This window comes from Hyphomicrobium sulfonivorans (assembly GCF_013306565.1).
In the GTDB taxonomy this organism is placed as follows: domain Bacteria; phylum Pseudomonadota; class Alphaproteobacteria; order Rhizobiales; family Hyphomicrobiaceae; genus Hyphomicrobium_A; species Hyphomicrobium_A sulfonivorans.
This window is the reverse complement of the sequence record NZ_PZPO01000001.1, coordinates 684576-740319: the sequence shown is the minus strand read 5'-3', so window position 1 is coordinate 740319 and position 55744 is coordinate 684576. Positions and strand designations below refer to the sequence as shown.

Sequence of the window (55744 nt, the reverse complement as noted above, 5' to 3'; positions counted from 1 at the left end):
GCTCGTCCTGGAACGGCGCGACAATGAGCGAAGAGCCGGACAGCGAGAACAGCTTGTTCTCCGAGCCGATGAAAATGCGCACGCCATCGGCGCTTTCAGACAGCCCCAACAGCTGCACAAGGTCGCGCTTGCGCTCGAGGTCGTCGAACAGGTGACGGATGCGCTCCAGATCGTCCTGCGCGTTCACATCCTTCAGCAGATTGGCCTGACCGCGCACAATCAGGCTCTTGCGGTCGTCGATGCTGCCCGACCACTCCGCCAATCCAGACTGAATGAAACGCTTGGTCAGCTCGTCGAGTTCGGCGCGTGATGACTGCAGTTGCTGCTCAATACGCGCACGCGCTTCCGACATCGTTAGCCCGCGCACGTGCGCGTTGAGATAATTTGCCGCCTCGGCGAGCGCGGAGGGCGGCATGCCCTTCGGCAGATCGACGATGCGGTTTTCGACCGTCTGATCCTCGTCAACCAGTACCACCAGCGCCTTGCCTGGCTCCAGCAGCACAAATTCGATGTGCTTCAGCCGCGTGACCTGCTTGTCGGCCAATACAACGCCAGCGCAATGGGAAAGCCCGGAGATCATTTCGCCGACATCGCGCAGCACGTCGTCCACCGTCGTCGCCTGTCGGCCGGCGATGTGCGCTTCGATCTGGCGGCGTTCGCGCGTATCGAGGTCGCCGACCTCCAGCAAGCCATCGACGAAAAGCCGCAGGCCAAGCTGCGTTGGCAGGCGGCCGGCTGAAGTGTGCGGCGCGACGATGAGGCCGAGCTGCTCCAGATCCGACATCACGTTGCGGATGGACGCCGGCGAAAGCGCCATCGGCAGCACGCGCGACAGATTGCGCGAGCCAACCGGTTCGCCGGTTTCCAGATAGGATTCGACGATCTGCCGTAGAATGGTGCGGGAGCGTTCGTTCAGTCGCGTCAGTCCGCTGGTGCTTTCGTTCATCGCTCGGGGTCGAACCTCAACCTGAAGGTTGTGAAGATTACGGACGCTGCATGGCCTTCGTCAAACGCTGTGGCGGTTTTGGTTGATGCCGGGCGGCCCCTCCCGTAGGTTCGGCCAAATTTCCTGCAACAACTCCGGTATGCCTGCCCATGCGCCCTTCCAAACGCAATCCCGACGAACTACGCCGCGTTTCAATTGAACGTGCGGTCTCCCGGCACGCTGAAGGTTCGTGCCTCATCAAGTTCGGAGATACGCATGTGCTGTGCACGGCTAGTCTTGAGGAGCGCGTTCCGCCGTGGCTCAAGGGCCAGGGGCGCGGCTGGGTGACGGCCGAATACGGCATGCTGCCGCGTTCGACAACCGATCGTATGCGGCGCGAAGTTACCGTTGGCCATCCTTCCGGCCGTACGCAGGAAATCCAGCGTCTCATTGGCCGCTCGCTGCGCGCCATCGTCGATCTCAACAAGCTGGGCGAGCGGCAGATCACCGTCGACTGCGACGTGATCCAGGCCGATGGCGGCACCCGCACCGCTGCCATCACCGGCGCCTGGGTGGCGCTGTATGACTGCATCCAGTGGATGAAGCTGCGCGACATGGTGAAGGACGACGTGCTGCGCGATCACGTTGCAGCCGTCAGCTGCGGCATCTATCGCGGCAAGCCGGTGCTCGATCTCGACTATGCTGAGGACTCCTCGGCCGACGCTGACTCCAATTTCGTCATGACCGGAGCGGGCGGCATCGTTGAGGTGCAGGGCACCGCTGAAACGGTTGCGTTCAGCCAGGACAGCTTCGATCAGATGATGGCGCTGGCGCGCAAAGGCATCGGCGAGCTGGTCGCATTGCAGAAGCTAACCGTCTCCTGACAATCCGGTGTATCGAGTGTGTGGCGACAACCTGAATGCTGCTATGCAATTCGTCGGGTTTTCGTCGCCGCTCGTACGCTGCTTGAGAGCAGACACTAGAAACGCTAACCGCCGGGTCTGACCAATGCGTCCCGCTGCCATCCTGGAAACTGTGCTCTATGCCCGCGATCTTGAGGCCATAGAAGAATTCTACCGCCGCGTGCTGGAGCTGGAGCCGTTTGCCAAAGAGGCCGGGCGCCAGGTGTTCTATCGTCTTGGCGATCAGGTGCTGTTGATCTTCAATCCCATCGCCACCAGCCGCGCGCCGGAAGAGGATGCGCCGCTGCCCGTGCCGCCGCATGGCGCCGATGGCGAGGGGCATGTCTGCTTCGCGGCGTCGGGTGATGAGATCACTGACTGGCGCAAACATCTCGAAACAAGCGGCATCGCCATCGAAGCTGATTTCGAATGGCCGGGCGGTGGCCGTTCCATCTATTTCCGCGATCCCGCTGGCAACTGCCTCGAATTCGCAGAGCCGCGCATCTGGAGCAAGCAATGACCCGACGTCTGAAGCGCGGCGACCGTCTCGTCGTCGCGACTCACAATCCCGGCAAGGTCTGGGAGATCAACAAGCTGCTGGAGCCCTATGGTCTCGCCGCCGTTTCCGCTGGCGATCTGGGGCTGGAAGAGCCGGTCGAAACCGAAACGACGTTCGAAGGCAACGCCAGCTTGAAGGCGGTGTTTGCGGCCAAGGGCGCCAATCTGCCCGCGCTGGCCGATGACAGCGGCATCGAAATTGACGCGCTGGACGGCGCTCCGGGCGTCTATACCGCCGATTGGGCCGGGCCTGATCGCGACTTCTCTGTCGCCATGGAGCGGGTCAACCGCGAGCTGGTGGAGCGCCAGAACTGGCAGGGCGAGCCGCTGAAGGCTAACTTTATCTCGGTGTTGTGCTTGGCATGGCCCGATGGAGAGGTGCAGTTCTTCAAGGGCCGGGTCGATGGCGATATCGTCTGGCCGCCCCGCGGTGGCAACGGTTTCGGCTATGATCCGATGTTCGTCGCCGAGGGCCATGCGCAAACGTTCGGCGAAATGGAGCCGGCCAGCAAATATGCGATCTCGCACCGAACCCGTGCGTTCGACCACTTCAAGCGGGCTGTCCTTGACGACGCCGGCTGACGAAGTTGCGTTCGGCGTTTATGTGCACTGGCCGTTCTGCGCCCAGAAGTGCCCCTATTGCGACTTCAACAGCCATGTGCGCTTCGGCGGCATCGATGAAGCGCGCTTCCGCACCGCCTTTCTGCGTGAGCTGGATGTCACCGCGCAGCGCATCGGTCCGCGCCGGGTGTCGAGCATCTTCTTTGGCGGCGGCACGCCATCGCTGATGCAGCCGGAAACGGTTGCCGCCATCCTCGATCGCATCGCCACGCTGTGGAGCGTCGATGCCGACGCGGAGATAACGCTGGAGGCTAATCCCGGCAGCGTCGAGGCGGATCGCTTTCGCGGCTTCCGCACTGCTGGCGTCAATCGAGCGTCGCTGGGCGTGCAGTCGCTACATGATGACATTCTGCGCTCGCTGGGCCGGATTCACTCCGTGGCGGAAGCAAAGCGCGCGATCGAGATTGCCCGCTCAACGTTCGATCGCTTCTCGTTCGACCTGATCTACGCGCGCCCGAAGCAGCAGCCTGAGCAATGGCGCGAAGAGCTGCGCGAGGCACTGGCGATCGCCGGCGGGCATCTGTCGCTCTATCAGCTGACGATCGAACCCGACACACCATTCGCGAAGCTGCACGCGGCCGGCAAGCTGACGGTGCCGGATGGCGATGCCGCTGCCGAGCTCTATGGGATTACGCAGGAGCTGACGGGCGCTGCCGGGTTGCCGACCTACGAAATTTCCAATCACGCAGCGCCCGGCGAAGAAAGCCGCCACAACCTGCTTTACTGGCGCTACGGCGAATATGCCGGCATCGGCCCCGGCGCGCACGGGCGCCTGCATCTCAGCAACGGCCATATCGGCACCAGCACCGAACGCCATCCGGAAACCTGGGCCGGTCTCGTTGAACAAAACGGCCACGGGATCATCGAGGAGACGCCGCTTTCGCCGTCCGAGCAGGCTGACGAAATGGTGATGATGGGACTGCGGCTGGTTGAGGGTATTGATCTGGACAGCCTGTGGCGGCGTACCGGGGCGCGCCCTGCTCCCGCCGTCATCGGCGCGCTGCTTGCAGATGGCATGATTGAGCGCGTGCCAGGCACTGCCAGCCGCATCCGCGCATCGGCTGACGGTCGCTTCGTTCTCAATGCAATCGTGCTACGTCTGGCGATGAGCTTTTCCAACGATCCGGGCCTCAGCCCGGTAAGCCTGTTCCCACCCGCCGCGGAATAACGGATCCCCATGCGAAAGATGTACGACTGGATGATGCGGATGGCTGCCAGCAAGCGCGCACCTGCAGCGCTGGGCACGGTCTCGTTCATGGAAAGCTCGTTCTTTCCAATTCCGCCGGACGTGATGCTCATTCCGATGATCCTCACCAACCGGTCGAAGGCGTGGTGGTATGCCACCATCGCCACGGTCACGTCGGTGCTGGGCGGCCTGCTGGGATACGCCATCGGCTATTTTGCGTTCGAGGCAATCGGCAAGCCCATTCTGGCGTTCTACGGCAAGGAGCACGCGCTCGATTCATTCATCGCGTTCGTGCAGCAGTATGGCGTGCCCGCGATCATCATCAAGGGCGCGACGCCGATACCGTTCAAGGTGGTCACCATTGCGGCCGGTGTCGCCCACATGGATCTCATGGCCTTCATTGGCGCCAGCATCGTCGCGCGTGCGATGCGCTTCTATCTGGTGGCGGCGCTGCTCTATTTCTTCGGCGAACCCATCAAGCACTTTATCGAAAAGCGTCTGACGCTGGTAACGACGGTGTTCGTCGTGGTCTTGGTCAGCGGGTTCGTGGCTGTTAAATATCTATTCTAGGCTATTTCCACCGTGCGGCGCGTCCCGTTGCGCGCTGACACAGTCGGGATTGCCAGGCCCTTTGTCGAAGAGGCCATTTAGTTTCGCGTTTGTGGTTCACGTCATTGAGGTCTCAAGCACGCCATGCCGCTGTCAGGATCAAATCCAGCCCGCAACACTGCCTATCAGTCTGGCGCCCTGGCGTTGCTGTTCGCTGCAGCGGCTATTCTCATCGCGTTGGCGTATGAGCACATCGGCGGCTATGCCCCGTGCGAACTCTGCCTCATGCAGCGCTACGCTTTTTATGCTGGCGTTCCGGCGCTGTTTCTCGCGCTGGTGGCTTACAGCGCTGGTCAGCGCGCGGTTGCCGCGCTGCTGTTCGGCCTCGTGGGATTGGCGTTTCTCGGCAACGCGGGGCTGGCCGCGTATCACGCCGGTGTTGAGTGGCGCTTCTGGGAAGGGCCCTCCGGCTGCACCGGCTCGCAGGCGCTGACGACCAGCGCAGGCAATCTGCTTGAAGCGCTGCAGCAGACGCACGTCGTCCGTTGCGATGAAGCGGCGTGGCGTTTCCTCGGCGTTTCGTTCGCGGGCTGGAACGTTGTTTGTTCTCTCCTCATCATGTGGCTGAGTTTCAGCGCCATGCGCAGAGCAGCACGCGCTGCATAATTGTGCGCGTCTGTGGAAAAACTCGAAAGTTATCCACAGAACAAGCGCTTGAGCGCCGCATCTTTTTGCGTTCAGCAACTGTCAAGCAAAATACCGTGGGTCTGACACGCGGCTGCCTTTCCGTGGTCAAAAAGTAACGGTCTATTACTCCTCGTTCGCGGAACACAGCGGTGACGAGTTGAGTTGAGCCAGCGAACAGCAAGTCTTGCGGCTTTAGAGCCCAACAGTTTCTCGGCGTAGCGAGAGCGAGTTGCAAGGCAGCGTGTGCGTGGCGTCAGCTTGAGTTGAGTTGAGTTGAGTTGAGTTGAGTTGAGTTGAGTTGAGTTGAGTTGAGTTGAGTTGAGTTGAGTTGAGTTGAGTTGAGTTGAGTTGAGTTGAGTTGAGTTGAGTTGAGTTGAGTTGAGTTGGTTGCGTTCGTGTCGTGTTGCGTATGTAGCGTCAGTTGCGTCTCGGCTTCGTCAGTTGGTGTTTCGCGTCAATCTATTTGGGACCTCCCGCATCCCGTGAGTTGCGTAACGAGTTCAGTCGCGTTGTTCGTAAAGCGTAGCGTGCCAGCGTAATCAGTGCCCCGCGTTTCAGTATCCGGTTCGCGTCGAATGTCCCGTTAGTCCATTTCAGTACTGCGTAAGTAAGCGTTGCGTCTGTTGCGTTTTGTAGCGTCCCCGTTGCGTAAAATGCGTCTCTGCCATCCCCCCAGTGCGCTCCTGATCGAGCGTGCAACATAGCGGCGGACCACTCAAAGGCTTAGTTCGTGCGTTCCTTTGAGTGGTCATGCTCTCCAGCGAGATGAAGGGGCTGAGTGAGTTCAAGTAAGTCAGACAGTGAGGTGTAGCGTGGTCGTTCAGTCGTCTGATTGGCGTTCTTTAGGTGATGTAATCGGTGATGTTCTCGTCGCTATCGGCAGCCCGTCGTCCTCGACGGACGGACCAATAGCGTCGGCGTCAACAAAGTAAGTTCGCCGCGTACTCGGATCCGAGGGTGAAGCCCTCGAACGGGATGGCAAGCATATGGAGCGCAGGAGAGTATCCAATCCGCAGTCGTGTCACATGAACTGGTTTCGCGTCGTGACGCTTTGCTCTGTGTGCTTGCCGCCAATTTTCCGCCTCAGCGCCGGGGCAATGTAAGGGCGCGTAAATGAGGAGACGTCAAATGAGTATCCAGCACATCAATCCTCTGCAGTGGCATCAGGCGATGGGCGTTGCGCGCACGTCATGCGCTCGCTTCTTCCGTGATGGCGGCGCTCCTGCCGATGCGCTTCTTGCATTCGGTCTCAATGCTGATGATCGAACGGCGAACGATTGGAGCCGCGCGGTTGAGGCGATTGCCGAATCCCTGTGCGCCGCGCCGATGAAGCGCGCAGCATAACGGCGGAAAGCGCAGCACCGGCATCTCGGACGAGACGCTGCGTCGCGCACGAATGAATTCGTTTCCCCCCGAAACGATAAAGGCCCTGCGGTTCTCGCCGCCGGGCCTTTTTTATGGGTGGCATGTAGTGATGCGCATCGTGGCGCGTCGGTCGCCTGTTACGGCAGCAGCTCGGTATCCCAATAGAGATAGTCCAGCCAGCTTTCATGCAGATAGTTCGGCGGGAACAGCCGGCCGTTGCGGTGAAGCTCAAACACCGTCGGCCGATACGGCGACTGGCGCGGCAGCATACCGATATCCTTCGGCATCGAATCGCTTTTGCGCAGATTGCACGGTGCGCACGCGGCGACGACGTTATCCCAACGGGTCAACCCGCCGCGTGAGCGCGGAATGAGATGATCGAACGTCAGATCATCGCGTGAGCCGCAATACTGGCAGCTGAAGCGGTCGCGCAGGAACACGTTGAACCGCGTGAATGCGGGATAAAGCGCCGGTTTCACATAGGTTTTGAGGGAAACGACGCTGGGCAGCCGGATCTCTGCGGTGGGGCTGCGGACGAAGCGGTCGTATTCGGAGACGATATTAACGCGATCAAGAAATACCGCCTTCACCGATTCCTGCCAGCTCCAGAGCGACAACGGATAGTAGCTCAAGGGCCGGAAGTCGGCGTTTAGGACCAATGCTGGAAAGCTGGCCGGAATGGCAGCGTGTGCATCCACTGTGGTTATGTCCTATCGGCGTTAGTTCGAATCGTCTCTCCCCGCGTGTTCGGCCGGAATACTAGCGATGCATATCAACTCTGTGAAGGTCTTGCCGAAAGTGTGATCATCTGACGATTTGAACAGTGATAAGCGGCGGAAATCACGAGTGTTTCTTCGTCAGCAAAGTGCGGTCGGCCACCTTGTAATACGCCCACAAAAGATGCGCTGCGACGCCGCGCCATGGTTTCCAGCGCTCCGCGATGGCGAGCAACTCGTCCCGATTTGGACGGTTTTCAAGCCCCAGAGCGGCGCATGCGGATATCTGCAGGGCCAGATCACCGGCGGCAAAAGCGTCGGCGCGGCCCAGGCAGAACAGCATGTAGATTTCGGCAGACCACGGACCTACGCCCGGAAGCGCGGTGAGTGTCGCGTGCAGCTCGTCCTCTGGCTTTCCGCTCAGTGCATCGAGGTCAAAGCCGTCCGCAATCGCCGTTGCAATGCCGCGCAGTGTTTTGACCTTGCCCCGGGAAAGTCCGACCTGACGCAGGTCGTCGTCATTCAGCAGCAAAAACTTTTGCGGCGTAACCGCCGGAGCGGACGCCAGTTCAAGCCGAGCCCATATGGCCTGCGCAGCTGCCAGCGAAACCTGCTGGCCGACGACGATACGTGCCAGGCCAGCAAAGCCGGGGCGATAATCGCGCAGCGGCGGATCGCCGGTCAGATCGTGAATATGCCGGATATGTGGACACTTGCGACGCAAGGACCTAACGCCTTTTCGCATCGTGTCCGCGTCGATGATGATTGAAGCTTTCCGGCGGTCAGGCATCGCTCTGCTTGGCTACGGCTTTTTTTCACATCTTGAGCGTAGGCATGCGGGCGGTAACTTGCAAATGAGCGCCCTGGAGCGTGAAAAGGCATTCGCCGTTGATGCCGTGGTCTGAACACGCTGTTGTTTCCGCTGCCGTTGCCCCGCGATAAGCAGTGCTGCATGGTTTAACCGCAATCAAATAGCGTGACCTTCCGCATGCCGCCCCGCGCCGTATATCGTTTCGCTCCAAGTCCGAATGGGCCGCTGCATCTTGGTCATGCGCTGTCAGCGCTCACCGGCTTTGAGATGGCTCGCCGGTCCAATGGCCGGTTTCTGGTGCGCATCGAAGATATCGATGTGGTTCGCTGTCGACCGGAGCTGGTTGCGCAGGTGTTCGATGATCTCAGCTGGCTGGGAATTGGCTGGGAGCAGCCGGTGATGCATCAATCGCAGCGGTTCGATGTTTACGCCGCCGCCGCTGCAAAGTTGCGTGCTGAAGGCTTGCTCTACCCCTGTTTTGCAACTCGCGCTGAAGTTCACGCGGCGGCAGTTCCCGGCGTAACCGATCCGGATGGCGCTCCGCTATATCCGGGGCTGCACCGCCATTTATCGCATGACGATATTGAAGCGCGCATCGCGGCGGGGCAGTCATTCGCGTTGCGGATCGATATGCAGCGCGCCGTGACACGCGCGCTCGAAATTCTGGACGGCGCACCGCTGACATTTACGGAGTTCGGCGAAGATGGAGCGCGCGAAGTATTGTCGGCGAACGCTGAGGCGTGGGGCGATGCCGTTATCGTACGCAAGGACGTGCCGGCGAGTTATCATCTGGCGGTCGTCGTCGACGACGCTGCGCAGGGCGTTACGCATGTCGCGCGTGGGCGGGATCTGTTCCACGCAACGGGCCTGCACCGGCTGCTGCAGGTGCTGCTGCGGTTGCCCGAGCCGCTCTATCATCACCATCGCCTGCTGACGGATGGCGAAGGCCGCAAGCTCGCAAAGAGCGCTGGCGATATTGGTCTAGCAGCATTGCGGACGCAGGGCGTGACGGCAGCGGAAGTGCGCCGTATGTGCGGCTTTTGAAGGCGCCCACGCGCGAACAAGCCAATGCTCGAGTATAATGTGAGCGAATGCGCCTAAGACCAACTGATTGAGAGAGAAAACCGGTAAGTAAGTGTTTTCTTAAGGGTTGTGCCTAAAAAATACATTGGCGTAGCGCCACCGGCGACATGGAGTATTAGCGTGACGGACGAAGCCATTGTCTAATAAGGCGAATACTGGCATGCTGTGCGGTGTTCTTCCTTTGCATGCTTATAGGTGTGCTGTTGCCGCTCGTGGCGCGTATGCAACTTGATCAATCAACGGATTGAGAGGCACCGCGATGTTTCGAAGCCTTATTGCCCCGGCCAAATTAACTGTCGCCAGCCTGGCCGCGCTGCTGCCGTTGCCTGTAGCGACCGCCCCGTGTGCGCGACGAGATGAGCTGCGTGCGGTTGTCGAGCCGGTACGCATCACAGCCGCCGACCATTGGGCCCGTGTCACGTCGGTGCTCCGCAGCGCGATGCAGCGGCTTGAGCGGATCAAAGATCTGCACCGGACCGCTGCGCAACAGCTGGATTCCGTCGACTACGCATTGACGCAGTTGCTGCATGATCTACGGCCTGCGATGGCCCTGCCGACCGATGTTTCCGGTCTGCGCGCTGTGCTGGCGGAAGCGGAGCGTCAGGGTTCGGCTCAGCGCTCGCCGTATCCGCGTCACGCTACGGCGCTGGCGGCCTGATTGTTTGGCGTACGCGCTTAGGTGCGCCGAAGCATCGGCGGCAGCGTAGCGCTAGCTGCCGCGCTCACGCTCAATTCTGCGAAGGAATGGAGCCGGTGGTGGCGATCTGATCGGCTGTAGAGACGCGCGTTGCCTCGAAGCTCGCAGGCGCAGCGTCAACAACCGCCGCACCGAACTGCTGCACCTCGAGCACGGCCAGTCCGCGTTCGCTCATGCCATCGGCGCGGAAGCGCACGATGCCATCGACGCCTGCAAAGCCGTTGGCGCGGGTCAGATTAGCCTGCGTATAACGTGCGCCCGGTGCGTTGCTGGCAAGGCCGATGGCGATGCCGATTGCGTCATAGGCAGCAGACGCCATGCGTGGCGGCGCGGTGCCGAATGTCTTGGCGAAACGCTCCGAGAAGCCGCGCCATGCCGCCGGATCGGCGCTTGGATACCACCCGCCGATAAACGCCTGCTCGCGGCTGATAGCCGGATAATCCCAGGCGCTGGTGCCCAGCAGTTTGACCTTGCGCGTGTCGAGGCCTGAATAGGCGATGACGGGGCCGATCTGCGGCAACGACTCCTGCCCAGCCGGCAGGAACAGCGCATCGATCGGCGCCATTTGCGCTTCGGCGCCCTTGATGATCTCAACCAGCCGCTTTGCCGGTTCAAGCATCCCGTTCGGCGTCGGCGGATAACGCTCAATCGTAGCCACGACGCCGCCGTTGCGCTGGACTGAGCGCCGGAACGCTTCTTCGACAACAGAGCCATACGCACTGTTGGGAATGAGAGCGGCGAAGCGGCGTTTGCCCTTGGAAGCGGCGTACGAAACGATGCGTTCGGTTTCCTGCTCGGCCAGGAAGCTCATGAGGTAGACGCCGCGCCCTGCTACCTGCGAGTTATTGGAGAACGAAACCAAGGGCACGTTCGCGCTGGCGGCAACAGGAGCTGCGCCGGTTACGGCGTCGGCCAGCAGCGGCCCGATGATAATTTCCGCGCCTTCGCGGATTGCGGCGTCGGCTGCTGCGCGCGCGCCAGCGGCCGTGCCGCCGTCGTCCTTCGTAATGAGCTCGACGTTAGGGTCGTTCTGCTCGAACAGCGCCATCTCGGCGCCCTGCTTCATCCCCTTGGCGGTGGATGCCATTTCACCCATGCCGGCCAGCGGCAGCAGCAGGGCGATTTTTACCGGTGCACGGATCTGGCCCTGGCTGAGGCCGGGCGGCGGTGCCAGCGCGGCCGAAGGCGTCGCGCTGCCGCCCATGCCGCCGGTGGAGCAGCCTGCGAACAGAGTAGCCGCCAGCATTCCCAGTGCTGCAGAAGCAACCCCGCGGCCTGTCAGCCTTGCTCGCTGCACGCTGTTTCGCATCAGATGTGGCCCCGCGTCTTAAGGCCTTCCGGCGCCGCGTGTTGGTGTCTGCGGGCGGAAGGGTGTAACGACTCACAAGTCTTTGGTTAGCCGCTCGATTCGCCTGCGGGAAGTGCCGCTCTGCCACTATCGTGAACATTCGACCCCGCCCCCAGGAAAGTGTCCTTTACTATGGCCGAATCATCCACCGATTTCAGTCATTTGATGGCCCGAGCCGGTGGAGAACTGGCGCGCCAGACAGCGCCACCGTTGCCTGCCGGTCTGTATGCGGTGGCAACGCCTATAGGCAACCTGGGCGACATCACCTTGCGGGCGCTTGCGGTGCTGGCCCGTGCCGACATCATCCTGTGCGAAGACACGCGCCACAGCCGCACGCTGCTGGCGCATTTTGCGATCACCGCGCCGATGCGGCCCTATCACGAGCACAACGCTGCGCGGGAGCGGCCGCGGGTGCTGGCGGACCTCGCCGAGGGCAAGCGCATTGCGCTGATCTCGGATGCGGGCACGCCGCTGATTTCCGATCCCGGCTGGAAGCTGATGCGCGAGGCCATCGATGCGGGGCACCGGGTGGAAGCGCTTCCGGGCGCTTCGGCGCCGCTGGTTGCGTTGACGATTGCCGGTCTGCCAACCGATGCATTTCTGTTCGCCGGGTTCTTGCCGCCCAAGTCGGCGGCGCGACAGACGCGCATCCGCGAGCTGGCTGGCGTTCCGGCGACACTGGTTTTCTTCGAGTCGCCCTCGCGCGCGCCGGAAGCGATGGCGGATCTGGCCGCAGTGCTAGGCCCTCGGCCGGCGGCGTTGGCGCGCGAACTGACCAAGCTGCATGAGCAGGTGCTGCGCGGCTCGCTCGATGGGCTGGCGGCAGAGCTGGCGGAACGGCCGGTAAAGGGCGAGTGCGTTATTCTGGTGGGCGCACCTGTGGTAGCGGCGGCCACCGACGATGATGTCGTCGCTCATTTGCAGCGTGCGCTGGCGGACATGAGCCTGCGGGATGCCTCCAAGGCAGTTTCGGAAGCCTTGAATGTCCCTAAAAACCGCGTCTATGAGCTGGGTTTGCAGTTGCGGCAGAGCGGGCGTGACGACGGCGCGGACGATGCGGAGAGCTGATGACAGGCCGCCCGCACGCTTCGCCAGCGAATGCCGATGAAAGGCGCAAGCGGTTGCAGCGTGGGCGCTGGTCCGAGCTGTTGGCCGCTGCGGCGTTGATGGCGAAGGGCTATCGGATCATCGGCCGCAACGTGAAGACGCGGGCAGGCGAAATCGACATCATAGCCGTGCGCGGCAATCTGCTGGCGTTCGTTGAAGTAAAGCGCCGCCCGACGCAGGAGGCGGCCGAGGCTGCAGTCGGTGGGCGGCAGGCGCAACGTATCCGCAACGCGGCCGACTATTGGCTGGCACGGCGGCCGCGCTATCATCACCATGAGCAGCGATTTGATCTTGTGCTTCTGGTGCCACGGCGCTGGCCGCGCCATATACCCGACGGTCTTTGACTTTCCTCAGGCTCGCATTCCCGTTTGTGTTGCGCGCCGGTTTTTGTGTTTGAACCCCATCCGGCCGCGCAGCACTCAAGCGGGGCTGGCCCAGAAAAGAGCTGGAACCATGCGCTTGCGTGTTGCCTGTCAGATGGACCCGATCGACCGCATCGACATTCGCGGCGATTCCACGTTCGCAATTCTGCTGGAGGCGCAGCGGCGCGGGCACGAGCTGTTCTATTACACGCCGGAAAATCTGTCGCTGCATGGCGACAAACTGCTGGCACGCGGACAGACGTTGAAGGTCGAAGACAGGATTGGATCGCACTACGAGCTATCCAATCAGCGCGTTGAAAACCTGCGCGATTGGGATGTAGTGCTGCTGCGGCAGGATCCGCCGTTCGACATGGCATACATCACCACGACGCATCTGCTGGAGCGCATCCATCCCCATACGCTGGTGGTGAATAATCCAGCCGAGGTGCGTAATGCGCCGGAGAAAATTTTTGTTCTCGATTTTTTGGATCTCATGCCGCCCACCATCGTGACGCGCTCGCTCGAAGATGTGCAGGCGTTTCGGCGCGAGATGGGCGATGTGATCCTGAAGCCGCTGTACGGCAATGGCGGCGCCGCGATTTTCCGCCTCAGCCGCGACGATACCAACGCGGCTTCACTGGTGGAGCTGTTTCAGACGGTGTTCCGCGAGCCGTTCATGGTGCAGCAGTATCGGCCGGAAGTGCGCGAGGGTGACAAGCGCATCATTCTTGTGGACGGCGAGTTTGTCGGTGCGATCAACCGCGTGCCTGCCGCCAACGAAACGCGCTCCAATCTGCACGTCGGGGGCACGGCAAAGCCGACTGTGCTCACCGATCGCGAAGCGGAGATCTGCGCGCGTCTGGGGCCGGAGCTGAAGCGGCGCGGTCTGCTGTTCACCGGGATCGATGTCATTGGCCCGTATCTCACCGAGATCAACGTCACGTCGCCCACGGGCATTCGGCAGGTGAAGGAATTTGGCGGCGCCGATATCGCGGCGCTGATCTGGGATGGAATTGAAAACAAGCGTTCCTAAATAGCTCCATCGAAATTCAACCGACTGCAGTGCGGTGCGCGATCGTCACCAGTGACAACGCCGCGCTGCCGCCGGCATGCGATGGAGTTTTGCAAATGAACATGAGGGACGAAGTTCATGCGGCGCGCAAGCGTTGGGAGCTTTTGAGCTTCTATCAGCGCTTTGAGGAAATAGTCGTTTCAGTGCTGTCCATACTGATGGCAGCGGTCATTTTGCTGGCGCTCTGGAACCTGTGTCTGAAGGTGCTCGCGGAGGTGATTGCCACCCACGCGCTCGACCTGACCGACTACACGGTGTTTCAGGCGCTGTTCGGCATGTTTTTCACCGTGATCATAGCGCTTGAATTCAAAAAGTCGCTGCTGGTCACTGGGCAGCGGGCCGACAGCATCGTGCAGGTGCGCACAGTCGTGTTGATTGCGATGCTGGCCGCGCTGCGCAAGCTGATAATTCTGGAGCCGGGCAAGACCAATGCAGCGTATCTCTATGGACTGGCGGCCGTGATCGTAGCGCTGGGCGTTGTGTTCTGGCTGGTGCGGGGAAGCGGCGCGCAGGACATCCAGTTGGGCGGAGCGCAATCCTGAAGCTCACTGCTTCGGACGCTTCTTCTTGCTGGTGTTGCGCGGTGCTTTCTTCGATGCGGAAGCGTTCTGCGCTGAGGTTTTCTCAATCTTGGCCGCAGGCGCTGCGGCGGTTCCGCCAGCCTTGGTGGGGCTGTCAGCGCTTGCCGTGGCGGGTTCCGGCTTTGGCGGCGGGGGAGGTGCTGAACAGGCGCGGAAGCGGCCAAGTATCAGCTCGTCGGGCTCATAGGGCGTGCCGATAACCTCACGCGGATAATTCTGCAGCCGGGCTATCGGAAATGAAGTCTTCCATTCGTGCGTGCGAAAGCCGCTTTCAAGCAAGGCGGATGCGCGCGCGGTGCGAGCGCTGTTGCTCGGCGCGCCTAGCACGATGGCGATGAGGCGGCGTCCATCGCGCGTGGCGCTGGCGGCCAGATTATATCCCGAGGCGCAAGTGTATCCGGTTTTGATGCCGTCACCGCCATCGAATGAAGTCAGCAGTGCGTTGTGGGTGCCGATGGTAATCTTGCCGATGGTTGCCGATGTCAGCGAATAGAGTGGCGCCTCTTCAGGAAAATCCTTCAGCAACGCTTGCGACAGCAGCCCCATGTCACGTGCGGTGGAAACCTGCTTCTCGGCGGGCAGTCCGTGCGGGTTGATGAAATGCGTGTGCGTCATGCCAAGGCGTGCGGCGGTCTGGTTCATCTGTTTGACGAACGAGGCTTCATCGCCGCCCAGTGTTTCGGCGATGGCAACGGCAACGTCATTGGCGGAGCGCATCATCAGTGCGCGCAGTGCATCGTCCAGCGTGATCTCGCTGCCGGTCTTCATGCCCAGCCGTGTCGGCGGCATTTTGTAGGCAGCGGCAGAAATCTTGACCTTGGTGTCTTTCTTGGCGCGGCCCTCCTTGATGGCGGTGAACGCCATATAGGCGGTCATCATCTTGGTGAGCGAAGCTGGATACCAAGGCTGGTCGATGTCCTCAGCGTAGAGAACGTGGCCGTCTTCGAAGTCGAAAACCAACGATGAGCCGGACGCACTCGCGGCCACCGCCGGCGCAGCGCAGCCCCACACCATCAGTGCGGCCAGAGAAATGATGCCTACGTCCCTGCGCAAGGCGCCCCGTTCCCTTTTGCATGCCGCTCCACCTGGCGAAGCTTGGAACGGCTAAATCTGTTTGCTTGTCGTGTCGGCACAAAAAACCGGCGACAGTCTAAGCCCTTGATTCTCCAGTCGCGGAGTATGAAGCCTTCGGCCTTAAATGTCAGCCCGCAAACCGCCCTCGGGCGTTTTGGACCCAGCCGCGTGGCCAATTTTCGTCACTACGATAAAGGACTTGGGCATTTCGGATGGAAATTACGCACCGGCCACCATTCTAAATCCATCGATAAATGTGTTCGCGGACTGTGGTGAGTGCTGATGCGCACTGCGGTGCAAACAGCTGTGGGCAACGGATTCAATATCGCTCGATTTTTTTAACCGAGCGACGGACCGAGCGTGCTCGCGGCGTTCTTATTTTGCTTCCCCCGGAGCAAGCGTCCCGAAGATGACGCGAACTGAGATTTGAGGAGATGATTATGAAGTATTTCGTCGCGATGGCCGCTTTGGCCGCCCCCCTCGCAATTGCAATGGCGCCTGCACCTGCCGAGGCTGCACCGCGCGATGGCTATCGCTGCCACATGACCAAGCAGGTCGTGAAGGGCAAGTGGGGTAAGAAGCGCACGAAGTGGGTGAAGGTGTGCCGTGATCATCACCGTCACGGCAAGAAGCTCGGACCGCGCTACAACTATCGCTATGCGCGATGATCGCTTGCATCTCCGGAGCCAGCGGATGCCGGTGATGCAGCATTGGAGCCGGGATGTACCATAGGCCAACAGACGCGGCGAAATGGCCGGTCTAAACATGGAACAGCTTTGAAATTCATACGGGGATCCCTGTCCCCAGAATGCAAAGCTCTTTCGGGGTCTATTACCCGTCCGTAGCGCATCCTTGGCGCGCTGCGGACGGGCTTTTTATATCTATGGCAGTGCGGGCTGATCAGCGTCGGCGCAGCACAAACGCACATTCCTCAAGTGAGGTCAGGCCGCGCGCGGCAAAGTGCGGATGCGTTTCCATCACATCGCGGCAGTCGATTTCCCGCACGTCGAAATTGGCGTCGTACAGATTGTGCACCTGCGCGCGCGGCGTTGTGAACGGCGGCCCGGACATCTGCGCGGCGTCATATTCCAGCGTGATGATAAGCATCGGAGCGGTCGCGGGAACGATCTCGGCGATCTTTTCCGCATAGCGCTGCTGCATGTCGGGCGGCAGCGCTATAAGAGCCGCACGGTCGAACACGCCAGCCACATTGCGTAACGCATCCGCTGGCATCTCGAAGAAGTCACCGCACCAGATTTCATAGGGGCCGGTGGACTTTACGGTGAATACGCCTTCCGTGCGCACGTCAGGCACCAGGCCACGCTCGGCGAAAAACGCATCGACCGCCAGCTCGCTCAGCTCGGCGCCGACCACCCGGTGCCCCTGCTCCGCCAGCCAGACCATGTCGAGGCTCTTGCCGCACAGGGGAACGAACACATCGGTTCCCGAAGGCACCTTCAGATCGGCCCAATGCGCCAACAGCAGCCCGTGATAGTCGGCCTGATGAAAGCCGATTTCCTGCTTCTGCCAGCGGCTGCGCCAAAAGCCGGGTTCCATGCTGAATGCCTCCGCAGAATTTCAGATCGTCGCGCGTGCGTGATTGCTCCGCAGATTAACTGCGGTAGTCCGCATTGATATCGATGTAGCCGTGGGTGAGATCGCAGGTCCACACCGTGGCCCGTCCGGTGCCGATGCCGATATCGGCGCGCACGGTAATCTCCGGCTGCTGCATGTAACGCGACACTTCCTCTTCGCTGTAGCTCGGTGCGCGTTCACCTTCTGATGCCACCTGGATGTCGCCGAAGCTGATCGACAGCCGGTCGCGATCGGCCTCCTCGCCAGACTTGCCTACGGCCATGACAACGCGGCCCCAGTTGGCGTCCTCGCCCGCGATGGCGGTCTTCACCAGCGGAGAGTTAGCGATCGAAAGCGCGATGCGCTTGGCGGCAAGGTCAGACGCTGCGCCTTCCACTTCAACGGTGACGAACTTGGTGATGCCTTCGCCGTCCTTCGCCACCAGAATGGCGAGTTCGCGCAGCAAGTCGTGCAGCGTCGCAGCGAAGTCCGCCAGTCGCGGATCGGTGGCATCGGTAATGCGCGGGCAGCCACGCTTTTCCGCTTCGCCGGTGGCGAACACCAGCAGCGTGTCGCTGGTCGAGGTGTCGCTGTCGACCGTCACGCAGTTGAAGGTTTCATCGGCGCTTTTTGAAACCAGCTTCTGCAGCGCCGGTGCCGCGATCGGTGCGTCGGTTGCCACGAAGCACAGCATCGTCGCCATGTCGGGCTGGATCATGCCGGCGCCTTTGCACATGCCGTTGATGACGACCTCATGCCCGTCGATGCGCGCGGTGCGGGTTGCCAGCTTGGGGAACGTGTCGGTGGTCATGATGGCGCGGGCCGCATCCGGCCAGGTGTCAGCGCGCGTCGTGGCGGCCAGGCCCTGCAGCAGATGGGCGAACTTGCCCGCATCGAGCGGTTCGCCGATCACGCCGGTCGAAGCGATGAAAACTTCGCCGGGTGCGCAGGCAACGGCATCGGCCGCGGCGTCGGCGGTAATTTCCACCGCCTCGCGGCCCTTCTTGCCGGTGAACGCGTTGGCGTTGCCTGAATTGACCACTAGCGCGCGCGCATTGCCGTGGCGCAGGCCTTCGGCGCACCAGTCGACCGGAGCGGAGCGGGTTTTGGAGCGGGTGAGCACGCCGGCCACCGTCGTCCCCGGAGCAAACACGGCCAGCACCAGATCGGTGCGGCCCTTGTAGCGGATGCCAGCCTCGGCGGTGGCAAATGCAACCCCCGGCACGTCGGGCACTGCGGGCAGGTTGGCGGGCGCGAAGGGGGAAACGGGGGCGGGTTTACCCATGGTTGGCTCCAAGGCGGATGAAGGCTTTCAGCGCCGCCACGTTTTTCAGGTTCGTTTGAAGCGAGTGTGTCGCTTGCGGCGCGGTTTATCACGTGATCGCGCGCCGTTCGAGTGGGGCAGAGTGGCGGGGGCGTTGGCGCGCCCTGCTTTCGCTGCTTGCGCAAGTAACTGCTCGCCCCGGGCGGGCCACACACAGATCCGAGCAACCAAACGCAAATCGGGCCGCCTGTTTCCAGACGACCCGATCAATACAGCATGCCAATCAGGCGGCGGCTGATCCGCCACCTGTAGGCGCTTACTTCTTTTCTTCTGCCGGTGCGGCGGCCGGAGGCGGCGAGACGTCGTTCTTCTTGGCTTCCTCGGCCTGCTTGCGGGCGGCGGCGAGTGCCTCTTCGCGCTTCTTGTTGTGCTCTTCGACCGTCTTTTTGATTTCCGGATCGACGTATTCGATCTTGGCCTTGTTGCGCAGGTCGGAAGACTTTTCCTGAGCCTTATGGATGGCAAGCGAGTTGATGATGTTGTCGCGCACCTGCTCGAACGTCGGCGGAGCCTTCTTGCGGCGGTCTTCCAGCTTGATCACGTGCCATCCGTAGGCCGTCTTGATCGGTTCGGAGATGTCGCCAGCCTTCAGCTTCAGAATGGCGTTCTCGAATTCCGGCAGCATCTGGCCGACACCGAAATAGCCCAGATCGCCGCCATCTTCCTTGGAAACCGGGTCGATGGAGTTTTCCTTGGCGAGCTTGGCGAAGTCTTCGCCGCCCACGACCTTGGCGCGAATTTCCTTGGCCTTGTCCTCGCTATTCACCAGAATGTGGCGGGCGGAGAATTCTTCCTCAGGACGCATCTGCTTCAGGCGGGAAAAATAGATCTTCTTGGCCTCTTCCTCGTCGACGGCGCCCTTCAGAGACTTCTCAAAATACTGCTCGCGCAGAGCGCGCTGGTTCAGATAGGCCATGTAGTTCTTGAACTCGGCCGTCTCGTCCAGTTTCTCAGCCAGCGCTGCATTGGCGAACAGCGTGTTGTCGATCAGGTACTCGGCCAGAGCGCGACGCTTGTCGTTTTCCGGCAGCGAGTTCAGCTCCGAGCCAATTTCTTCCTCGGCCAGTTTCAGCTGCGACTGGGTGATCGGCTTGCCGTCGATTGTAACGACCACAGCGTCAGCGGCCGCTTCCTGCGCGACAGCAGCCGGGGTCGGCAGTGCCAACATAAGAGCGGCGCCAAAGGCCAGTCCGGTCGCAATGCGCATTTTCGCAATAACTCGATGCATGTTTGATCTCTTGATTTTAGCTGGCTGGCTTGAGACTCGCCTTCAATATGACGGCAGGCCCCAGTTAGACAGTTAACGAGCCGTTCGGCCCGGTTCGGGCCCATGGATAGTGGGCGAGTTAAAGGCTGCCAAGTTAAGAATTGGAGAGATGAGGACTGATTTTTACGTGATTAAAGGGGCGCTGCCACGGTTTCCAATGCGTTGACAACCCCATGGTGCGGTCCTTATCTCTCCCCCGGCGACCGAACCATTTGCGTCCGAGGCGCTTCTAGACGCATGCCGTGTGTGTGACCTTACCTGTGTGAAATCCGGCGCGCCCATAATAAGGCTCGCGGATCAGCGCCGATAAAGCCCGTCAGCGGCGGCAAACCCAATACCTCCCGGTCAAGCCCGGCAATAGGGAATACTGCGAATGCTTTCGACGATTGGTGGATTTGCGGCAAAGATTTTTGGGTCGTCAAATGAGCGTCGGGTAAAGGGTTTCCGCTCGCGCGTCGAAGAGATCAATGCGCTCGAAGATGAGCTGAAGGGTCTGACCGACGATGAGCTCAGGGCGCGGACGGCATTGTTCCGCCAGCAACTCGCCGATGGCACCGTAACGCTTGATGATCTTCTTGTGCCGGCGTTCGCCACCGTTCGCGAAGGTGCCAAGCGCGCCCTCGGCATGCGCCATTTCGATGTGCAGCTCATCGGCGGCATGGTTTTGCATGAAGGCAAGATCGCCGAGATGAAGACCGGCGAAGGTAAGACGCTGGTCGCCACGCTGCCTGTCTATCTCAACGCGCTAACCGGCAAGGGCGTGCATGTCGTTACCGTCAACGACTACCTCGCGCAGCGCGACGCCGAATGGATGGGCAAGGTCTATGAGTTCCTTGGCCTGACCGTTGGCAACATCGTGCACGGCCTTGACGATGAAGAGCGCAAGACCGCCTACGGCTGCGACGTGACCTACGCCACCAACAACGAGCTGGGCTTCGACTACCTGCGCGACAACATGAAGATGGATCGCGAGGAGATGGTCCAGCGCGGCCACTTCTACGCCATCGTCGACGAGGTCGACTCGATCCTGATCGACGAAGCGCGTACGCCGCTCATCATCTCTGGTCCGCTGGAGGATCGCGCCGAGCTGTATCAGGCGGTTGATGACATCATCCCCAAGCTCGTCGCTGAAGATTTCGAGCTCGATGAGAAGCAGCGTCAGGTTTCGCTGACGGAGACAGGCAACGAGCGGGTCGAGCAGATGCTGGCCGAAAAGGGCCTGATGACCGGCTCGCTCTACGACATCGAGAATGTCACGCTTGTCCATCACATCAATTCGGCGCTGAAGGCGCACAAGCTGTTCCAGCGCGACCGCGATTACATCGTGAAGGGCGGCGAAGTTGTCATCATCGACGAGTTCACCGGCCGTATGATGCCGGGCCGTCGCTATTCGGAAGGTCTGCATCAGGCGCTGGAGGCCAAGGAGCGGGTTGAGATTCAGCCTGAGAACCAGACGCTGGCTTCCATCACGTTCCAGAACTACTTCCGTCTGTATGATAAGCTGGCCGGTATGACCGGTACGGCCTCGACCGAGGCCAGCGAGTTCCTCGACATCTACGGCCTCGACGTCGTTGAGATTCCGACCAACGTTGGCGTGCAGCGCGCCGATGAAGACGACGAGATCTATCGCACCGCCGGCGAGAAATACGCCGCCATCGTGCAGACGATCGCTGACTGCTGCCGCCGTGGTCAGCCGATCCTTGTCGGCACCGTGTCGATCGAGAAGTCGGAGCAGCTTTCGGAGCTGCTGAAGGACAAGAAGTACGTTCAGGAACTTGGCCGCAAGGCGCTGGCGCAGGCTGACAAGCTGAACGGCGCCAAGGAGCAGGAATACAAGAATTACCTGACCGAAATCGGCAACTATCTGGTCAACGCTGCCGCGCAGGCCAAGGGCAACGCCTCGCCGATTCCGCACAAGGTGCTGAACGCGCGCTATCACGAGCAGGAAGCCGGCATCGTTGCGCAGGCGGGAGCTCCGGGCGCTGTTACGATCGCCACCAACATGGCCGGTCGCGGTACCGACATTCAGCTGGGCGGCAACGTTGACGCCAGCGTGAAGGATTGGGTCGCCGCCGAGCGTGAGCAGGGCCGTGCGCCCGATGACGCTGCAATCGCTGCCAAGCGCAAGGAACTGCAGGCTCTCATCGCCGAGCAGAAGACGAAGGCGCTTGAGGCCGGTGGTCTTTACGTTCTCGCTACTGAGCGCCACGAAAGCCGCCGCATCGACAACCAGCTGCGCGGCCGTTCCGGCCGTCAGGGCGACCCGGGCCGTTCGAAGTTCTACCTGTCGCTCGAAGACGATCTGATGCGCATCTTCGGTTCCAATCGCATGGACAGCGTGCTGAAGACGCTGGGCCTGCAGGAAGGCGAAGCCATCACCCATCCGTGGATGAACAAGTCCCTGGAGATGGCGCAGAAGAAGGTTGAGGCGCGCAACTTTGACATCCGCAAGCAGATCCTGAAGTACGACGACGTGATGAATGACCAGCGCAAGGTCATCTTCGATCAGCGTCTCGACATCATGGGCGAAGAGGATGTCTCCGAGATCGTCAAGGAACTGCGTCAGCAGCTCGTTTCCGAACTGGTGCGTCGCTACATTCCCGAGACGGCCTATGCCGAGCAGTGGAATACGGCCGGCCTGCGTGAGGCGATCAACGGTGTCTTCGGGCTCGATTTGCCAATTGAAGATTGGGCCAACGAGGAAGGCATCGCCGATCAGGAAATCGCCGAGCGCATCCAGAAGGAAGTTGACGCGAAGGCTGAGCGCAAGGCCGCTGAGCTGGGCGACGCCAATTTCCGCCAGATCGAAAAAATGGTGGTGCTGCAGACGCTGGATCACCTCTGGCGCGAACATCTCGTAACGCTGGAGCATCTGCGTCAGGTCATCGGCTTCCGTGCTTACGGTCAGCGCGATCCGCTGAACGAGTACAAGAGCGAAGCGTTCGTGCTGTTCGAGGCCATGCTGGCCAATCTGCGCGAGGCGGTTACCGGCCAGCTCATGCACATTGAGCTTGCTTCGCCGGATTCAGATTTCATGCAGCCGGTTGAGCTGCCGGAAATGCACGCGAGCCACGTTGATCCGTTCTCGGGCATGGACGAGTTGGCGATGGCCGACGCCGCAATCGAAGGCGGCGCACGCGCGCAGTTCGACGAAAGCGGCGAGCGCCGGCCTCCGTTGCAGACGCGCCGTGCCGCGGGCGATTTCGATCCGGCCGATCCGGCAACGTGGGGACGCGTGGCGCGCAACGCGCCGTGCCCGTGCGGTTCCGGCAAGAAGTTCAAGCATTGCCACGGTCGCGAATAGCATTCTCGAGACCAGCGGCCCAAAAATAAAAGCGCTCCGGATCTTTGGTCCGGAGCGCTTTTTTCATTCGGGCATGTGGGCTAATAATGAATATTAGCCCACATGCTATAACGCATTGAAATTACCATGAAAAATACAGTCCGATTTCGATGTCAGGCTGCCTCCCGCAGCAGCCTGTCGAGGTCCAGCCGCCGTGTGAACATGTTGAGGTGTCCCGCTTCATCGCGCGGCCAGTCGGCGGGTTCGCGGTCCCAATACAACTCGATGCCGTTGTCATCGGGATCGCGCAGATAGAGCGCTTCGCTGACGCCGTGATCGCTGGCGCCATCAAGCGGCACGCCGGCTTCGATCAGCCTGCGCAGCGCGTCAGCCAGAGCGGCCCGCGTAGGATACAGCAGCGCGACGTGAAACAGCCCGGTGGTTCCCGGCGGTGGCGGCAGTCCGCCTTTGCTCTCCCAGGTGTTCAGGCCGATGTGGTGGTGATAGCCGCCCGCCGAGATGAAAGCGGCCTGGTCGCCGTAGCGCTGGGTCAGTTCCAAACCCAGTACACCGCAGTAAAACGCCAGCGCGCGATCGAGATCGGACACCTTCAGGTGCACATGGCCTATACGGACGCCGGCATCGACGGGCTTAGGCGTGATTTGCGGCTCCAACGGGGGAGCCTGCGGTGGCGCATTTGCTGTCATTGGAACTCCGGCATTGGCGTTGCGGCTGGGGCTGGCGCGCGGATGGGCGCAGGCAGAGCGCTCCGCTTATCTGCGAACCAAGCCTAATGCTCATGTGGGGGCGGAGGTGGCGATTTCCAGCGCGCGCGTCAAAGCTTCGGCTTACGGCTGGCTGCGCGACGGACCGTAGGGCGAACAGCGGCCGCGCAGATCCACCTTCGAGATGATGTCGAGATCGGCCACTTCCGCTTCAAACTCCGCCAGCGTGAACGGCCCGAAGCAGGCCATTGCTCCGGCGGCGGGGCCGGTTCCGGCAATCAGGCGGCGGGCCAGAACGACCGAGGCGATGGCCGGTACGTAAGGACCGTGATTGCTGCGCGCGATAAGATGCCAGGCGCGGGTTAGGCGCGAACGCGGGTCGCGGCCCTCAATGCGCACGAACATGCCGCCAGCGTCGCTGCCAAGCCAGTGCAGGCGGCGCTTCAGCCACAGCAGCGGTCTGGCCAGCGGCGCCAGCGACCGGACGATGCCGAAGCGTGCGGGCCATGACAGTGCCCAGAACCCGAGATGATAGGCGCTGACTTCCAGGCCGGCGGTGAAGCGCACGCTGGCGATGCCGGGCAGATGGCGTGGAAACAGCTCCAGATCCGGCACATCGACGTCGCACATCCAGCGTCGGCCGATCAGCGGAAACGTGTAACCGGAGAGGCCCTGCCAGCCATACCGTTTGACGGCGGCATGGTCTTGGCGCGCTTCGAACGGCTTGCCGGCGGCGCCGATGATGGAGCGTGTGGTGGTGAGGCCGGGATCGAAAGCGTTGCCCGGCGAAATGCCGATGTGCACCTCATCCAGATGGCGCAGACCTTCGCTCAAGTGCAACACAACGGCCGATGACAGTCCGGGCACAGAGCTGGCGCCGGATATCACGCACACGCCTGCGCCCCGTGCCGCTTCATCAAGCTGGGTTATGCCGCACACAAACTCTCTTGCGTCGGCCAGGTCGATGTAATGGCAGCGTGCCGCGATGCACGCGCGCGCCAGTGAGTAATCCTGCTGCTGAAACGGTCCCGATGCGTTGATCAGCACCGTTGGCGCAAGAACGCGAATGTCATCGGGAGTGGCGGCTTGGGCATCGAGCACCGCGAAGCTGATGCGCGAACCAACGACTGCGCGCGCCAGCTTGTCTGCGTAGGCTTGCGCCTTTGCGCGCGAACGTCCGGCAATAACGATCTCCAACGCGGGATCGCGCGCGAGCCGTTCTGCAACCTTAGCTCCAAACGCTCCATAGCCACCGACAATTACGACGCGGTGATTGCCGGAGGCTTTGCGGCTGTCATCACCGGATGCAGCATCTGTTGCATCCGGCGCGGGAGTGTTTTGCGGTTGGGGCCTATCGTTCACGGCAAGCTGCAGGATCAGGCTTGTTTGCCGTCGCCAACGTGATCCGTCGCAGCAGCGACAGGCGTCGCGTGCTTGCCTTTTGCTCCGTCATCGCCGGATTTGTGGGCTCCGGAGATACGGTCGGACAACGCCATCAACAGGCCGGACACAACAAACACGACGTGGATCGTAACCAGCCAGAACAGATCGCGATCCGATACAGAGTTGACGGACATGAACTGCTTCAACAGCTGGATGGCGGAGATAGCAACGATCGAACCCAGCAGCTTGATCTTCAGTGCGGTGAAATCAATCGTGCCCATCCACTCGGGCCAGTCGCGGTGCTCGGAGTGGTCGATCTTCGACACGAAATTCTCATAGCCGGAGAAGATCACAATAATGATTAGCGAGGCGGTCAGCGATAGATCGACCAGCGCCAGCAGCCCGAGGATGACCTGCGATTCCGTTGCGGTGAATGCGGTGGCTGCGATGTGCACCAGCTCGGCGATGAACTTGATGAGCAGCACGATGAGCGCCAGCGAAAGGCCTAGATAGAACGGCGCCAAAATCCAGCGGCTAGCGAAAATCACCGTCTCAATAATGCGTTCGATCTGCTGCGGAACGGGGCGCGTCATGTGTCAATTCCGATGGTTGCGATTGCTGGGTGTGTATCGCACGCGTGCGGAAAACTGCGCAAGTAAAGCTGGATGAGCGCGCATTGTCAGCGTGCGGCATCTTCGGCGGGCCGGCCAGCGATGAGCGTTTCGGGAGGGATACTGGGAAACAAGCGGTTCCCGTTTTATGACGCTGGCGAAAAAAAACGCTCTGGATCGAAACGATCCAGAGCGTTTGTGCCGTGCCGATTGATCCTGCATGTGCCGTGCGGGCAATCGTCGTGGGTAGTGGTCTGCGTTAGTTGTTGAAGCTCACGCTCTGAACCTCGTTCCAGCGGCGATGTTCACCGGAGCTGACGTGCCGGGTTTCGCCAACGACGCTGGAAGTGCGGCGAGAGCTTTTGCTCGAACGCTTCTTCTTTTTGGTCGCCGATTTCTTCTTTTTCTTCGGCGCGCGCGCCTTCTCACGCTTCGGCTCTTCAAGCTTCATAGCCGTCTTGTGTGCGATCTGCTCGCGCAGGTCGGCATACTTGCGGCAGCTTGGCAGGGCCAGCGAGCACTGCAGCGGCTTGGCCAGCACCGGGCTGATGCCTTCACGGGAGGTCTGCGGCGCAAGCTGCAGCTCGAAGTTGTCGCCGAGGCGGTTGGCGATCACCCGGGAAGCCGTCGGGCCGGTGAAATACGCGGCAGGGCCAGAGATAGACGCTGTCTTGATCTCGGTGGTCTGCGGTTTCACCTGCGGCTGCTCAGCAACGCGCTTGTTGATGTGGGACAGATCCGCGATGACCTGTTCCGTTTCGGGGCACACCTGCAGCGGGCCAGGGTTAACGCCTTCCAGGCGGTCCGAGGCCGAAACAGTGTAGCGCAGGCCGCAGACACTGACGCGCGGCGGGCGCTTGGTGCGCTCGAAGAGGTCGTAGCCTTCCTTCAGGTTTCGCCAGAAGCCCTGCCACTTCGGTGCATCATACTTGGCGAAGTTCTCTTCCGTCATGCGGAACGGGAACACGTGCACGGGGATGTGCGACTGGCCGCCTTCTAGCGCCTGGGTTGCAAGCTTGTGGATCTCCTTGCTGGACGCATTGGTCATTGCGAAACAGCCGACGGATGAACATCCACCGTGGATCAGGATGTACGAGCCCGAACGAAGGTTGATTTTATCGAACGGATTTGGGTACCCGAGGTTAAGCGACCGCGGCCAGCGTGGGCCCTTGTGGTAGCTCTGCTCAAGGTTAATCGTGTAGAACCCTTCGGGCGCCTGCTTGTCACCTTCCTTAAGCTTCGGGCCCAGTTTTCCGGACCAGTAGCAAATCGGGTAGGTGGCGAAGAGGCTGTAGTTACCGTTCTCATCGCCCGCCCAGATCTCCATCTCAGATTCCGCCTTGAAGAAGCGGAAGAAGAGCGGCGTGTCGGGCGTGATTTTGGCTTCAGAGAGACGTTCATCGAGGCGGTTGAGGTCAGGCGTGCCTGGAAGCGGCAGTTTTCCTGACTTGTTCGCCCGCTTGCGCTCAGTGCGCAGCTTGTCGATGTCCGTCATATCCAATGAATACGCCGGCGCGGTCCCGGAAGGCCCTAGGATGGCGACGGCAGCGCACACGGTAAGAGCAGCGCGCTTGATGTAAGCGATCGACTTCGTCATGCGGTCGCTTTTGCAGGGCGCGTGCCAACGGCGACTTTGCCGATGCTTTCGCGGCGCGCACGAATTGTTGCAGTATTGGTCAGCATATTGAACTCTCTTACTCTTCTTCTGCTGGCGTTGACGGGCAGGTGAAAAATTGAGGCGTTAATGTCAACTGCGTCTCACGTCGCAGGGCAGTTAACCTCAATGGGCGCACCGTCGCCCGCATCCCCATTTCCGGGCTTGATCGCGTACCGTCCATCGCAGACGCTCACGATCGGTGGGACACCATCACGCAGGAACGCGTCGTGCCCTACCTTGAGTTGCCGCCAGAATCCGTTGTTCGGATTCGACGCATGCAGTGACATATTTGTCTCTGTCATGCGGAACGGGAACGCTTGTACCTGCACGTGCTTTTGCCCTGCCGAGAAGGCAGAGGTCAATAAGGACCAAATTTCATCAATAACGCGATTAGTCATCGCATAACATCCGATGGAGCGGCAGTCGCCGTGAACCATCAGAAACGATCCTGTGCGCCCATGGCTCCGATCGTAAGCATTCGGGTAACCAAGATTGAACGACAGGTGATACTTGCTGTTGGGGTTCAGTGACGTCGGCTCGACTGTGTAGAACCCCTCCGGCGCCTGCTTGTCTCCTTCCCTTTTCTTCGGGCCTAAACCGCCCGACCACATACAAACCGGATAGGTCTCGAACAGCTCGTAGCGGCCGTTGCGCTTCATCCACACTTCAAGCTCGAAGTCGCGCTTGAAGATGCGGATGAAAATGGGTGCGCCGAGTTCCATCCCGCGGTCGGCGAGGCGCTGTTTCAGATTTGCGGGATCGGGTGTGCCGGGCAGCGCTGCGCCGCTGGAATAGGTTGCCCAGTGCTTGGCTTTGCGCGCGTAGATCAGCTCATCTTCAATAAGAGGATAGATCTGCGGCCAGAATAGATAGCCAACACCTGCAATGACGGTGGCGAGCACCGCAATGAAAAGAAGTACTGAGCGCCAGCGGCTTTGCTTTCGAGCAACCATCAGCGCAACATGCCGGTGTTTTTATGCTGACGCAACGAGACGGTCGGTATGGCGCGATACGCTGAGGCGGCCGCAACATTCATGGTCGGCGGCGGCGCGTTGTGCATCTCAGGGTGCGGGCGCAGTGCTGCCGGTTTCGGCTGGAGGATCAACCGGACCGCCAAGCGCAAATGCCGGTGCAAACGTGGCGTCGCCGCGGGTTGCCGGGGTCGGCTTCGGCGGTGTCACGGTGGCATAGAACTGACGCGTCTTTGGCCCCGGCGCGTGAATGCGCTCCTCAGCTACCTGCTGCTCATAAGGCCTTGGCGTAAAAGGCTCAAACTGCGGCCGATAGAACGGCGGACAGGCTGCATCGGGCTGCACCGAAGCGTTGGGCGCGAACTTCACGTTGACCACATAGCGGCGCTCGCACACGGCCACCGATGGCGGCATACGATAGCGCTCGAAGAAGTCGTGGCCTTGCTGCAGCGTCTTCCAGAAGTCCATGTTCGGGTCACCGGCATGGCGAGCGAGATTCTGCTTTGTCATGCGGAACGGGAACGCGTGCACTTCAAACGCTTCCTGGCCGCCGCGCAGCGCCTCGCGGGCGATGACGTAGATCTCTTCCATCAGCGCGTCGGTCATCGCGTAGCAGCCGACCGACTTGCACTGACCGTGCACCATCAGGGCGCTGCCCGTGCGCCCATGCGCACGGTCATAAGCGTTCGGATAGCCGAGATTGAACGCGAGATAATACTGCGAGTTCGGGTTCATCTGGCTGTTGGCGACCCGATAGAACCCTTCCGGCGCCTGCTTGTCGCCAGTAGCGCGCTTGGGGCCGACGTTGCCGGACCAGTTGCAGATTGGATAGGTCTTGAAGTGATAGAAGCGGCCGTCGTCGCGCGCCTTCCATACTTCCAGTTCCGACTCTTCCTTGAAGATGCGCACGAAGATCGGCGCGCCGGCGTCCATGCCCTTGCGGCCCAGCATCGACATGGTCTCGGTGCTGATAGGCGTCTCGCCGCGCGAGAGCTCGGTCATGGAAGGCCCGCTGCAGCCTGCGAGCAGACATGCGCCCGCAACTGCCAAAATGGCCGGAATTAAGCGAAGCCGCGTGGCGGCAACACCAAGGTTGATTGAACGCATACGCAGTGCCCCTGGCGCACGATGCCCAACCATCGATCCCAAAACCTTAAGATTTGGTTAACGTTACTGAATCATTAGCAGGACAGTTATTAGCATCCCGCCGCGGCGCGTGTCTGTGTCTAGCTGTACGATGCGACGCAAATTTGGCGCGGGCGACGGCTCAGTTTCCAGTGTCGCCCGCTAAGCCATTAAAGGGACTGGCCAATTTCCATGAAGCGGGCATGGCGCTGGCGCCGGATCTCGGCTGGGGATTTGCCCTCGAACTCCGACAGCGAACGCTCGATGGCATCGCCCGTGGCTTTCATGATCGCCGCGCGATCGCGGTGGGCGCCGCCAATCGGCTCGGTGATGATGGCGTCGATCACGCCGAGCTGGTCGAGATCCTGCGCGGTGATCTTCATGTTGGTGGCGGCATCAATGGCCTTGGCCGAGTCACGCCACAGGATGGATGCGGCTGCTTCTGGTGAGGCAACCGTATAGATCGCGTGTTCCAGCATGAGAATGCGATTTGCGGTTGCAATCGCGATGGCGCCGCCTGAGCCGCCTTCGCCAATCACGACCGAAATCAGCGGCACGCCGATGGCGAGACAGCAATCGGTCGAGCGGGCGATGGCTTCCGCCTGCCCGCGTTCCTCGGCGCCGACGCCGGGATAGGCGCCTGCCGTGTCGACCAGCGTGATGACCGGCATGTTGAAGCGCTCGGCCATTTCCATCAGCCGCACGGCCTTGCGGTAACCTTCCGGCCGCGCCATGCCGAAGTTGTGGCGGATGCGGCTTTCGGTATCGGAGCCCTTTTCATGGCCGATCAGGACCACCGAACGCCCGCGAAAACGGCCAACGCCGCCGACAATCGCCTCGTCTTCAGCGAAGTAGCGGTCACCGGCGAGGGGCGTGAAATCTTCGATCAGCGACTTGACGAAGTCGAGGCAATGGGGCCGCTCCGGATGGCGCGCCACCTGCGTTTTCTGCCAGGGCGTCAGCTTGGAATAGGTGTCGACCAGGGCCGCGCGGGCCTTCTGTTCCAGCTTCTTTATTTCGTCGACGATAGAGACCGCGCGCTCATCGTCCTCCAATGCACGCAGCTCGGCGACCTTGCTTTCAAGCTCGGCGATCGGCTTCTCGAAGTCGAGGTAAGTGCGGATGGGGGAGCGCTCCAAGACGGTCCTCATGTATGACCTAAGAGATGTTGGGGCGACAATCACGATAGAGCTTCGGCGATGTCAAGGCGACGGTAGGAGGCGGCTTAATTTCCTGCATCCGCCCGGCCGGATTCGGCGGCAGTTTGGGCCGGCTCGGAGCGCAGACGTTAATCGTTGCCGCTACCCTGTTTCGCCAGCGGGTGGTGCTGGAACACCAGTTTCTTCAGCCGCTCCTCCAGCACGTGGGTGTAGATCTCGGTGGTCGAGATATCGGCATGGCCGAGCAGCGTCTGTACCGCGCGCAGGTCCGCGCCCCGGTCGAGCAGGTGGCTGGCGAAAGCATGTCGCAGCACGTGCGGACTGACGCGTTCGGGGTCTAGCTGCGCTTCCAGCGCCAATTGCTTCAGATCCTGCCCGAACCGTTGCCGCGTCAGATGCCCTTCGGCGCTCTTGGAGGGGAATAGCCAGCGATTGGAAATGCGCCCGGCCGCAGTCACCGCATCGAGATACGCCGCCAACGCGGTTTGCGCTGGCCGGTTCAATGGCACCAGCCGCTCGCGGCCGCCCTTGCCCGTGATGGTGAGTATTCTCGGATCGCCAGCCAGCACCGCGCGCGGAAGCGAGACCAGCTCCGATACGCGCATGCCTGTCGCATACAACATTTCAACCAGGCAGCAGAGCCGCAGCGCACGGATGTGCTCCACCGCATCGCCTGCCGCGCTTGTGTCCTCAACGCGCTGGGTGGCGGCTGCGATCAGTCGGTCAACCTCGGCAACGCTCAATGTTTTGGGCAATGCGCGCGGTTTGCGCGGGCCGGAACGGCCTTCGGTCGGATCATTTTCTACGTGTCCCTCGGCCACCAGAAAGCGGAACAGTTGCCGGGCGGCTGACAGTGCGCGGGCGCGCGATGCGGCGCTGATGCCCTCGGCGGAGCGCTGCTCCAGCCAGAGCTCGATGTCGTCAGGGGTGGTGGCGATCAGGTCGACGCCGCTGCCGTCGAGATGCTCGCAGAGCTGCGTCAGGTCACGGCGATAGGCTTCAATGGTGTTGGCTGCAGCGCCCCGTTCAACGCCAAGCATTTCAAGGAATGCTTCGATGTGTCTTCGGCCTGCGTCCATTTCCGATGCCCGATGCGGTGCTGGTGCTTCGACGGCGGGCGCGGCAAACGTCGCGCGTCGTTTGGTTGGACGCTAGTTACTGGACGCCCGCGGCCACGCCGTGAAGAGCGCTTCGAACCCCAGGCTATGCGCGTCCGGTGCAAGCCCGGTCCGCCGCAATGCGCGGATCGAATCGCCCAAGGCAATCATATGCGCGCCTTCAGCGCCATTGGGTCCCAGTGTTTTCATGGTCAGCAGCACGGTGCGGCCGAATTCACGCTTTTTGGCCGCATCCTGCAGCTCCGTCAGCACGCCGGTTTCCGGCAGATGGCCACCGGCCGGCTGCGACGTGCTGCTGGCCCGCTCCCACAAGGGAAGCGGGACGGGATAGTCCAGCGCATCCAGCACTGTGGCGAGGCGATGCAACAGGGCCGCGTCGAGCCGCCCCTGAACGGCCAGATCTTCCAGCGGGCGCATATCCTGCTCGGTGGCGGGGCGGGCGCCTTCAGCGATGTCGATGAGCGCGCTCCAATGATCGAGGCGGCCACCACTGACCGACGCATTCGCGTCGGACCCGAAGGCGGCCCATTGGCGTGCTTTGGCGAAGTTTCCGGCCGCCAATGCAACTTCAACACCGGTCTCGGAATACCAGCCGATTTCCGGCGCCGGATGCAGCGTGTCCGACAGCGGCGACACCATCCGCAGCGCCGCCAGATAGAATTCGGCGTGCCTGGCTTCATCAAGGAAGGCGCGGATCAGGCGGACCTTCTTTTGTGGCGTGTTTTCCCGCTCGGCGACGAGAAACAGTGCGGCGCGCCGTTCGGGTGTGTCGGTGCCCTGCGCATCGGAGATCACGGTATCGCTGGGTGAAAGTTGGCGATAGAGCTCGCCCAGCTGCTCCACAGTGATGGCGTTCAGCTTCAATGCGGTCTCACCGGCCGCCAGACGCGCACCCAGCGGAACGGTGCGATCGCGGGTGAGCGACGCCAGCAGTGCCGGGGAAGCGCGCTTGATCAGAGCCTTTTCATCGATCTCGCCGCCCGCCAGTTTGATGAGCCTATAGTCGATCAGCCCGACGGTGGCATCGCCGGCAGCAGCGGCGGCGCCTGGTTTGCCACCCATCGCCAGCGCATCCAGCGCCATCAGGCCGGGACTGCCGCTGGCGCCGGCATCGCGCGCCAACTCGGCCGCCAGACCAGCGCCGGCGGCATCCTGAGCCAGTGCGGCGCAAAGGCCGGATATCAGCGCGGCATCAACCATGACCGGGCCGGGCAGTTGGCCGGAGACCTTTGCGGCCCTGAGCCCTTCGCATGCGCGCGCCTCGTCTCCCATCGCTATTGCGTTGCGGGCGGCCAGCACGGCGACGACCGGGTCATCCGCGGGCATCGTTTCAAGCAGGCGCTGGGCCTCCTCGATCAGCCCCGAGCGATAGAGAATTTCCAGCCGCAGGGCCAGAAACTGGCGATTGGCGTTGGCGCCAGCCGGAGCATCAAGGTTGGCGGTGATCAGGCGCAACCAAAGCCGATGCAGCGCGGGTGAACGGGGCGGGATCTCGATTGCAGCGATCAGCTTTTCCAGCGTGCTGACACTCATGCCCTGCCACAGCTCCAGCGGCAGGCCGGAGCCATCATCGGCCATAACAGGCGTCAGATCGGTGCTTTCAACCGAGCTGTCGTAGGTGCCTGAGGGCCGGATGTCATCGTCATTGTTGATCGGGGCTTGCCAATCGCCCACTTGACCGGGGCGGTCGGAATGAAACCGGTCCTGCGCTGCAAGAGGCGCGCAATGGAGGCCGACCGCAATTGCGGCACTGGCAGCAGCTATGCCGAGGCCAGAAAAGGAAATACGCTTGCGCATCACAGGGGCAGGGTTACTCGGAGCGGACTTTCACACCCGGAACCGGCTTTGTAACCGTGCGCGGCTCCGGCTCGAATTCAGTGGCAAGTATATAGAGCGCGCCGGTGATGATGGCGGCGGCGCTGCCTACAACAAACAGAAATCGGAATAAGCTGGGCATCTGACTATCCCGTCCCCTCCGCTTTGGTCACTTTGCAAATTGGCGTCATTATGGCTTGCGCCGAGCTATGATCCAAAGTAGGCGGCCCAGTCTATGGGAGCAAATCCCGTTGTTGATGACCGTCCGCGGCGGCAATCCGGCCGGTTTTCACAACGATCAACACGTCATCCGTCGATTCGGCCCCGGCCGAAAGAGAAAGAACATGGCAGACGCGCAAACCCAGCAAGACATCCGCACCATTCTCGGGCCGCGCTCCATCGTGCTTGTCGGCCTGATGGGCTGCGGCAAGTCGGCGATCGGTCGCCGACTGGCGGGGCGGCTGGGGCTGCCATTCGTCGATGCTGATGATGAGATCGAAAAAGCCGCCGGCAAATCGATCGAGGAGATCTTTGCCGATCACGGCGAGCCCTATTTCCGCGAGGGTGAGCGCAAGGTGGTGACGCGGCTGCTGAGCAAGGGGCCCCAGGTGCTGGCGACCGGGGGCGGCGCATTCATGTGCGAAGAGACCCGCGCCGCCATTCTTCAGGACGGCGTTTCCATCTGGCTGCGGGCTGAGCTGCCGCTGCTGGTGCGCCGTGTCGGCAAGCGCGGCCACCGCCCGTTGCTGAAGGTTGCCGATCCGGAAGCTGTGCTACGCGATCTGATGGCGAAGCGCTATCCGGTGTATGAGACGGCCGATCTGACGGTTGAAAGCCGTGACGTGCCGCATGAAGTGATCGTTGATGAAATTGTCAGTCGCGTGCTGCGCGACGTTGCTGCCCCCTCGGAGAATTCCTGATGACTGATGTCACCGCTGCCGGCGCATCCGTGCGCACGGTCAACGTGCCTCTTGGCAACCGTGCCTATGATGTGTTGATCGGGCCGGGGCTGGTTGCGCGCGCGGGCGAGTTGATCGCGGCCCGGCTGGGCGACGCACGCTGTGCGATCATCACCGATGCAAACGTTGCCGGGCACCATCTGGACACGCTTGAGGCATCGCTTAGCGTCGACAAGCGGCTGCTCGGCTCCATCATTTTGCCGCCGGGTGAATCGACCAAGAGCTTCCGGCAGCTTGCCCCGTTGTGTGAGCAGTTGCTGGAGATGGGGCTGGAGCGCGGCGATCTCGTCGTTGCGCTGGGCGGCGGTGTTATCGGCGATCTCGCCGGTTTTGCAGCGGCCATTCTGCGTCGCGGCGCCCGTTTCGTGCAGGTGCCGACTTCCCTGCTGGCGCAGGTGGATTCGTCCGTGGGCGGTAAGACGGGCATCGACACGCCGCAGGGCAAGAACCTGATCGGTGCGTTCCATCAGCCGGGGCTTGTGCTGGCCGACACCGACGTTTTGCGCACGCTGTCGCCGCGCGAGTTGCGCGCCGGTTATGCCGAAGTGGCCAAGTATGGCCTGCTTGGCGATGAAGCGTTTTTCGTCTGGCTGGAACAGAACTACCCGGCTGTGTTCGCGCTTGAGGCGGAGCCGCTGACGCACGCGGTTGAAACCAGCGTAAAGGCGAAGGCTGGCATCGTTGGCCGCGACGAAACCGAACAGGGCGAGCGGGCGCTGCTGAATCTCGGTCACACCTTCGGCCATGCATTTGAAGCGTGGTGCGGCTATTCCGACCGTCTGCTGCACGGTGAAGCCATTGCCATCGGCATGTGCCTGGCGTTCCGGTTCTCGGCGTTGCGCGGCGACTGCACGGCGGCGGATGCTGAGCGCGCGGCGGCGCACTTCGCGGCAGTCGGATTGCCCACGACCATCGCGGAAATTCCCGGCGATAAGCCGGACATCGAAGCGATGATGAAGCTGATGGCGCAGGACAAGAAGGTGCAACGCGGCCAGCTCACGTTCATCCTCACGCATGGCATCGGCAAGGCCTACATTGCGCGCAATGTGGCGGGCGATGAGGTGCGCGCATTTCTTGCTGGGGAAGCTGTCTGACGGGCTGAGGCTTGTCAGCCCGGCGCGATGCGATCGGCGGCAGGACTGTGCCAGCAGCATCCGTTAGCGGGGCGCTAACCTTCGATGCATGGAGCTGTGCTATGGAAGGCGTCGGCCGCTGTGCCCGATTCCGGTCCGGTAGCTGCAACCCCATGCAAAGCGAAGATCGCGCGCCATGTCACTTGTCACCGTTCTGATAATCGCGGCCATTCTGCTGCTGATCGTGCTCTCTGCTTTCTTCAACGGCAGTGAGACGGCGCTGACCGCAGCGTCCCGCGCGCGCATGCATGCGCTGGAGCAGGAGGGCAATCCGCGCGCGGCGATGGTCAACCGGCTGCTTTCCAGGCCGGAAAAGATGATCGGCACCATCCTGATCGGCAACACGCTGGTGGATGTGCTTGCTTCGGCGCTGGCGTCCGGTGTTGCGGTGCTGCTGTTCGGCGAGGTCGGCGTCGTCTACGCAACGGCTGTGATGACGCTGATGATCGTCATTTTCGCGGCCGTGCTGCCGAAGACCTATGCGCTGGCGTATTCCGACCGCATGGCATTGATCGTCGCGCCGATCATGCGTGTCATGACGATCATTCTAAATCCTATAAACATTGCGATCGAATTCATCGTCCGCTTTTTCCTGAAGCTGACGCCGACGACGGTTGATGACGAGGCAAACATCCTCGCCGCGCATGAGGAAATTCGCGGCACCATCGAGCTGCAGAAGATTGAAGGCTCGGTGGAGCGCAACGATGCCGATATGCTGGGCGGCGTGCTGGATCTTGGCGATCTGCATGTTTCCGACATCATGGTGCACCGTACCAAGATGGCGACGATAGACGCCGACGATCCGCCGGAAGAGATCGTCGATGAATTGCTGCGCAGTCAATATACGCGCGTGCCGATCTGGCGCGACGAGCCGGAAAACATTATCGGTATTCTGCACACAAAGGATTTGCTGTCGGCGCTGGTGCGATCCAAGGGTGACATTTCAAATCTCGACATCATGAGCTTTGCAGGTGAGCCGTGGTTTGTGCCGGACACCACGCCACTGAAAGAGCAGCTCAATCAGTTCCTGAAGCGTAAGGCGCAGATGGCACTGGTGGTCGATGAATATGGCGAAGTGCAGGGCCTCATTACGCTTGAGGATATTCTGGAGGAGATTGTCGGCCAGATTTCCGACGAGCACGATGCGCACGATACGGCGATCCGTGTGCAGGCCGATGGCACCGTCAACGTCGATGGCACGGTGACGGTGCGCGATCTCAATCGACAGATGGGATGGAACCTTCCTGATGAGGAGGCAACGACCGTTGCGGGCCTTGTCATTCATGAAGCGCAGACAATTCCGGAGCCGGGCCAAGCGTTCACATTCTACGGTCACAGGTTTGAGATACTGCGGAAAACGCGCAATAAAATCACGGCGTTGCGCATCAGTCCGGCGGATGTGTTGGCGGCGCGCGCAGCTCGAACTGCTTTGCAGCAATGAATATAAGCTTCACTCAATCTGAACATTTTCGTTCAGATTAGGTTCAGGTGCCAAAGCCAAATCTTGGCTCATGGATGTCGTTACTGGGATCCTGAACAGCGCGTGCTGGTGGTGTTCGCCGCATGCAACGCGCGAAAAAAGTTTGACGCGCGAGACACATAAAGGAGCCAACCATGAAGAGATTTATCCCTCTGGCCGCTGTAGCTGGCGCACTGGCGTGCGTTGTTGCTGTTGGCAGCGCTCAGGCTGCTCCCGCTGCGGGCAACGTCCTTGGCAAGCTGGCAACCGTTGGTGAAGCCGGTGCTACGGTTGAGAAAACCCATTACCGCCATAATCGCAAGTGGCATCACCGCCATCATTGGAAGAAGCGCTACTACAAGCGCAATCATCACCACTACAAGCATCGCCACTATAAGCACCGTCATTACAAGCACCGTCACTGGCGCTAAGCGCTGGACGGAGCCAGACGGTTCTAAAGTCCAAGGTCTCGCCTTCGCTCACGCGGAGGCGAGACTTTTTCGTTTGTGGGGTGTGCAGATGATAGTGTTGGCCACGCCGCGTGCCGTTGGCATTTGCCCGCAGCGACGACACTCAGACAGGCTCGCCCGGTGCCAGCGCCTTGATGGCCAGCGCATGCACGCCATCGCGAAGTTCATCGCGTACGACATCGTTCACGATGCGATGTCGCTCAATCCGTGATTTGCCTGCAAAGGCTTCCGACACGATCAAAAGCCGGAAGTGGCTTTCGCCTGTTCCGGGAGATGAAGCGTGACCTGAATGCAGGTGCGACTCATTGACCACGTCGAGACGTGTGGGGCGTAGTGCCACTATCAACTTTTCGCGCATACGTGTTTGCAAGCTCATAAAAACGCCTCGTGTCGGGATCAGACAAAACGTCAAGGGGCTGGGGAAAAATAAGTCTGCCTCAGAGCAAGCAGATCAGCTTGTCTGAGGGCGGCAGCAGGATCATACTTCGCGCGAAATGAAGCTCGACTCCAAATACTTCGACAGCATCCGCGTTTCCTCCAAGCGCCAGCGCTCGGCTGCGCCCACGCGTGAGGAAAAGCATCCGCGTTGCCAGTGGAAGGGATGCAAAAGTCCCGGCGACCACAAGGCTCCGCGCGGCCGTGGTCGCGACGGACAATTCTACTTTTTCTGCCTTGAGCACGTTCGCCAGTACAATGCCACATACAATTATTTCGATGGCATGAACGACTCCGAAGTGCAGGAATTCCAGAAGGACGCCATGACCGGCCATCGCCCCACCTGGAAGGTGGGCGCGAACTCGCCGCCGCCTGAGGGCGCTGCTGCCGGTGCGCCGCCACCTCCCGATGCAGCCGCTGCGCCGGGCGTTGGCACTAAAACCATGGACCCGCACTCGTTCTTTGCCCGCCGTGAGCGGGCGGCCCGCCAGCGCGCCGAAGCTGCCGCGGGTAAACGGCGGGTGGTCAAGCCACTCGAGAAAAAGAGTCTGGAGACGCTGGATTTGTCGATCCACGCGTCGCGGGATGAGATCAAGGCGCGCTTCAAGGCCCTGGTGAAGATTTACCATCCCGACGCCAACGGCGGCGACGCGCGGTCAGGCGAGAAGTTGCGAGAGATCATCCAAGCCTATAACTTCCTGAAACAGGCGGGCCTCGTTTAGTTGGCCCGTTTTCGTACGGCCCCGCCGCCGCGGCCAGCGCGTTGAACCCCATCTGCCGCACTACTCCAAGGATCCGCGAATATGAGAGCGCAAGCCCAGTCGGGTGCCGAAGGCAAACCTGCGAACCTCCCCGATTTGAACCTCTCTGTGCGCCAGGTCTTCGGCATCGACAGCGATTTAGAAGTTCCGGGCTATTCGCAGGGCAGCGAGTATGTGCCCGACCTCGATCCGGATTACCTGTTCAACCGCGACGTGACGCTGGCCATTCTGGCTGGCTTCAAGCACAACCGCCGCGTCATGGTGCAGGGCTATCACGGCACCGGTAAATCCACCCACATCGAGCAGGTCGCGGCGCGCCTCAACTGGCCGTGCATCCGCGTCAACCTCGACAGCCACGTCAGCCGTATCGATCTCGTCGGCAAGGACGCGATCGTTCTGAAGGACGGCAAGCAGGTGACGGAGTTCCGCGAGGGCATCCTGCCTTACGCGCTGCAGTCCAACACCGCGCTGGTGTTCGATGAGTACGATGCCGGCCGTCCGGACGTGATGTTCGTCATTCAGCGCGTGCTGGAAGTTTCCGGCAAGCTGACGCTGCTGGATCAGTCGAAGGTTATCCGTCCGCATCCGGCGTTCCGCCTGTTCGCGACCACCAACACCATCGGTCTTGGTGACACGAGCGGGCTTTATCACGGCACGCAGCAGATCAATCAGGGCCAGATGGATCGCTGGTCTATCGTTGCGACGCTGAACTATCTGCCGCACGACGATGAAGTGAAGATCGTGCTGTCGAAGGTGAAGTCGTTCAACAAGAGCGAAGCCAAGCGCAAGGCCGTTGCCAACATGGTGCGGGTGGCCGATCTCACGCGCTCAGCGTTCATCAATGGCGATATCTCCACGGTGATGAGCCCGCGCACGGTCATCATGTGGGCGGAGAACGCCGAGCTGTTTAACGATATCGGCTTCGCGTTCCGCCTCACGTTCCTCAACAAGTGCGACGAGCTGGAACGGCCGACCGTGGCGGAGTTCTATCAGCGCTGCTTCGGCGAGGAATTGCCCGAGAGCGCGGCGAATGTCGTGCTGAGCTAGATCATGATCGCTTCGGGCCAGATCAGTCCGGAGTGTGACACGTCGGTTCCATCAAAAGGCTAGAGCTGTATCGCAATACGACGAAGCGCGATCGTGCTCTAGGCATCCAATGTCCAACGGCAAGCGCAAGGAACCACCGACCGAACCGCTGAAGCGGGCCATCGGGCTTGCCGTGCGCGCGGTTGCCGGACACGGCGACATTGAAGTTGCGTTCGCGGCCGGCGCGCCCGCCTATTCGCCCAAGCACATGCAATTGCCTGAGCCGTCGCGCGTGCCATCGCCGCGCGAGGTTGCGGTGATCCGCGGCTGGGCTGACAGCTTTGCGCTCACGGCAGGCTGTCACGACACCAAGGTGCACGGCAAGCTGGTGCCGGTTTCAGGGCCGGCGCGCCTTGTGTTCGAGGCGGCGGAGCGTGCGCGCGTCGAGGCGTTGGGGTCTAACCGGATGCCCGGCATGGCGCGCAATCTCACAGCGCGGCTTGAGGATCAGTATTCGCACGGCCGTTTCGCGCAGGTGAAAACCAAGGCTGATGCGCCGCTGGAAGATGCGGTTGCGCTGATGGTGCGCGAGCGTCTTACCGGTCAGCCGCCGCCGGAAAAAGCGCAGGCGCTGGTGGACGTCTGGCGTGATGCCATCGAGAAGCGCGGCGAAAAGGCGTTGTCGCGTCTTGATGAGTTGATCGAGGATCAGGAAGCGTTCGGGCGCGTCATTCGCGACCTGCTGCACCTGCTCGAACTGACGGAGGAATCCGTCGACGCCGAGCGCGATCAGAACGAGGAAGAGGAAGAAGGCACCCAGGAAGAGCAGGAAGGCGAAGCCGATACTTCCGAAGAGGGTGAGAAGGGCAGCAGCGAGAACGCTACCGAGGACAGCACCGTCAGCGGCGATCTGAATGAGGTGAACCAGAACGCGGAAGCTTCTGGCACCGATCAGATGGACAACGCGCAGGAAGAGGACGACGAGCCTTTGGAGCCGCCGGAGCCGTGGCGGCCGAATTCGTCGGTGCTCGATAATCCAGAAGCGTTCGGCTATCGCGTTTTTACGCGTGCGTTCGACGAGGAAATAGCTGCCGAACAGCTGTCGTCGCCGGAGGAGCTGGAGCGCCTGCGCGCCTATCTCGATCGCGAATTGCGCACGCTTTCAAGTGCAGTCTCGCGCCTGGCCAACCGTTTGCAGCGCCGCCTGCTGGCGCAGCAAAATCGCGCGTGGGACTTCGACCTTGAAGAAGGCATGCTCGACGCTTCGCGTCTGACGCGCGTCATCACCGATCCGATGCATGCGCTGTCGTTCATGCGCGAGCGAGATACGGACTTCCGCGACACAGTGGTTACGCTGCTGCTCGATAATTCGGGTTCCATGCGCGGTCGCCCAATCATGGTGGCGGCCTGCTGCGCCGATATTCTTGCGCGCACGTTGGAACGCTGCGGCGTGAAGGTCGAAATCCTCGGCTTCACCACCCGGGCGTGGAAGGGCGGGCAGGCGCGCGAGCAGTGGCTTGCTGCCGGCAAACCGCAGGCACCGGGTCGTCTCAACGATCTGCGCCATATCGTTTACAAGACCGCCGATGCGCCGTGGCGGCGCGCGAAGCGCTCGCTTGCGTTGATGATGCGCGAAGGCCTGCTGAAAGAGAATATCGACGGTGAAGCGCTCGCCTGGGCGCACCGCCGCCTGCTGGCTCGGCCAGAGCAGCGCCGCATCCTGATGATGATTTCGGACGGCGCGCCGGTGGACGACTCGACGCTGTCGGTCAACACCGGTTCCTATCTGGAGCAGCATCTGCGGCAGGTGATTGACGAGATCGAGACGCGCTCGCCGGTGGAGCTGATCGCCGTTGGCATCGGTCACGACGTCACACGGTATTATCGCCGCGCTGTTACGATTACTGATCCCGGTGAACTCGCCGGCGCAATGACCGACAAGCTCGTCGAGCTTTTCGACGAAAAGGCGCGCGAGGCGCAGCCGATGCGCATCGGTCCACGGAGACGCACGCATTGAAATCCGCTTCGTTCTTTTCTCGTCACCGCGGGCGCCGCCTGCGGTTCCCCGCCGCGCTGCTCGTCGTGTTGGCTGCTGGGGCAGGCGTTGCGTTCGGCGGCGGCAAACCTTCGACGGATGGGCTGACAGTTGAGCAGATCAAGGTCGATGCTGCGCCGCTGACCGCGTTCGATCCGACCAAGCCCGGTGAAACGCGCTTCGGCAAGCTGACGTGGAAGGGCGGGTTGGTGCTCACCTCGCCATCGCCATACTTCGGCGGCTGGTCGGGCATCCGTCTGGATGGCGAAGGCCGTAATTTTCTTGCCGTTTCCGATGCCGGCATCTGGATGACCGGAGCGTTGGACTATAGCGACGGTGCGCCTGCCGGAATTTCGGATGCGAGCGTTGGCGCGATCCAATCCAAGGATGGCGATGCGCTGTCTCGCGGCAAGGATCGCGATGCGGAAGGACTGGCGCTCATCAGCGGCACCCCGCGCGATGGCAGCGTATACATCTCGTTTGAGCGCAAGCACCGTATATCGCGCTACGATGTAGGCCCGGACGGCCTGTCGCCCGCGCGTGGTAAGGTCGTGCTGCCTGAAGATGCGAAGGACATGCCGGGCAACGGTGGCTTTGAGGGTATTGCCGTTATCCGGGGCGATGGACCTAACAGCGGCAAGCTGGTCGCGTTTTCGGAAGAGCTGCGCGATAGCGACGGCAATTACACCGCCTGGATCTGGGAAGCAGACGACAAGCCGCTCCGCTTCCACATGACCAACGACGGCGATTACGCCGTTACCGATGTGGCGCCGTTGCCGGATGGCGGATTGCTGGTGCTGGAGCGGCGCTTCCGCCTGAGTGAGGGCGTACGTATGCGCCTGCGCCATATCCATGCCGAACAGCTGAAGCCGGGCGCGGTTATCGATGCCGATATTCTGGTGGCCGCGGATGGCCGCAGCAACATCGACAACATGGAAGGGCTGTCGGTGAACGCGGGGCCGGACGGCGAGCTCATCGTCACGATGATTTCCGACAACAACTACAACCCGGCTTTCCAGCGGACCTTGCTGCTGCAGTTCTCGCTCAAGGCGGCTGATATTGCAGCGGTTGCCGGCGGCTCGAAGAACGATCAGCCGTAAGCGCTGTAGTGGTCGCGCCGGATGCCATTCAGACCGCGCGCAAGCAAGCTAAGAGCAAGTGCGCGGCGCGCGGGGGCAGCTGAAGATATCGCGGCGGCCTGAGACACTGCGTTCGTCATCCGGGAAAGTGATCCGGGCGGTCACAGTGGCTGTGGCCGCGCAAGGTGCTGACGCGTTCGCGGCGCTGGCGTTTCGTACAGCCCGCAGCGGCATCCGGCCATCATTAGCAAACGCAAAAAGCCTCAGAGCACAAAACCAATCAAGCCTGAAGCTCAAAAGAGCCAAGCTGGACTGATGCAGTGCTTGAGGCTGAATGCGGCAGGCAGAGCCCCGGGGGGTGCCCCGAGGCGTCTCAGCGTCAGGCGGCGGCCGGAGCGGCTGCCTTGACGGCCTTCTGAACTTCGCGCTTCATCTTCAGGCAGCGCTCGGAAAGATCCGTGTCAGCAGCCTTCAGAAGGAATGCGTCCAGACCACCGCGATGCTCGACCGACTTCAGCGCGCGCGCCGTAACGCGCAGGCTGAACGAACGGCCCAGCGAGTCGGAGATCAGCGTGACGTCGCAGAGGTTCGGACGGAACTTCCGCTTGGTCGAGTTTTCGGCGTGGCTCCTCAACTGCCCGGAAAGGGGCAGCGTACCGGTAAGCTCGCAGCGCCTCGTCATAGTAAAAGCTCCTTCGCCACCGCTCGTAGCGGCGGGCGTCGTACAAGAGATTGCTGGAAACAGGTCGCACCCTACGGCAGAACCACAGGGGGCTTTGGCCGCTTCTATGCCCGAGAAAGCCGGGGCTCGTCAAGCCGGTGTGCGCGGCCTAAAGTGACGTTTTATTGCCTAGCGATGCGTTCGGCACTGCGTTTTTGGGGCCACACAATCGACGTAAAACCGGCCTAACCGATTTTTTCATCATCTGGCACTTTTTCAAGGGCGACCCAAAACGATGATCCAGAGGCTTCTGCCTGTCTTCCCGCGGGGTTTGGCGGCGCTTGCCCTTTTTGCTCTCGTTTCGCTTGCCTCACCGCTCGGCTTGAGCGGCACCGCGCGGGCGCAAGGTCCGACTGCGTCAGTGCTGCCCGCGGACGTGAAGGCCTCCTACAAGGTCAGGTTCACCGCGCTGGGCGAAATCGGCACGTTCAATTTCAATTCGCAGGTCTCGGGCAAGAATTACACGCTGACGGCCAACGCCAAGATCGACACGGCGATCTTCGACTATCGCGGCAACATGACCAGCGTTGGCGTGGTTACGCCGGCCGGCATCGTGAAAACCCAGCCATCGAGCCACACCTTCGAATATCGCCAGAAGGCCCTGCTGAAGAAAAAGAAGCTGAAGGGCCTCAATATTGCGTTCGATCGCGGTGCGGTGAAGGCGGTCACGCCTCCCGATCCGCTGGGCCCCAAGCATGTGCCGGTGACGGCGGAGCAGTTAAACAACGTGCTGGACCCGCTGAGCGGCGTTATGGCGCTGTCGATGGCGGATGCGACCAAGCCCTGCGACCAGAAGCTGCCGATCTATGACGGCAAGGCCCGTTTCGACATCCAGTTCAAACTGCTCCGGCGGTCGGGGGCAGACCATATCTGCTCCGTAAAGCTGGTTCCGGTTTCTGGCCATAAGCCCGGCGAAGGGGCGGCCTCGGTCGTCAATGGCGAGATTGAGCTGGTGATGCGCCCGGTGCCGAACGCCAACGTGGTAATCCCGTTCAGCGTCACCGTTCCCACCGTCGTCGGCACGGCCACGCTGGTCTCGGAGCGGGTCGACATAACGATGCCAGATCAGAAACGCATTGCACTGCGGCGCTAAGGCCGTATTCAGCCGGGGTTGCCGGAGTGCATCAAGACAGGGCGATTGCTGGCCGTTTTAAGCGTGGCATGCCAATCGTGCACTTGATCTCGGTGGACGTCTCTGCGATGCCTTCCCCGACAAGCTGAGGAGGCCAGATGGCCAGCGACCTCGAAACGCGTATTCGACACGTCACGGCGGTGCTTGGACCCACCAACACCGGCAAGACCCATCTCGCCATCGAGCGCATGCTCGGACACGACAGCGGCATGATTGGCCTGCCGCTGCGCCTGCTTGCGCGCGAAGTCTACGATAAGATCGTGGCGCGGGTCGGTGCCGACAAAGTGGCGCTGATCACCGGCGAGGAGAAGATCAAGCCGGAGCGGGCACGCTATTGGGTGTGCACCGTTGAGGCGATGCCGCGCGATGTAGATGTCGATTTTCTCGCGATCGACGAGATTCAGCTCGCCGCTGATCTCGACCGCGGGCATGTGTTCACCGATCGGCTGCTGCACGCGCGCGGACGTTCGGAAACGTTGCTGCTGGGCGCGCAGACGATGCGCCAGGCCATTGCGGATCTCATTCCCGGCGCGAACTTCATTTCGCGGCCGCGTCTTTCCCAGCTTAGTTACTCTGGCCAGAAAAAGCTGACGCGCCTGCCGCAGCGCTCGGCGATTGTCGCGTTTTCGGCGGCCGAGGTTTATTCGATCGCGGAACTGGTCCGCCGTCAGCGCGGCGGCGCTGCCGTTGTGCTCGGCGCGCTGTCGCCCCGCACCCGCAATGCGCAGGTTGCGCTGTATCAGTCGGGTGACGTTGATTACCTGGTGGCCACCGACGCCATCGGCATGGGCCTTAATCTCGATGTCGATCACGTCGCGTTTTCGGCCACGCGCAAGTTCGACGGCCAGACGCACCGTAACCTGACACCGGCTGAACTGAGCCAGATCGCCGGCCGCGCTGGCCGGCACATGAATGACGGCACCTTCGGCGTGACGGGGACGGCCGATCCGTTCGACAGCGATACGATTGAGCGTCTGGAAACGCACAATTTCGATGGCGTGCGCATGCTGCAATGGCGCAATCGCGATCTTGACTTCCGGACGCTGGAAGGGCTGAAGCATTCGCTCAGGGCGACGCCGGGGCTGACGCGCCTTACACGGGCACGGGCCGCCGATGACGTTATCGCTCTGGAAACCGTAAGTGCTGATAGAGAGATTTCCCGGTTGGCCATTGCACCCGCTGCGGTGGTCAAACTGTGGGAGGTCTGTCAGATTCCGGACTATCGGAAGATTTCAGGCCAAACTCATGCTGAACTGGTCGCCTCCATCTATACCTATCTGATGGGGTCGGAGGAGAGAATCCCCGAGGACTGGTTCTCAAAACAGGTTGCACTCGCCGATCGTACAGACGGCGATATCGATACGCTCGCCAACCGCATTGCACACATTCGTACATGGACGTTTGTGTCTAATCGGTCGACGTGGCTCAAGGATCCGGAACATTGGCAGGGGAAGACGCGCGAAATCGAAGACCGTCTATCAGATGCGCTGCACGAGCAATTGACGCAGCGGTTTGTGGACCTTCGAACCAGTGCGTTGATGAAGGGCATGCGCGATAAAGACGAGCTGACGGCAGAGATCGCCGCAGACGGCGCTATTCATGTCGAGAACCATTTTGTCGGGCGATTGCAGGGTTTCCGCTTTCAGCTCGATCCAGAAGCGGCCGAAGGCGTCAACGGCAAGGCGATGCGCAATGCCGCCGCGCAGGTGCTGGGACGCGAGCTGGGGATGCGCGCACGCCGCGTAGCCGCCGCTCAAGCGGATGCTTTGCAGCTCGCCCGGCATGGCCGCATTCTGTGGCGCGGCGAGGAAATCGCTCAGATCGAAGCGGCGGATGATGCGCTGAAGCCCAGAATAACGCTGCTGGTCGATGAGCATTTTTCGGCGCCTGACCGCGAGAAGGTTCAAGCACGTCTTGAATCGTGGCTGTCGCAGACGATCGCCGAAAAGCTGAAGCCGCTGGTCGATATCGGCAACGCCGATGACATCTCCGGGTTGGCCCGTGGCATCGCCTTCCGGCTGCGCGAGAACTTCGGCGTTCTGCGCCGCGAGGACGTGTCGGACGAGGTAAAGACGCTCGATCAGAACGCCCGTGCGCAGTTGCGCAAATACGGTGTGCGTTTCGGCGCCTTCAATATCTATTTCCCGGTTCTGCTCAAGCCCGCAGCGGCCGAGCTGATCCTTGCTCTGTGGGCGCTGAAGAATGCTTCTGCGCACGGGCTTGCGATTGAAACTCTGCCTGAGCCGCCGCGCGCTGGTCTGACATCGTTCAATCCCGATCCTGCCGTGCCGGAGCCATTCTATCGCGCATTCGGCTATCATGTGTGCGGGCCGCGCGCGGTGCGTTTCGACATGCTGGAGCGGCTTGCTGATCACATTCGTCCGTTGCTTGCGTGGCGCAGCTCCGAAGAAACCATGCCGCCAAAGGGCGCGACTGGCGACGGTGGGTTCACGGTAACGCCGGAGATGATGTCGCTGCTTGGCTGTTCGCCGGACGAGCTTGCGGGTGTGTTGAAGGCGCTGGGCTTCCGGCTTGAGCGCCGTCCGGTCAAAGCACAGCCGCAGGCCGCAGCTGAAGCTTCGACGACCGGAGCTCCGGCTGAAGCCGCAACGGCTGAAGGCAGCGAAGCGCCTTCCGATGCTGCTGCCGTTGAAGCGGTTGCGTCTGCTTCAGAAGCCGAAACTCCATCACCAGTGCCGACGGAAGCGGTGGACGAAGCATCGGTGCAGGAGGGCGCTCCAGCGTCGTCTGACGCTGATGCGAGTGAGGCTGCAACATCGACAACCGCTGAAGACGGTGACGCCGTTACTGCAGGCAGCGTTGAAGCCGCCAGCGCGGAAGCGTCAGCCGAAGAAGAGAAGTTCGAGGAAGTTTGGCGTCCGCGCCGCCATCAGCGCAACGATCGCCGTGAGCAGGGCCGCCAACGTCGTCCGGACAATCGGCGCGGACGGGGCGCGCCTCAGGCCGCCGCATCGACCGCAGCGGGCGGCGAAGCTTCGGCTACCGCTGCTGCTGCTCCGGCAGGCGCAGAGGGTGGTGCAGGCCAGGGCGAGGCTGGCGAGCGTCAGCAGCGTCGGGATGGAGGCCGTGACAATCGCCGCGGTGGCCAGCAGCGCAACGCCGGTGGCAAGCGCGAGCATGGCGGCGGCGGTCGGGATCAGCAGCGCGACGGCGGCAACCGGGGCAATGCCCAGCAGAACCGGCGCGGTGGGGATCGTAATCGTCGCGACGACCGCAACAAGGATGATCGCCGCAAGCCAGCGGTGCACACGGCCGCGGCGCCACGCCGTGGCGGTGCGATCGATCCGGATTCGCCGTTCGCAGCTTTGGGCGCGCTGCGAGAGGAGCTTGCCAAGCGCGGTAAGGAGACCAGCACTTGAGCGACGAGCCCTCGGATGCAGATTCTGCTCCGAGCTCGCAGCGGCTCGATAAATGGTTATGGTTCGCGCGTTTTGCGAAGACACGCACGCTCGCGGCAACGCTCATTGCGGGCGGCAAAGTCCGGGTTAACCGCGAGCGTGTAATCAAGCCCGCACAGACGGTACGTGTTGGAGATGTGCTGACGATTGTCATCACGCGGCACGTCCAATTGGTGCGGGTCAAAGGTTTTGCAGAGCGGCGGGGCCCTTCTGCCGCGGCGCGCTTGCTTTATGAGGAATTGACAGTAGAGGGTGATGCCATCAAACCTCAGTCGGCCGCTCCGCCCGATGGTGAAGTTCGGCCAGCGATTGAGGTTGCCCCGGTTCAGCGCCCGGCAGGGAGCGGGCGCCCGACCAAGAAAGAGCGCCGCGAGATCGACAAGTTCCACGGCAAGTCCCGCTGACCTGGCGGGGTGCAGTTCGATTGCGATCTGCCCTGCCACCGAAAGCCAAGGGTGCGCCTGCACCCAATGGAAATGACCTGGATCAAGACCCATGACTTATGTCGTCAATGACAAATGCATCAAATGCAAATTCACCGATTGCGTCGAGGTCTGTCCGGTCGATTGCTTCTATGAAGGCGAGAACATGCTCGTCATTCATCCTGACGAGTGCATCGATTGCGGTGTATGTGAGCCTGAGTGCCCGGCTGATGCCATCAAGCCGGATACCGATCAGGGTGTAGAGCGCTGGCTGGAGCTGGCCCGGCAGTACGCGGACGTCTGGCCCAATATTACCGCCAAGAAGGACGCGCTGCCGGACGCGGAGGCTTTGCGCGACGAACCCGGAAAATTTGAAAAATATTTTTCGCCGGAGCCCGGTTCGGGCGATTGATGCTGGGTCAGCCTTTGTCGGTCAGTTGCACTCTAATTGATTGAGATGGCGAGAATAATTCTAATTCTTGAGTGACCCATGCAACGCGGCTTTGGGCGCATTTTTGCGCTCACGGAATGTTGCGGCAAAATGCGCAACCTTTTCACAGTGTTTGCAGAATGGCTTGGATTCGGGCTCTCCGAGTAAGCGTCGCCATACCCTTCCTTAGGGCCGCCCTTCATTTTCAATGAACTTTATGTTACGCTCCAACCAGATGATGTCCAAAACGCAGTACAGAGACGGAACAGGAGCGAACAAAAAGCTTCCGCTTTGCCGCGCTGGCAACGATCGGGCCAGCATCTGTTCCGTGCATCAAGCGGTTTTGTCACTTCAGGGCACAACACTGGGTCGCGCTCCCTTGAGGGGGAGTATCGCTGGCCCGCCTACATGACTTGCGCGGCGGCCCTGTGCTGACGCCGAGTTGTTGCGCATCGAATGAGTACTGGCTTCTAGCCCGACGAGAAAGTGAGACGACCCCAATGGCTGAAAAGAAGAAGGCACCTGCCACCCGTTCGGCGAAGTCAACGACCCTCGCCGGAAAAAAGGCTGGCACCAAGGTGGCTGCCGCGAAGAAGCCTGCTGCTGGTCGCGCTTCGGCGGCCAAGCCTGATGCTGCTTCCAAGGCAACGGCCAAAAAGCCGGCTGCTAAGGTGAGCGTTGCTGCTAAGGCCGCTGCTCCCAAAAAGGAAACAGCTGCAGCATCCAAGATCCAGGCTGCGAAGCCGGAGGCTAAGGCGCCTGTACCCAGCAAGGCGAAACAGCCTGTTGCGAAAACAGCAGGAACCGCTGCGCCCGTCAAGAAGCCCGTGAGCGCTGCCCCCAAGGTTGCGCCCAGGACTGTTGCACACAAGCCAGCAGTCGCCGCTGCGGCGCGGGCCGCGGTCGCTGCGCCAGTGCGCGCCGTTGCTGCCGCGGTGAAGCCTTCGAACCAGAAGATCACCGCGCCGGTTCAGCAGCAGGCCCCCAAGGTCGGCGGTGCAGAGAAGCCAGCCGTCGCCGCGGACCTCACCAAGAAGCCTGTCAGTCAACGGCATGGCTTCAAGGCGAATGAGTTTGTCGTGTATCCGGCCCATGGCGTTGGCAAGATCATCGCCATCGAGGAGCAGGAAATTGCCGGCATGGCGCTCGAGCTTTTCGTGATCAACTTCGAAAAGGAAAAGCTGACCCTGCGCGTGCCGACCGGCAAGCTCGAAAGCGTTGGCATGCGCAAGCTTGCCGAGGAGCCGCTCGTCAAGAAGGCCATGGAAATCCTCAAGGGCCGCGCCCGTGTAAAGCGCACCATGTGGAGCCGCCGTGCGCAGGAATACGTTGCGAAGATCAACTCTGGCGATCTCGTCTCGATCGCGGAAGTCGTTCGCGACCTTTACCGCTCGGAAGCTCAGCCGGAGCAGTCCTATTCTGAGCGCCAGCTGTATGAGGACGCTCTCGACCGCATGGCCCGCGAAATTGCAGCCGTTGAAAAGCTCGATGAACGTGGCGCCGTGCAGCGCATCACTGACGTGCTCTCCAAGAGCGCGCGCGGTCGTCGTCTGGCCGCTGAAGCAGAAGCCGAAGCGGGTGCTGCCGCCGAAGCCGATACTGACGATGACGGCGATGACAGTGAGACAAAGGCCGCCTAATTCGCAGCGGCGCGTGCGGTTGCCGGTTTTTGATCCGGCCTCGTATTGTTAGAGATCAAGAGCGTCCGGTGCCTTCCGCGCCGGGCGCTTTTTTTGTTTGCGCGTTGGCGCGGCGCCCTGCTCGCGGCGATCGCTGCTTGTCATTGCGCCCCTCGGCGCTGGCGTCGGCCGCGCCCCGTTATCATCGACGATGGCGATCTGGCTCGGATGTTCGATGTCGATGTACGGTCCGTTGCGATATTGGATCCAGCCGCGCACTTCAACGCGGCGCCCCTCAAGCTGCTGCAGCGCGTGGGCCAGCTCAGGATTTTCGCGCAACACGCGCGCCTCGATGCCCGCAGTGAAATCACTGCGCCAGTCGCGGCCGAAGTTTACGTAGGTGCGTGCTTTGGTGACGGCGACCTTGGCGACGCTGCCCTCGACTATTTCATAGGAATTGCGGCGACGAAGCAGTTCGCGCGTCCGCCAGGCAGGGCGCGGAGAATAGGCGCCGTTGCGCCACAGGCCGAGGCCAGCATCGCGCGCCACTTTTTCGTGGGCGAGCAGTTCGTGCATGCAATCGAAACTGCCGGGCAAGCCATAAACGCGCGCCTGCCCGCGCAATAGCATTTCGCCCTGCACCCACACGCGATCGCCATCGTTCTCGACGAAGACATGCGCAAGGCGGCGGCCATAGCGATCCTGAGCGCGGCCGGATGTCGCCAGGAAGATGGTTTTGCCCGCAACGAGTTCACGCAAGGTCTGCATTGCGCTTTCCTCCGGTGCCCATGGCTCGGCGGCCGGGCTGAGGTCGGGCGAGCGCGGCGATAGCGCACCGATGAGGCGGACCTGTTGCCCGTCGTCCATCTCGATCGTTTCCGCGTCGATGATGCGGACCACTGCGCCCGATGCGCCAGCCTTGAGCGTGCACGATGCGGCCGCTCCGCTGGCAGCATCCTGCTGTTGCGCCGTTGCGCTGGAAACGTAGACGCCGAATACGCAGACCAATAGGCTCGCCGCCGCCGCTCCCGGCAGAAGACGCCACCATGCAATCCGAGACTGCGATTTTACTACGCGCACGCGCATTCAATTCTCCGCGCGGCAGCATAGGGAAGTTTGAGGTGGAAAGCTTCTGTTGTGTGGCGGGCCGCTGCGTGGTGGGGCACAGCCATGTGCTGGCGCGTGAAAGCGGCGTGGCGATCTAAAACACGGAGGAAAGGAAAGCGTCGGCGAAGCTGCGGTTCGTGTCGGGCTGAGCGTCAACCGCTCCCGGCAGCAACTGGAAAATATCGCCGAGGATTGATGTCGGCAATTCGCTCCCGGCAGTAGCGATCGGGAAGCGGGCTGCCGCGCGAGCCACAATCTCACTGCGGTCCCAGGGCGGCGCGTGGTCAAATACGATGCGCTCGATGCCGGCGCCTGCTCCATCAAAGAAACCGGCAATGAGCACCGATCCATCGGGCATGGAGATCAGCAGATCGCGCTCTGCTATCGCGATCAGTTCGACGTGCCCGGGATCGATACCGCCGGTCAGGATCAACTCGTCGATGTCGCCGTTGGCGGATGCAAGTTCGATGATGGTGTCGTCGCCATCGCCGGGCAGATACACATAGGCATCGCTGCCGGTGCCGCCGATCAGCGTGTCATTGCCCAGACCGCCGTAGATGACGTCGTCGCCACCTCGGCCCTCAATGATCTCGCCACGCGCCGAGCCAACGATGCGGTTGTTGTTTTCGTCGCCGATCAAGCCGTCGATATCCGCAACGGTGTCGTGCTGGATCAGCCAGGCGCTGCGTGTCGCGCCGGGCTCAGCATCGGCGGCGGGGCGCAGAATTTGATTGTCTTCCTGCAGGTCGATGCCTTTGCCCGGCAGGATGCGATCAGTCTTGTGGTTCCACTGTATCCGCTCGATGGAAAACAGATGGTCGGTGCCGCCGGCGAACGTGGCTGTGAAGTTCGGGACTTTGTGCGCAATCCAGTGGCGATTGAATGTGATGGTCACTTCGCCAGCGCCGGAATAGTCGATTACATCGGTGCCATCGGCAGCATAGTTCAGCGCAGGCATGCCGCCGTGGATGATGTTGAAACCGCCCGACCATCGGAACAGGTCGTCATCCTCGCCGCCATAAAACTTTTCAATCGTGTTGGCTGTGTTGCTGCCGCTGAAGGTGTCGTTGCCGCGGCCGCCAATGAATGTTGAGAAGCCGTGCTCGGCGCGCATGATGTCGTCGCTTCCGGTGCCGAGCAGCGTTGTCATGCCGGGCGAGAAATGCATCCCGTGGGGCAATGTGGTGTTCGGGTCGAGGCCCGAATAATGGATGAGAGAGGCAACAGCGGACGACGAGTTTATCGTCGGATTGGGTGATCCCGGCAGGCTGTAGGCGATGTAGGGATAGTCTTCTTCCTCGATGGTGCGCGCGAAGCTGGCCATCGTTTCCCAGGCGCGGAGTTCTTCGCCGTTGTATGGCAATGCCCGGCTGCCGCGCAGTTCCGGGGTGCCAATCTTGGCGGAGAGATCGGCGCGCGCGGCCACGTTGGCAGTGGCCAGCGTTGTGCGGCCGTCGGCGCCTTCGATGCCCAGGAATATGCCGTGCGGACCGGCGTCGCGAACGCCCTCCATCACATACCAATGGTCCTGTGAATGGCCGTCGCTCTCGAACACGAGCTGCAGGTGGTCGAAGCCTAGGCGCCCCAGCCCGAACATCTGCACCGGCACCCATTCGATGCGCACACGCGGCAATTTTCTCTCCCCTCGACCGGCGGCGCGAAGTCCTTCTCGGCTCTCGAGGTGCAACTATAGATTGCATTGCGAGGTGGTGGCAATCGCAACCGTTGGGCGATGAGGATGGGTATTGTTGTCTCACCGCAGGGGCAGCTCGGTTCATGCTTTTGCGGTGGGAAGTGCATTGGCGGCGGGTTGCATGCAGTTGGGGGCTAAGAGATTTCGCTGCCGCCGCTCATTGCTTCGGCGCGGATGGCGCGATACCTAGAAGGACGCCTGCCCTGCCATTCGGTCGTCGTCTGGCCGTGTTTTATGGGCGGTTATCCAGAAATTCTTCTCTCCGGTGGCACCATCTGGTAGGTGCCAACCGTTGGGGCCCCGTAGCTCAGCTGGATAGAGCATCAGATTCCTAATCTGAGGGTCACAGGTTCAAATCCTGTCGGGGTCACCAGTAATTTCAATGCGTTACGATGTTCGGCTAGCATGGGATCTTGGCTCTTCCGCGCATCAAACCTTCGCGCGGTAGCCGAGGCCGCGCACGGTTTCGATGCGCTCCTTGCCGATCTTGGCGCGTAGGTTGTGGATATGCACCTCGACCGCGTTGCTCTCCACCTCCTCCTGCCAGCCATAGAGAATGTCTTCCAGCTCCGGCTTCGAGTGCACAACGCCCGGCCGTTCGACTAGGGCTTGCAACAGCGCAAACTCCCGCCGTGAGAGGTTCAGCGGTTCACCATCGGCGGCGGTGGTAACGGTGCGCCGTTCGGGATCAAGCTCCAGCCCCTGCCAGTCGATGGTGGCCTTGGCGCGACCCAGCGAACGACGGCGCAGTGCGCGCAGGCGCGCAGCTAGTTCATCAAGGTCGAACGGTTTGCCGAGATAGTCGTCCGCTCCGCTGTCGAGGCCGTGGATGCGATCGCGGACTGAATCACGCGCGGTGAGCAGCAACACCGGCGTGGTGTCGTTCCTGCCGCGCAGGTCGCGCAACACATCGAAGCCCGAACCGTCGGGAAGCATCAGATCGAGCACAACCGCGTCGAATTGCGTTGTCGAAAGCGCGGCCAGTGCGTCGGCGCATGTTTCGACCGCTTCGGCGGTGAAGCCATGCAGGCCCAGACCGACTGAGAGGCCGCTGCGAAGAACAAGGTCGTCCTCAACGATCAGCAGTCGCATTGCTTCCCTTTCACGTGCGCTTGGTGCGCATACGCCATTGCGACAATATGGGCACGAAATGCTTCAGCCTATGCATGCTTTGCGCGCATGCGACCAAGTTGCCGCCGCAGAAGCCGTGGTGCAATTGCCAAGCTTAAGCTTGCCTTAATGTGAACACTTAGGACAGAGCCGCCGGGGTTTGACTGGCGGTGCCCCCGTGTGGCGCCGCATCTCGCCGGGTTGTTGATCAGGGGGACGAGATGACGCTTTTGCGTGTTGCTGCGGTTGTGGGGTTGGCACTGAGCGTTGCCGGTTGTGCGTCAACCGACATGGATTGGCTGGGTGTCCCGTATGCCGTCAGCGAGGCGGACCGCCAGAACTATGCGGCGCATCCGAATGAGCGTTTCCCGCTCAAGGCTGTTGAGCTTGCAAAGCTCGATCCACGCTATCGGCGTCAGCTTGTGCGGTATGAAACGCGCGAGCCTTCGGGCACCATCATCGTCGATACGCCGAACCGCTATCTCTATCTGGTGACGGGCGAGAACCGCGCGCTGCGCTATGGCATCGAGGTTGGCCGCGAAGGTATGGCGTGGAGCGGCACGGCAAACGTTGCGCGCAAGGCGGCGTGGCCGACGTGGACGCCACCGCGGGAGATGGTTGCGCGTGATCCGCGCACGGCGCCGTTTGCGAACGGCATGCCGGGCGGGCCGGAGAACCCGCTCGGTGCGCGGGCGCTGTATCTCTATCAGAACGGCCGCGACACGCTTTATCGCATTCACGGCGGCGGCAATCCGCGCACGTTGGGCAAGGCGACATCCAGCGGCTGCATTCGTCTGCTTGATCATGACGTGATCGATCTGTATCGCCGCGTGCCGCAGAATACGAAAACGATCGTGTTGCCGGATCCATCGTTGTCGAGTGAATCAGCTTCAGCGCCGGTGAGTGCGCCGCACGCATGAGCCCGCACCGGGAGATCGCACCATGACCTCAATGACCGCACGCCTGTTTGGACTGCTGATGCTGGCCACAACGGTGGTTTGGGCGTGCGGCATGGTGTGGATCTACGTCGGCAGCCAGAAAGAGCTGGAGCGTGTACTCGACGCGCGGCTTGAGGA

54 protein-coding genes and 1 tRNA gene (2 of these 55 only partly in view) are annotated in these 55744 nt (G+C 61.5%); 32 read left to right on the top strand and 23 right to left on the bottom strand.

Annotated features, from left to right (window positions below; translation table 11 throughout):
• A protein-coding gene (hrcA, locus tag C6Y62_RS03420) for a heat-inducible transcriptional repressor HrcA (protein ID WP_173952775.1) crosses the window boundary here: on the bottom strand, positions 1-946 show its 5' portion. The gene continues 113 nt to the left of window position 1, outside the view; 946 of the gene's 1059 nt are visible here — the first part of the coding sequence; it begins with the start codon at positions 944-946; its stop codon lies beyond the left edge, outside the window.
• A 149-nt stretch (positions 947-1095) separates the two neighbouring features.
• Here hrcA and rph point away from each other — a divergent pair, with 149 nt between their 5' ends.
• The 7 genes from rph to C6Y62_RS03385 all read left to right on the top strand — a co-directional run bounded on the left by rph (position 1096) and on the right by C6Y62_RS03385 (position 6772).
• A complete protein-coding gene (gene rph, locus C6Y62_RS03415) occupies positions 1096-1809 on the top strand; it encodes a ribonuclease PH (RefSeq protein WP_068462836.1) in 714 nt (237 codons plus the stop codon).
• 124 nt (positions 1810-1933) lie between these two features.
• Positions 1934-2347 carry a VOC family protein gene (locus tag C6Y62_RS03410; RefSeq protein ID WP_068462834.1) on the top strand — a complete coding sequence of 138 codons (414 nt, stop codon included), beginning with the start codon at positions 1934-1936 and terminating at the stop codon, positions 2345-2347.
• A complete protein-coding gene (gene rdgB / locus C6Y62_RS03405; RefSeq protein ID WP_173952774.1) occupies positions 2344-2967 on the top strand; it encodes an RdgB/HAM1 family non-canonical purine NTP pyrophosphatase in 624 nt (207 codons plus the stop codon). Before C6Y62_RS03410 ends, rdgB begins: the two co-directional genes overlap by 4 nt.
• The gene (gene hemW, locus C6Y62_RS03400; protein WP_173952773.1) at positions 2900-4174 is read left to right on the top strand and encodes a radical SAM family heme chaperone HemW; all 1275 of its coding nucleotides are present in this window, start codon (positions 2900-2902) and stop codon (positions 4172-4174) included. The genes rdgB and hemW overlap by 68 nt, the downstream gene beginning before the upstream one ends.
• Positions 4175-4183: 9 nt before the next feature.
• Complete coding sequence (locus C6Y62_RS03395; protein WP_068462829.1) at positions 4184-4762, top strand: YqaA family protein; 579 nt, start codon at positions 4184-4186, stop codon at positions 4760-4762.
• A 123-nt stretch (positions 4763-4885) separates the two neighbouring features.
• Positions 4886-5407 carry a disulfide bond formation protein B gene (locus C6Y62_RS03390; RefSeq protein ID WP_173952772.1) on the top strand — a complete coding sequence of 174 codons (522 nt, stop codon included), beginning with the start codon at positions 4886-4888 and terminating at the stop codon, positions 5405-5407.
• A 1149-nt stretch (positions 5408-6556) separates the two neighbouring features.
• Positions 6557-6772: a hypothetical protein gene (locus tag C6Y62_RS03385; RefSeq protein WP_068462825.1), complete on the top strand. Its 216-nt coding sequence runs from the start codon at positions 6557-6559 to the stop codon at positions 6770-6772.
• A 158-nt stretch (positions 6773-6930) separates the two neighbouring features.
• Here C6Y62_RS03385 and C6Y62_RS03380 read toward each other — a convergent pair whose 3' ends face one another.
• A complete protein-coding gene (locus tag C6Y62_RS03380) occupies positions 6931-7491 on the bottom strand; it encodes an HNH endonuclease (protein WP_173952771.1) in 561 nt (186 codons plus the stop codon).
• Between the two features lie 142 nt (positions 7492-7633).
• Positions 7634-8233 carry a DNA-3-methyladenine glycosylase family protein gene (locus C6Y62_RS03375; RefSeq protein ID WP_246274261.1) on the bottom strand — a complete coding sequence of 200 codons (600 nt, stop codon included), beginning with the start codon at positions 8231-8233 and terminating at the stop codon, positions 7634-7636.
• On the opposite strand from C6Y62_RS03375, the gene C6Y62_RS03370 reads away from it, so the two are divergent.
• The 3 genes from C6Y62_RS03370 (at position 8223) to C6Y62_RS03360 (ending at position 10061) form a co-directional block, all read left to right on the top strand.
• Positions 8223-8414 (top strand): hypothetical protein, encoded by a 192-nt coding sequence (locus C6Y62_RS03370; protein ID WP_173952298.1) that lies wholly within the window; start codon positions 8223-8225, stop codon positions 8412-8414. The genes C6Y62_RS03375 and C6Y62_RS03370 overlap by 11 nt on opposite strands.
• 71 nt (positions 8415-8485) lie before the next feature.
• On the top strand, positions 8486-9364 hold the full coding sequence (gene gluQRS / locus C6Y62_RS03365; RefSeq protein ID WP_420844137.1) for a tRNA glutamyl-Q(34) synthetase GluQRS: 879 nt from the start codon (positions 8486-8488) through the stop codon (positions 9362-9364).
• A 298-nt stretch (positions 9365-9662) separates the two neighbouring features.
• On the top strand, positions 9663-10061 hold the full coding sequence (locus C6Y62_RS03360) for a hypothetical protein (RefSeq protein WP_068462818.1): 399 nt from the start codon (positions 9663-9665) through the stop codon (positions 10059-10061).
• 70 nt (positions 10062-10131) lie between these two features.
• Here C6Y62_RS03360 and C6Y62_RS03355 read toward each other — a convergent pair whose 3' ends face one another.
• Entirely contained in the window at positions 10132-11346 is a 1215-nt protein-coding gene (locus C6Y62_RS03355; protein ID WP_173952768.1) for a penicillin-binding protein activator, read from the bottom strand.
• Positions 11347-11580: 234 nt separating this feature from the next.
• On the opposite strand from C6Y62_RS03355, the gene rsmI reads away from it, so the two are divergent.
• The 4 genes from rsmI to C6Y62_RS03335 all read left to right on the top strand — a co-directional run bounded on the left by rsmI (position 11581) and on the right by C6Y62_RS03335 (position 14531).
• Positions 11581-12516 carry a 16S rRNA (cytidine(1402)-2'-O)-methyltransferase gene (gene rsmI, locus C6Y62_RS03350; RefSeq protein ID WP_173952767.1) on the top strand — a complete coding sequence of 312 codons (936 nt, stop codon included), beginning with the start codon at positions 11581-11583 and terminating at the stop codon, positions 12514-12516.
• Positions 12516-12899 (top strand): YraN family protein, encoded by a 384-nt coding sequence (locus C6Y62_RS03345; protein ID WP_068462812.1) that lies wholly within the window; start codon positions 12516-12518, stop codon positions 12897-12899. The genes rsmI and C6Y62_RS03345 overlap by 1 nt, the downstream gene beginning before the upstream one ends.
• Before the next feature lie 109 nt (positions 12900-13008).
• Positions 13009-13950 (top strand): glutathione synthase, encoded by a 942-nt coding sequence (gshB, locus tag C6Y62_RS03340; protein WP_173952766.1) that lies wholly within the window; start codon positions 13009-13011, stop codon positions 13948-13950.
• Between the two features lie 95 nt (positions 13951-14045).
• Complete coding sequence (locus C6Y62_RS03335; RefSeq protein WP_173952765.1) at positions 14046-14531, top strand: phosphate-starvation-inducible PsiE family protein; 486 nt, start codon at positions 14046-14048, stop codon at positions 14529-14531.
• Positions 14532-14534: 3 nt separating this feature from the next.
• On the opposite strand, the gene C6Y62_RS03330 is transcribed toward C6Y62_RS03335, so the two are convergent.
• Entirely contained in the window at positions 14535-15623 is a 1089-nt protein-coding gene (locus C6Y62_RS03330; RefSeq protein WP_173952764.1) for a D-alanyl-D-alanine carboxypeptidase family protein, read from the bottom strand.
• 461 nt (positions 15624-16084) lie between these two features.
• On the opposite strand from C6Y62_RS03330, the gene C6Y62_RS03325 reads away from it, so the two are divergent.
• Positions 16085-16312, top strand: coding sequence for a hypothetical protein (locus C6Y62_RS03325; protein ID WP_173952763.1), 228 nt, complete (start codon positions 16085-16087; stop codon positions 16310-16312).
• A gap of 232 nt (positions 16313-16544) precedes the next feature.
• Here the strand turns inward: C6Y62_RS03325 and C6Y62_RS03320 are convergent, their stop codons facing one another.
• From C6Y62_RS03320 to C6Y62_RS03310, 3 genes are all read right to left on the bottom strand, one after another.
• Positions 16545-17201: a thiopurine S-methyltransferase gene (locus tag C6Y62_RS03320; RefSeq protein ID WP_173952762.1), complete on the bottom strand. Its 657-nt coding sequence runs from the start codon at positions 17199-17201 to the stop codon at positions 16545-16547.
• A gap of 55 nt (positions 17202-17256) precedes the next feature.
• Positions 17257-18504 (bottom strand): bifunctional glutamate N-acetyltransferase/amino-acid acetyltransferase ArgJ, encoded by a 1248-nt coding sequence (argJ, locus tag C6Y62_RS03315; RefSeq protein ID WP_173952761.1) that lies wholly within the window; start codon positions 18502-18504, stop codon positions 17257-17259.
• Between the two features lie 295 nt (positions 18505-18799).
• On the bottom strand, positions 18800-19771 hold the full coding sequence (locus C6Y62_RS03310; protein WP_173952760.1) for a peptidylprolyl isomerase: 972 nt from the start codon (positions 19769-19771) through the stop codon (positions 18800-18802).
• A 412-nt stretch (positions 19772-20183) separates the two neighbouring features.
• Between C6Y62_RS03310 and secA the strand changes: the two genes are divergently transcribed.
• Positions 20184-23114 carry a preprotein translocase subunit SecA gene (secA, locus tag C6Y62_RS03305; RefSeq protein WP_068462800.1) on the top strand — a complete coding sequence of 977 codons (2931 nt, stop codon included), beginning with the start codon at positions 20184-20186 and terminating at the stop codon, positions 23112-23114.
• 152 nt (positions 23115-23266) lie between these two features.
• Here the strand turns inward: secA and C6Y62_RS03300 are convergent, their stop codons facing one another.
• The 10 genes from C6Y62_RS03300 to C6Y62_RS03255 form a co-directional block, all read right to left on the bottom strand.
• Positions 23267-23800 (bottom strand): VOC family protein, encoded by a 534-nt coding sequence (locus tag C6Y62_RS03300; RefSeq protein ID WP_173952759.1) that lies wholly within the window; start codon positions 23798-23800, stop codon positions 23267-23269.
• Positions 23801-23941: 141 nt separating this feature from the next.
• On the bottom strand, positions 23942-25180 hold the full coding sequence (locus C6Y62_RS03295; protein WP_173952758.1) for a saccharopine dehydrogenase NADP-binding domain-containing protein: 1239 nt from the start codon (positions 25178-25180) through the stop codon (positions 23942-23944).
• 14 nt (positions 25181-25194) lie between these two features.
• Positions 25195-25794 carry a TIGR00645 family protein gene (locus C6Y62_RS03290; RefSeq protein WP_173952757.1) on the bottom strand — a complete coding sequence of 200 codons (600 nt, stop codon included), beginning with the start codon at positions 25792-25794 and terminating at the stop codon, positions 25195-25197.
• Between the two features lie 277 nt (positions 25795-26071).
• Complete coding sequence (locus C6Y62_RS03285; protein WP_173952756.1) at positions 26072-27409, bottom strand: L,D-transpeptidase family protein; 1338 nt, start codon at positions 27407-27409, stop codon at positions 26072-26074.
• Positions 27410-27570: 161 nt separating this feature from the next.
• The gene (locus C6Y62_RS03280; RefSeq protein ID WP_068462788.1) at positions 27571-28422 is read right to left on the bottom strand and encodes a L,D-transpeptidase family protein; all 852 of its coding nucleotides are present in this window, start codon (positions 28420-28422) and stop codon (positions 27571-27573) included.
• Between the two features lie 108 nt (positions 28423-28530).
• Positions 28531-29442: a L,D-transpeptidase family protein gene (locus C6Y62_RS03275; protein ID WP_173952755.1), complete on the bottom strand. Its 912-nt coding sequence runs from the start codon at positions 29440-29442 to the stop codon at positions 28531-28533.
• A 293-nt stretch (positions 29443-29735) separates the two neighbouring features.
• Entirely contained in the window at positions 29736-30716 is a 981-nt protein-coding gene (locus C6Y62_RS03270) for an acetyl-CoA carboxylase carboxyltransferase subunit alpha (RefSeq protein WP_068462784.1), read from the bottom strand.
• Between the two features lie 137 nt (positions 30717-30853).
• Complete coding sequence (locus tag C6Y62_RS03265; RefSeq protein WP_173952754.1) at positions 30854-31804, bottom strand: site-specific tyrosine recombinase XerD; 951 nt, start codon at positions 31802-31804, stop codon at positions 30854-30856.
• Between the two features lie 72 nt (positions 31805-31876).
• Positions 31877-33517, bottom strand: coding sequence for a hypothetical protein (locus C6Y62_RS03260; protein WP_173952753.1), 1641 nt, complete (start codon positions 33515-33517; stop codon positions 31877-31879).
• Positions 33518-33653: 136 nt separating this feature from the next.
• A complete protein-coding gene (locus C6Y62_RS03255) occupies positions 33654-33800 on the bottom strand; it encodes a hypothetical protein (protein WP_173952752.1) in 147 nt (48 codons plus the stop codon).
• Positions 33801-34002: 202 nt separating this feature from the next.
• Here C6Y62_RS03255 and C6Y62_RS03250 point away from each other — a divergent pair, with 202 nt between their 5' ends.
• The 4 genes from C6Y62_RS03250 (at position 34003) to C6Y62_RS03235 (ending at position 37640) form a co-directional block, all read left to right on the top strand.
• Positions 34003-34578 (top strand): shikimate kinase, encoded by a 576-nt coding sequence (locus tag C6Y62_RS03250; protein WP_068463045.1) that lies wholly within the window; start codon positions 34003-34005, stop codon positions 34576-34578.
• Positions 34578-35711 (top strand): 3-dehydroquinate synthase, encoded by a 1134-nt coding sequence (gene aroB, locus C6Y62_RS03245; RefSeq protein ID WP_173952751.1) that lies wholly within the window; start codon positions 34578-34580, stop codon positions 35709-35711. Before C6Y62_RS03250 ends, aroB begins: the two co-directional genes overlap by 1 nt.
• Positions 35712-35886: 175 nt before the next feature.
• The gene (locus C6Y62_RS03240) at positions 35887-37191 is read left to right on the top strand and encodes an HlyC/CorC family transporter (protein WP_068462775.1); all 1305 of its coding nucleotides are present in this window, start codon (positions 35887-35889) and stop codon (positions 37189-37191) included.
• Positions 37192-37364: 173 nt separating this feature from the next.
• Entirely contained in the window at positions 37365-37640 is a 276-nt protein-coding gene (locus tag C6Y62_RS03235) for a hypothetical protein (RefSeq protein ID WP_173952750.1), read from the top strand.
• Positions 37641-37782: 142 nt separating this feature from the next.
• Here the strand turns inward: C6Y62_RS03235 and C6Y62_RS03230 are convergent, their stop codons facing one another.
• Positions 37783-38055 (bottom strand): BolA family protein, encoded by a 273-nt coding sequence (locus C6Y62_RS03230; RefSeq protein WP_083509732.1) that lies wholly within the window; start codon positions 38053-38055, stop codon positions 37783-37785.
• 118 nt (positions 38056-38173) lie between these two features.
• Here C6Y62_RS03230 and C6Y62_RS03225 point away from each other — a divergent pair, with 118 nt between their 5' ends.
• From C6Y62_RS03225 to C6Y62_RS03210, 4 genes are all read left to right on the top strand, one after another.
• The gene (locus tag C6Y62_RS03225; protein WP_068462771.1) at positions 38174-38836 is read left to right on the top strand and encodes a J domain-containing protein; all 663 of its coding nucleotides are present in this window, start codon (positions 38174-38176) and stop codon (positions 38834-38836) included.
• An 81-nt stretch (positions 38837-38917) separates the two neighbouring features.
• Positions 38918-39922, top strand: a complete 1005-nt coding sequence (cobS, locus tag C6Y62_RS03220; RefSeq protein WP_068462770.1) for a cobaltochelatase subunit CobS — start codon at positions 38918-38920, stop codon at positions 39920-39922.
• Positions 39923-40031: 109 nt separating this feature from the next.
• A complete protein-coding gene (cobT, locus tag C6Y62_RS03215; RefSeq protein ID WP_173952749.1) occupies positions 40032-41918 on the top strand; it encodes a cobaltochelatase subunit CobT in 1887 nt (628 codons plus the stop codon).
• Positions 41915-43036, top strand: a complete 1122-nt coding sequence (locus tag C6Y62_RS03210; RefSeq protein WP_173952748.1) for an esterase-like activity of phytase family protein — start codon at positions 41915-41917, stop codon at positions 43034-43036. Before cobT ends, C6Y62_RS03210 begins: the two co-directional genes overlap by 4 nt.
• Before the next feature lie 358 nt (positions 43037-43394).
• Here C6Y62_RS03210 and rpmB read toward each other — a convergent pair whose 3' ends face one another.
• Complete coding sequence (gene rpmB, locus C6Y62_RS03205; RefSeq protein WP_068462764.1) at positions 43395-43697, bottom strand: 50S ribosomal protein L28; 303 nt, start codon at positions 43695-43697, stop codon at positions 43395-43397.
• 274 nt (positions 43698-43971) lie between these two features.
• Here rpmB and C6Y62_RS03200 point away from each other — a divergent pair, with 274 nt between their 5' ends.
• The 5 genes from C6Y62_RS03200 to C6Y62_RS03180 all read left to right on the top strand — a co-directional run bounded on the left by C6Y62_RS03200 (position 43972) and on the right by C6Y62_RS03180 (position 50779).
• Positions 43972-44829 carry a DUF3108 domain-containing protein gene (locus tag C6Y62_RS03200; protein WP_173952747.1) on the top strand — a complete coding sequence of 286 codons (858 nt, stop codon included), beginning with the start codon at positions 43972-43974 and terminating at the stop codon, positions 44827-44829.
• Positions 44830-44966: 137 nt separating this feature from the next.
• Positions 44967-48248 carry a helicase-related protein gene (locus C6Y62_RS03195; protein WP_173952746.1) on the top strand — a complete coding sequence of 1094 codons (3282 nt, stop codon included), beginning with the start codon at positions 44967-44969 and terminating at the stop codon, positions 48246-48248.
• Positions 48245-48691, top strand: a complete 447-nt coding sequence (locus C6Y62_RS03190; protein ID WP_173952745.1) for an RNA-binding S4 domain-containing protein — start codon at positions 48245-48247, stop codon at positions 48689-48691. The genes C6Y62_RS03195 and C6Y62_RS03190 overlap by 4 nt, the downstream gene beginning before the upstream one ends.
• Before the next feature lie 91 nt (positions 48692-48782).
• Positions 48783-49121 carry a ferredoxin FdxA gene (gene fdxA / locus C6Y62_RS03185; RefSeq protein ID WP_068462755.1) on the top strand — a complete coding sequence of 113 codons (339 nt, stop codon included), beginning with the start codon at positions 48783-48785 and terminating at the stop codon, positions 49119-49121.
• A gap of 518 nt (positions 49122-49639) precedes the next feature.
• A complete protein-coding gene (locus tag C6Y62_RS03180; RefSeq protein WP_173952744.1) occupies positions 49640-50779 on the top strand; it encodes a CarD family transcriptional regulator in 1140 nt (379 codons plus the stop codon).
• A gap of 48 nt (positions 50780-50827) precedes the next feature.
• On the opposite strand, the gene C6Y62_RS03175 is transcribed toward C6Y62_RS03180, so the two are convergent.
• Positions 50828-51844: a thermonuclease family protein gene (locus tag C6Y62_RS03175; RefSeq protein WP_173952743.1), complete on the bottom strand. Its 1017-nt coding sequence runs from the start codon at positions 51842-51844 to the stop codon at positions 50828-50830.
• A gap of 115 nt (positions 51845-51959) precedes the next feature.
• Complete coding sequence (locus C6Y62_RS03170) at positions 51960-53489, bottom strand: calcium-binding protein (protein WP_338074320.1); 1530 nt, start codon at positions 53487-53489, stop codon at positions 51960-51962.
• A 365-nt stretch (positions 53490-53854) separates the two neighbouring features.
• On the opposite strand from C6Y62_RS03170, the gene C6Y62_RS03165 reads away from it, so the two are divergent.
• A tRNA-Arg gene (locus C6Y62_RS03165) sits at positions 53855-53931 on the top strand.
• A gap of 56 nt (positions 53932-53987) precedes the next feature.
• On the opposite strand, the gene C6Y62_RS03160 is transcribed toward C6Y62_RS03165, so the two are convergent.
• Complete coding sequence (locus tag C6Y62_RS03160; protein WP_173952741.1) at positions 53988-54650, bottom strand: response regulator; 663 nt, start codon at positions 54648-54650, stop codon at positions 53988-53990.
• Between the two features lie 239 nt (positions 54651-54889).
• Between C6Y62_RS03160 and C6Y62_RS03155 the strand changes: the two genes are divergently transcribed.
• Entirely contained in the window at positions 54890-55588 is a 699-nt protein-coding gene (locus C6Y62_RS03155) for a L,D-transpeptidase (RefSeq protein ID WP_173952740.1), read from the top strand.
• A 22-nt stretch (positions 55589-55610) separates the two neighbouring features.
• Positions 55611-55744, top strand: the beginning of a protein-coding gene (locus C6Y62_RS03150; RefSeq protein WP_173952739.1) for an ATP-binding protein. The gene runs 1288 nt beyond the window's last position; only the first 134 of its 1422 coding nucleotides appear in the window; the start codon lies at positions 55611-55613; the stop codon falls past the right edge of the window.

Coding starts and splice junctions, on each gene's coding strand:
- C6Y62_RS03300 (WP_173952759.1), bottom strand. CDS start 23,800: ATGACAGCAAATGCGCCACCGCAGGCTCCCCCGTTGGAGCCGCAAATC.
- C6Y62_RS03385 (WP_068462825.1), top strand. CDS start 6,557: ATGAGTATCCAGCACATCAATCCTCTGCAGTGGCATCAGGCGATGGGC.
- C6Y62_RS03275 (WP_173952755.1), bottom strand. CDS start 29,442: ATGACCGAGCTCTCGCGCGGCGAGACGCCTATCAGCACCGAGACCATG.
- cobT (WP_173952749.1), top strand. CDS start 40,032: ATGTCCAACGGCAAGCGCAAGGAACCACCGACCGAACCGCTGAAGCGG.
- hemW (WP_173952773.1), top strand. CDS start 2,900: ATGCGATCTCGCACCGAACCCGTGCGTTCGACCACTTCAAGCGGGCTG.
- C6Y62_RS03390 (WP_173952772.1), top strand. CDS start 4,886: ATGCCGCTGTCAGGATCAAATCCAGCCCGCAACACTGCCTATCAGTCT.
- C6Y62_RS03180 (WP_173952744.1), top strand. CDS start 49,640: ATGGCTGAAAAGAAGAAGGCACCTGCCACCCGTTCGGCGAAGTCAACG.
- secA (WP_068462800.1), top strand. CDS start 20,184: ATGCTTTCGACGATTGGTGGATTTGCGGCAAAGATTTTTGGGTCGTCA.
- fdxA (WP_068462755.1), top strand. CDS start 48,783: ATGACTTATGTCGTCAATGACAAATGCATCAAATGCAAATTCACCGAT.
- C6Y62_RS03225 (WP_068462771.1), top strand. CDS start 38,174: ATGAAGCTCGACTCCAAATACTTCGACAGCATCCGCGTTTCCTCCAAG.
- C6Y62_RS03240 (WP_068462775.1), top strand. CDS start 35,887: ATGTCACTTGTCACCGTTCTGATAATCGCGGCCATTCTGCTGCTGATC.
- C6Y62_RS03325 (WP_173952763.1), top strand. CDS start 16,085: ATGAAGTATTTCGTCGCGATGGCCGCTTTGGCCGCCCCCCTCGCAATT.
- C6Y62_RS03410 (WP_068462834.1), top strand. CDS start 1,934: ATGCGTCCCGCTGCCATCCTGGAAACTGTGCTCTATGCCCGCGATCTT.
- C6Y62_RS03360 (WP_068462818.1), top strand. CDS start 9,663: ATGTTTCGAAGCCTTATTGCCCCGGCCAAATTAACTGTCGCCAGCCTG.
- C6Y62_RS03395 (WP_068462829.1), top strand. CDS start 4,184: ATGCGAAAGATGTACGACTGGATGATGCGGATGGCTGCCAGCAAGCGC.
- C6Y62_RS03235 (WP_173952750.1), top strand. CDS start 37,365: ATGAAGAGATTTATCCCTCTGGCCGCTGTAGCTGGCGCACTGGCGTGC.
- C6Y62_RS03335 (WP_173952765.1), top strand. CDS start 14,046: ATGAACATGAGGGACGAAGTTCATGCGGCGCGCAAGCGTTGGGAGCTT.
- C6Y62_RS03285 (WP_173952756.1), bottom strand. CDS start 27,409: ATGACGAAGTCGATCGCTTACATCAAGCGCGCTGCTCTTACCGTGTGC.
- aroB (WP_173952751.1), top strand. CDS start 34,578: ATGACTGATGTCACCGCTGCCGGCGCATCCGTGCGCACGGTCAACGTG.
- rph (WP_068462836.1), top strand. CDS start 1,096: ATGCGCCCTTCCAAACGCAATCCCGACGAACTACGCCGCGTTTCAATT.
- C6Y62_RS03270 (WP_068462784.1), bottom strand. CDS start 30,716: ATGAGGACCGTCTTGGAGCGCTCCCCCATCCGCACTTACCTCGACTTC.
- C6Y62_RS03280 (WP_068462788.1), bottom strand. CDS start 28,422: ATGGTTGCTCGAAAGCAAAGCCGCTGGCGCTCAGTACTTCTTTTCATT.
- cobS (WP_068462770.1), top strand. CDS start 38,918: ATGAGAGCGCAAGCCCAGTCGGGTGCCGAAGGCAAACCTGCGAACCTC.
- C6Y62_RS03155 (WP_173952740.1), top strand. CDS start 54,890: ATGACGCTTTTGCGTGTTGCTGCGGTTGTGGGGTTGGCACTGAGCGTT.
- C6Y62_RS03195 (WP_173952746.1), top strand. CDS start 44,967: ATGGCCAGCGACCTCGAAACGCGTATTCGACACGTCACGGCGGTGCTT.
- rdgB (WP_173952774.1), top strand. CDS start 2,344: ATGACCCGACGTCTGAAGCGCGGCGACCGTCTCGTCGTCGCGACTCAC.
- C6Y62_RS03310 (WP_173952760.1), bottom strand. CDS start 19,771: ATGCATCGAGTTATTGCGAAAATGCGCATTGCGACCGGACTGGCCTTT.
- rsmI (WP_173952767.1), top strand. CDS start 11,581: ATGGCCGAATCATCCACCGATTTCAGTCATTTGATGGCCCGAGCCGGT.
- C6Y62_RS03355 (WP_173952768.1), bottom strand. CDS start 11,346: ATGCTGGCGGCTACTCTGTTCGCAGGCTGCTCCACCGGCGGCATGGGC.
- gshB (WP_173952766.1), top strand. CDS start 13,009: ATGCGCTTGCGTGTTGCCTGTCAGATGGACCCGATCGACCGCATCGAC.
- argJ (WP_173952761.1), bottom strand. CDS start 18,504: ATGGGTAAACCCGCCCCCGTTTCCCCCTTCGCGCCCGCCAACCTGCCC.
- C6Y62_RS03250 (WP_068463045.1), top strand. CDS start 34,003: ATGGCAGACGCGCAAACCCAGCAAGACATCCGCACCATTCTCGGGCCG.
- C6Y62_RS03290 (WP_173952757.1), bottom strand. CDS start 25,794: ATGACGCGCCCCGTTCCGCAGCAGATCGAACGCATTATTGAGACGGTG.
- C6Y62_RS03230 (WP_083509732.1), bottom strand. CDS start 38,055: ATGAGCTTGCAAACACGTATGCGCGAAAAGTTGATAGTGGCACTACGC.
- C6Y62_RS03200 (WP_173952747.1), top strand. CDS start 43,972: ATGATCCAGAGGCTTCTGCCTGTCTTCCCGCGGGGTTTGGCGGCGCTT.
- C6Y62_RS03255 (WP_173952752.1), bottom strand. CDS start 33,800: ATGCCCAGCTTATTCCGATTTCTGTTTGTTGTAGGCAGCGCCGCCGCC.
- C6Y62_RS03265 (WP_173952754.1), bottom strand. CDS start 31,804: ATGGACGCAGGCCGAAGACACATCGAAGCATTCCTTGAAATGCTTGGC.
- C6Y62_RS03160 (WP_173952741.1), bottom strand. CDS start 54,650: ATGCGACTGCTGATCGTTGAGGACGACCTTGTTCTTCGCAGCGGCCTC.
- C6Y62_RS03175 (WP_173952743.1), bottom strand. CDS start 51,844: ATGCGCGTGCGCGTAGTAAAATCGCAGTCTCGGATTGCATGGTGGCGT.
- C6Y62_RS03320 (WP_173952762.1), bottom strand. CDS start 17,201: ATGGAACCCGGCTTTTGGCGCAGCCGCTGGCAGAAGCAGGAAATCGGC.
- rpmB (WP_068462764.1), bottom strand. CDS start 43,697: ATGACGAGGCGCTGCGAGCTTACCGGTACGCTGCCCCTTTCCGGGCAG.
- C6Y62_RS03345 (WP_068462812.1), top strand. CDS start 12,516: ATGACAGGCCGCCCGCACGCTTCGCCAGCGAATGCCGATGAAAGGCGC.